The sequence below is a fragment of the Saccharicrinis carchari genome (assembly GCF_900182605.1).
Taxonomy (GTDB): domain Bacteria; phylum Bacteroidota; class Bacteroidia; order Bacteroidales; family Marinilabiliaceae; genus Saccharicrinis; species Saccharicrinis carchari.
The window spans coordinates 1-57,671 of the sequence record NZ_FXTB01000006.1 but is presented as its reverse complement, the minus strand read 5'-3'; the positions used below and the strand labels follow the sequence as shown (position 1 = coordinate 57,671).

Annotated in this window: 31 protein-coding genes (1 of these 31 running past the window's edge); 24 read left to right on the top strand and 7 right to left on the bottom strand. The window is 42.2% G+C overall.

The window, feature by feature from the left end:
- From FN809_RS11865 to FN809_RS11830, 8 genes are all read left to right on the top strand, one after another.
- Positions 1–8,007 carry the 3' portion of a CARDB domain-containing protein gene (locus tag FN809_RS11865; RefSeq protein ID WP_142533746.1) on the top strand. Its footprint begins 1,047 nt before the window's first position, so the window shows 8,007 of its 9,054 coding nt (coding positions 1,048–9,054); its start codon lies off the left edge, out of view; it ends in the stop codon at positions 8,005–8,007.
- Between the two features lie 333 nt (positions 8,008–8,340).
- Positions 8,341–9,312 (top strand): oxidoreductase family protein, encoded by a 972-nt coding sequence (locus tag FN809_RS11860; protein WP_142533745.1) that lies wholly within the window; start codon positions 8,341–8,343, stop codon positions 9,310–9,312.
- Positions 9,313–9,593: 281 nt separating this feature from the next.
- Positions 9,594–10,499: a 3'(2'),5'-bisphosphate nucleotidase CysQ family protein gene (locus tag FN809_RS11855; RefSeq protein ID WP_142533744.1), complete on the top strand. Its 906-nt coding sequence runs from the start codon at positions 9,594–9,596 to the stop codon at positions 10,497–10,499.
- 177 nt (positions 10,500–10,676) lie between these two features.
- Positions 10,677–12,242 carry a sensor histidine kinase gene (locus FN809_RS11850; protein ID WP_142533743.1) on the top strand — a complete coding sequence of 522 codons (1,566 nt, stop codon included), beginning with the start codon at positions 10,677–10,679 and terminating at the stop codon, positions 12,240–12,242.
- A 28-nt stretch (positions 12,243–12,270) separates the two neighbouring features.
- Positions 12,271–12,960: a response regulator transcription factor gene (locus FN809_RS11845; protein WP_142533742.1), complete on the top strand. Its 690-nt coding sequence runs from the start codon at positions 12,271–12,273 to the stop codon at positions 12,958–12,960.
- A 131-nt stretch (positions 12,961–13,091) separates the two neighbouring features.
- Positions 13,092–13,460 (top strand): hypothetical protein, encoded by a 369-nt coding sequence (locus FN809_RS11840; RefSeq protein WP_142533741.1) that lies wholly within the window; start codon positions 13,092–13,094, stop codon positions 13,458–13,460.
- A 33-nt stretch (positions 13,461–13,493) separates the two neighbouring features.
- Positions 13,494–14,534, top strand: coding sequence for a sugar-binding domain-containing protein (locus FN809_RS11835; RefSeq protein ID WP_142533740.1), 1,041 nt, complete (start codon positions 13,494–13,496; stop codon positions 14,532–14,534).
- Position 14,535: 1 nt separating this feature from the next.
- The gene (locus FN809_RS11830) at positions 14,536–15,552 is read left to right on the top strand and encodes a glycoside hydrolase (RefSeq protein WP_142533739.1); all 1,017 of its coding nucleotides are present in this window, start codon (positions 14,536–14,538) and stop codon (positions 15,550–15,552) included.
- A gap of 87 nt (positions 15,553–15,639) precedes the next feature.
- Here the strand turns inward: FN809_RS11830 and FN809_RS11825 are convergent, their stop codons facing one another.
- Complete coding sequence (locus FN809_RS11825) at positions 15,640–18,045, bottom strand: TonB-dependent receptor (RefSeq protein ID WP_142533738.1); 2,406 nt, start codon at positions 18,043–18,045, stop codon at positions 15,640–15,642.
- A gap of 243 nt (positions 18,046–18,288) precedes the next feature.
- Here FN809_RS11825 and FN809_RS11820 point away from each other — a divergent pair, with 243 nt between their 5' ends.
- The gene (locus FN809_RS11820) at positions 18,289–20,070 is read left to right on the top strand and encodes a chloride channel protein (RefSeq protein ID WP_142533737.1); all 1,782 of its coding nucleotides are present in this window, start codon (positions 18,289–18,291) and stop codon (positions 20,068–20,070) included.
- Between the two features lie 797 nt (positions 20,071–20,867).
- On the opposite strand, the gene FN809_RS11815 is transcribed toward FN809_RS11820, so the two are convergent.
- Positions 20,868–22,481, bottom strand: coding sequence for an ABC-F family ATP-binding cassette domain-containing protein (locus FN809_RS11815; protein ID WP_142533736.1), 1,614 nt, complete (start codon positions 22,479–22,481; stop codon positions 20,868–20,870).
- A gap of 156 nt (positions 22,482–22,637) precedes the next feature.
- On the opposite strand from FN809_RS11815, the gene FN809_RS11810 reads away from it, so the two are divergent.
- From FN809_RS11810 to FN809_RS11800, 3 genes are all read left to right on the top strand, one after another.
- Entirely contained in the window at positions 22,638–23,429 is a 792-nt protein-coding gene (locus tag FN809_RS11810; protein WP_142533735.1) for an META domain-containing protein, read from the top strand.
- 168 nt (positions 23,430–23,597) lie between these two features.
- A complete protein-coding gene (locus tag FN809_RS11805; protein ID WP_142533734.1) occupies positions 23,598–24,446 on the top strand; it encodes an HAD-IIA family hydrolase in 849 nt (282 codons plus the stop codon).
- 113 nt (positions 24,447–24,559) lie between these two features.
- Positions 24,560–25,396, top strand: a complete 837-nt coding sequence (locus tag FN809_RS11800) for a CvfB family protein (RefSeq protein WP_142533733.1) — start codon at positions 24,560–24,562, stop codon at positions 25,394–25,396.
- 7 nt (positions 25,397–25,403) lie between these two features.
- Here FN809_RS11800 and FN809_RS11795 read toward each other — a convergent pair whose 3' ends face one another.
- Positions 25,404–27,821: a PAS domain S-box protein gene (locus FN809_RS11795; protein WP_142533732.1), complete on the bottom strand. Its 2,418-nt coding sequence runs from the start codon at positions 27,819–27,821 to the stop codon at positions 25,404–25,406.
- Positions 27,822–28,416: 595 nt separating this feature from the next.
- On the opposite strand from FN809_RS11795, the gene FN809_RS11790 reads away from it, so the two are divergent.
- Together FN809_RS11790 and FN809_RS11785 are read left to right on the top strand one after the other, a co-directional pair.
- Positions 28,417–29,190 (top strand): polysaccharide biosynthesis/export family protein, encoded by a 774-nt coding sequence (locus FN809_RS11790; protein WP_142533731.1) that lies wholly within the window; start codon positions 28,417–28,419, stop codon positions 29,188–29,190.
- 18 nt (positions 29,191–29,208) lie between these two features.
- A complete protein-coding gene (locus FN809_RS11785) occupies positions 29,209–31,611 on the top strand; it encodes a polysaccharide biosynthesis tyrosine autokinase (protein WP_142533730.1) in 2,403 nt (800 codons plus the stop codon).
- A gap of 30 nt (positions 31,612–31,641) precedes the next feature.
- Here the strand turns inward: FN809_RS11785 and FN809_RS11780 are convergent, their stop codons facing one another.
- The gene (locus tag FN809_RS11780) at positions 31,642–34,713 is read right to left on the bottom strand and encodes an AAA family ATPase (protein ID WP_142533729.1); all 3,072 of its coding nucleotides are present in this window, start codon (positions 34,711–34,713) and stop codon (positions 31,642–31,644) included.
- On the bottom strand, positions 34,710–35,936 hold the full coding sequence (locus FN809_RS11775; RefSeq protein ID WP_142533728.1) for a metallophosphoesterase family protein: 1,227 nt from the start codon (positions 35,934–35,936) through the stop codon (positions 34,710–34,712). The genes FN809_RS11780 and FN809_RS11775 overlap by 4 nt, the downstream gene beginning before the upstream one ends.
- Positions 35,937–36,255: 319 nt before the next feature.
- Here FN809_RS11775 and FN809_RS11770 point away from each other — a divergent pair, with 319 nt between their 5' ends.
- The 3 genes from FN809_RS11770 to FN809_RS11760 all read left to right on the top strand — a co-directional run bounded on the left by FN809_RS11770 (position 36,256) and on the right by FN809_RS11760 (position 38,122).
- Positions 36,256–36,528 (top strand): HU family DNA-binding protein, encoded by a 273-nt coding sequence (locus FN809_RS11770; RefSeq protein ID WP_142533727.1) that lies wholly within the window; start codon positions 36,256–36,258, stop codon positions 36,526–36,528.
- 71 nt (positions 36,529–36,599) lie between these two features.
- Positions 36,600–37,271: a TrmH family RNA methyltransferase gene (locus FN809_RS11765; RefSeq protein ID WP_142533726.1), complete on the top strand. Its 672-nt coding sequence runs from the start codon at positions 36,600–36,602 to the stop codon at positions 37,269–37,271.
- Between the two features lie 137 nt (positions 37,272–37,408).
- On the top strand, positions 37,409–38,122 hold the full coding sequence (locus tag FN809_RS11760) for a LytR/AlgR family response regulator transcription factor (protein WP_142533725.1): 714 nt from the start codon (positions 37,409–37,411) through the stop codon (positions 38,120–38,122).
- A gap of 401 nt (positions 38,123–38,523) precedes the next feature.
- Here the strand turns inward: FN809_RS11760 and FN809_RS11755 are convergent, their stop codons facing one another.
- A complete protein-coding gene (locus FN809_RS11755; protein ID WP_142533724.1) occupies positions 38,524–42,870 on the bottom strand; it encodes a translocation/assembly module TamB domain-containing protein in 4,347 nt (1,448 codons plus the stop codon).
- A 420-nt stretch (positions 42,871–43,290) separates the two neighbouring features.
- On the opposite strand from FN809_RS11755, the gene tsaD reads away from it, so the two are divergent.
- The 5 genes from tsaD to FN809_RS11730 all read left to right on the top strand — a co-directional run bounded on the left by tsaD (position 43,291) and on the right by FN809_RS11730 (position 46,721).
- On the top strand, positions 43,291–44,310 hold the full coding sequence (gene tsaD, locus FN809_RS11750; protein WP_142533723.1) for a tRNA (adenosine(37)-N6)-threonylcarbamoyltransferase complex transferase subunit TsaD: 1,020 nt from the start codon (positions 43,291–43,293) through the stop codon (positions 44,308–44,310).
- 123 nt (positions 44,311–44,433) lie between these two features.
- The gene (locus FN809_RS11745) at positions 44,434–44,724 is read left to right on the top strand and encodes a PqqD family protein (RefSeq protein WP_142533722.1); all 291 of its coding nucleotides are present in this window, start codon (positions 44,434–44,436) and stop codon (positions 44,722–44,724) included.
- A gap of 23 nt (positions 44,725–44,747) precedes the next feature.
- Entirely contained in the window at positions 44,748–44,966 is a 219-nt protein-coding gene (locus FN809_RS11740; RefSeq protein ID WP_142533721.1) for a hypothetical protein, read from the top strand.
- 146 nt (positions 44,967–45,112) lie between these two features.
- Positions 45,113–46,012, top strand: a complete 900-nt coding sequence (locus tag FN809_RS11735) for a hypothetical protein (RefSeq protein ID WP_142533720.1) — start codon at positions 45,113–45,115, stop codon at positions 46,010–46,012.
- Positions 46,013–46,262: 250 nt separating this feature from the next.
- Positions 46,263–46,721, top strand: a complete 459-nt coding sequence (locus FN809_RS11730; protein WP_142533719.1) for a S24/S26 family peptidase — start codon at positions 46,263–46,265, stop codon at positions 46,719–46,721.
- A 784-nt stretch (positions 46,722–47,505) separates the two neighbouring features.
- On the opposite strand, the gene FN809_RS11725 is transcribed toward FN809_RS11730, so the two are convergent.
- The gene (locus FN809_RS11725; RefSeq protein WP_142533718.1) at positions 47,506–47,871 is read right to left on the bottom strand and encodes an endonuclease domain-containing protein; all 366 of its coding nucleotides are present in this window, start codon (positions 47,869–47,871) and stop codon (positions 47,506–47,508) included.
- Positions 47,872–48,231: 360 nt separating this feature from the next.
- Here FN809_RS11725 and FN809_RS11720 point away from each other — a divergent pair, with 360 nt between their 5' ends.
- Both FN809_RS11720 and FN809_RS11715 read left to right on the top strand, forming a co-directional pair.
- Positions 48,232–50,025 carry an ABC transporter ATP-binding protein gene (locus FN809_RS11720; protein ID WP_142533717.1) on the top strand — a complete coding sequence of 598 codons (1,794 nt, stop codon included), beginning with the start codon at positions 48,232–48,234 and terminating at the stop codon, positions 50,023–50,025.
- 650 nt (positions 50,026–50,675) lie between these two features.
- A partial coding sequence (locus FN809_RS11715) for a G8 domain-containing protein (RefSeq protein ID WP_142533716.1) occupies positions 50,676–57,671 on the top strand: 6,996 nt, incomplete at its 3' end.

The following is a 57,671-nucleotide window of genomic DNA, read 5'->3' as shown; positions in this document are numbered from 1 at the left end:
TGCGATTCTTATAATGCAGTCAAGGAAACAGATAACTCAAATAATACTACAGCACAGTCGGAGGCACTGATTGTTACCCAAAAAGCTTTACCCAATATTTCGCTGGCCAATATTACGGCGGACAAAAGCACCGTGCAGCCCGGCGACAGCATTACGGTATCCTGGACTGTTGAAAACAACACGGGGGTAGCAGCCATAGGTGGATGGAGTGAAAAAGTTTCACTGAACACCCAAACCGGTCTCAAAGTACTGTTGAACGGTGCGCCAAAATATGCGGCCGATTTGGGTGCTGGCGGAGCTATTGTGCGAAGTGCTAAATTCGCAATCCCAACTTCTCTACCATTTTCAGGCGATACCTACCTCGAAGTGGCCTTGTTCCCTAATCCCGCCTTGATTGAAGAACCGGGCGGAGCAAGCAACAATACCCTGGTGTCGGCTTCAGCGATAAATATCGGAAGCCAACTTTTCATATCCCTACCGGCCTCTTCCTTGCCCGAAAACTCCACTTCATCCCTACGGTGCAGGGTAAGCAGGAGCAGCAATCCGGCCACACCATTAACGGTAAACCTAACAAGCGATGTAGCCGGACAAATTACAATACCCGCTACGGTAACAATACCCGCAAGCAGTTATTCTACCCTATTTTATTTATCAACTATCGATAATGACATTTTGGACGGCACGCGTAATGTTCAAATTACCGCCAGTGCTACTGCACACAATAGTGCCGTGGCCGACTTTGCGGTTCACGACAACGAAGTGGTAGCACTAAGTGCGAGCTTTAGTTCGGCCACGGCCGACGAAGGCGATGTGCTGACTTTTACGGTAACGCGAAACCTGGTTACCGACCAGGCGGTTACAGTAAACCTTAATGCGACAAGCAATTCGCAACTTCAATTTGAAAGGCAAATGACTATTCCGGCAAATCAACCTTCTGCCGAAATTCAGGTTACCGTTATCCAGGATGATATTGCCGAGTTGAATGAAGAGGTGTTTATCAATGTAACCTCACCCGGTATGACTTCGGGTCAAGCGGGAGTGATGGTAATGGATGACGACATCCCAGGCATAGAGCTGGAGATACTTACCGATTCCATTTCGGAGGGCGGCGGCCCTTATGCCGCATGGGCTATTGTGCGAAAAACAGATGCAGAAGATAAGCATGTGAGAGTAAAGTTAAATGCCAATGTGGCCAACGCTTTGTTCTTCCCAACGGATATTACTTTGCCTTTGGGAACAGGGGAGAAGAAGTTTAACCTGGGTGCCATCGACAATGCTTTGGTTGATGGAACCCGGAAGGTTATTCTTACGGCAGCCATATACTTGCCATCTTGCAATTGTGTTACCACGGCTACCAATGGCGGAACATTTTCAGACACCATCAGCATTATAGATAACGACGGACCCTCCTTGTCGCTGACATTCAACCCGCTTTCGATGGCCGAGGGACGAGCCGATGCAGGGCAAGTTACGGTTACCCGGAACACGCCTCCGGACGTGCCATTGACAGTTAACTTATCGCATAACGATCCCAGTGAGCTTCAGCTACCGGCGACGCTCACCATACCGCAGGGCCAGCTATCGGCATCTGCTACCATCTCTACTGTAAACGACAACGTGGAGGACGGAAACCAACAGGTGACCGTGACCGCCGAGGCGGATGGTTTTGCCCCGGGGATAGGCTGGGTTTATGTTACCGATCAGAACAAACCCGACCTGGAACCGCTCGGATTGACCTTGACCGACGATACGGTGGTCACCGGTCAACAAATTGAGATTAAATGTGAAATTGCCAACCACGGATTTGCACAATCGCCAAGCGGCGTAGCCGTTGAAGTATATCTGTCGAAGGATGGATTGGTGGATGACAAAGATGAGGTGTTGGGGCGTTTTGAAATTCCCAACCCCATAGCGCAAGGTGATTCTGCCGAGTTTTGGGAGCTGGTTACAGCCCCCCAAAAAACAGGCGTATTCAATGTGCTACTCAAAGTAAATCCCCAATCCAGCAATACCGAACTGGTTTACATCAACAACCAAACAAGTCCGGTAGAGATTACTTTGATACCGAACTACAGCGGTATGGCCAGTGTTGCGGAGGAACAGTTTATAGCCGCTCAGGGTATTACCATAAGCGGATCGGCAACTTCTACCCAAGGCGAGCCTATGCCCAATGCACTGTTGGATGTGTATCTGATTACCAATGGTATCCGACAGGTAATAACGGTTACCACCGATGAATCCGGTGATTTTACCACTATATTTGAGCCGCTTCCCGGCACATCAGGCCATTATGTGGTTGGTGCATGTTACCCCGGTCAGGGCTTGAGCGAGGTACAGGATGAGTTCGATATTATGGGAATGAAACGCAGCGGGCCCAGAAATCTGGTGTGGGATATCCTTTACAATGTGGACAACACAGGCACCTTGACGATGCAAAACCTGAGCAATGTGGACCTGACCAACGTCGTCTTCACGCCGCAAAATATACCCGAGGGTTTCGAGCTCAGTATCGATACCATAGATGTGCTGCCTGGTGCAAATACCGCACAGTTTAACTATACTTTGGTAGGTACCGAGTTGACCGAAGGGAACGATTATCTTCAAGTTCCTGTTATAGTGAGCAGCACCGAAGGTGTTGTACACGAATTTACACTTTATTACTATTGCCAGGCACAAGCCGGTCATATTAAAGCTATGCCTGCCAGTATCAATACCACTATGACGAAAGGCGTACCGCGCCTGTACGAATTGCTCATCTATAACGATGGTGCAGGGGAGACAGGCGAAGTGGCCATCGACATACCCGATTTTGACTGGATGAATTTGGTTACGCCAGATACCTTGACCACTATTTTATCGGGCGATACGGTTGCCATAGTGTTGCAACTGACCCCGGGAGAGGATATTCCACTCAACACACCCATATCCGGTAGGATTGCCATTAACGTGGCCAACGGCAACAGCTTGGCCGTTCCGTACAGGATAGAGGCGGTATCGGAAGAAACGGGTAACCTCGTGGTGGATGTGGTGGATGAATATACGTATTACACGGATGAGGCGCCCCATGTGGCCAATGCCCGGGTAGTGGTTCGCCATCCGTTTACCGGAGTCACTATTGCCGAAGGCTTTACCGGCGTGGATGGTAAGTTTACCGTGAACGACATTCCGGAAGGCAATTATCGTTTGTACGTAGAGGCGGATAAGCACGAAAGTTATCAAAACATCATTTTGATAGATCCGGGCAGGACTAACGAGCAGAGTATATTCCTCAGCTTCCAGGCCATCACTTATACCTGGGATGTGGTTCCAACGGAGATAGAAGATGAATATCAGATAGACCTGATTATGGAATTCGAAACCAATGTTCCGGTCCCTGTGGTGACCATTGAAATGCCCAAAGAAATGCCGGCGCTCATTGGTGACGAAACATTTACTTTTCCGGTAACACTTACCAACAAAGGATTGATTACGGCCAATGATGTGGAGCTGACTTTGCCCACCGACCCCGAATATGAATTTATCACGAACTATACCACCATTGATTTGTTGGCACAGCAAGCCATTCAGGTTCCTGTTATCATGAAACGGAAAGATAGCTCCCTGAAATCGAGTGCTGGAGCGCAAGCCAGTGGAGGTTGTACCGATTATGTTATAGTAGTGTACTCCTGGGTATGCGGCGACAACGGTCGTTGGCAGCAAGGAAACGCCCTGTTCACTTACACCGGGCGCAGCTGTCCCGGCGGCGGTGGTGGTGGCGGTATCGGTGGTGGCCTGGGCGGTGGCGGCTGGGGCGGCCCGGTCCGTGGCGGCGGTAGCGGTGGCTACACCTCATCCAGTGGCACACCCACCATCTCTACGGCAGCAGCAAGCTGCGACGAATGTATCGAGGCTTTGGCAGTTAATGCGATAGGATGTCTCGGACCCTATGGTAATGCTTTTGCCTGCGGTTATTCTTTTGCCGATGGCATATCGCTAAAAGATGCAGTAATGTGCGGTTTGGGATTTACACCTATCGGTTGTCCTTTGGCTATACTAGATGCATTATTCACTTGCTATGGCTCGTTCGGAGGTGGACCCGCCGGTGGGTTTGGAGGATTGGCCTACCCGCTCAAGGGTGCACAGGCCAATACGATTCCCCCAATCATAAAGCAGGCGGCCAACGACTTGCAATATGTCCAATTCCAGATTGATGCCACATTTAATTATCTCGACCAATACTTTGGTGTCTTTGACTGGAGAACCAAGGAAAGTATCCGCGATTTTGCCGATGCAGTAGGTACTTTTATCGACAGCGAAAGTATGATAACTCCTCCTGCCGTGCTGGACATTAAAAATGCCATGGACGGAGCGGACATTACCCCTGCCGAAATTGATGCCTTTGTGTTAAGATGGAACACTACTTTAACAGCCTGGAACGCGGGAGTAACCTCGCCGACAAGCGAGTATCCCGATATTGTGGATAAAGCCGAGTTAAACAAAAGTGTGGCCGACATACAAACCGTTATCGATTACGCCGACGGTAGAGGTTATGCTTCTATTGACGAGATGTACGACGATAGCATGGTGACTATTGAAGAGCAGATAGATGAGAAGCGGGGCAGCGTTTGTGCTTCCGTAACCATCAAAATTTCGCAAAAACTTACTATGACACGCGAGGCCTTTGAAGGTACGTTGACCATAAGTAACGGTAACGAAACAACGCCCATGCAGGAAATTAAGCTTGACTTAGAGGTTAAAGACGAGAACGGGATATTGAGCAACGACTTGTTCGAGATTGAAACCAAGGCCTTGGACATCTTAACCGGTATTGATGGAACGGGTGTTTTGGGCGCTAACCAAAAAGGTAGTGCCACCATTCTGTTTATCCCTGAAAAGGGTGCAGCACCAACCGTTCCGAAGAGCTATTCGTTTGGTGGAAGTTTCTCTTACCTCGATCCGTTTACCGGGGTAACGGTTACAAAACCTTTATTCCCTGTAATTTTGGATGTACACCCATCACCCGACCTTACATTGCATTACTTTATGCAGCGTGATATACTGGGCGATGATGCCTTAACTCCAGATGTGGTAGAGCCCATTGTTCCGGCAGAACTGGCCGTGATGATAGAAAATAACGGCTTTGGAACGGCTAAAAACGTGAAGATAGAATCGTCACAGCCCGAGATTATTGATAACGAAAAGGGATTGGCTATTCATTTTGAGCTGATAGGTTCTAATTTGCAGGGGCAACCCAAGCAACTGGGCTTAATCGACATTCCGTTCGGCAGTATTGATCCGATGAGCACTAAGATAGGTCAGTGGTGGTTCACCTCCGACTTGCTGGGGCACTTCATCAATTACGAAGCGCACGTAACACATCTCGACAGCCGTGGCAACCCCGACCTTAGTTTGGTGAGCGGTGCTTATTTGCACGAACTGATCAGGAGCATACGTGTGTATGGTGCGCAGGATGACGGTATAAGCGACTTCCTGGTAAACGAGATACAAGATTCGCACGAAGTACCGGATGCCATTTATATTTCACAAGGGCAAGTGGTGCTCGATGTTGAAGAAGCAACTAACGCCGTAGCTACGGGCCAGCCCACTACGGGCACAACCAGGCTATACGCCACGCCGGGACATATCGGTTGGAATTATCTGAAGATTAATGATCCGGGAAAAGGTTCGTTTACCATCGAAAGTGTTACCCGGGTTAGCGACGGACAGGTCATCCCATTGGATAATATGTGGTTGACCCATGTTACCCTGCCCGATGGCAAGGAGCCCGTTTACGAAAACAAGCTGCACTTTGTGGATAACTTCCCGTCCATGCAAACGCAGGAATATATTATTGCCTGGAAAGTGGATGTGGGTAGCGCACCCAAAATAGTTTCTATAGGTGGTTTGCCTAAGGCCATGGTGACCGAGCAGGTGAATACGGCAACGGTAACTTTCAACAAGCCGATGGATGGATCGACCTTTAATTACGAAGACCTGGTGTTGAGGCTGCAAGGTGGAAACGATCTGATGAACTCCAGCGTCAGCGTTACACAAACCGATGCATATAATTTCGAGATTGACTTGAGCACACTGACCACTGGTGATGGCTATTATGTGCTCACCGTTCAGGCCAATGAGATATATGACCAAACGGGCGTAAGTGGAACGGTTGGCAAGCACGGTTCATGGACTCAATTCCTGGGCGCCCCTGCCATTGTAGAATTTACAGGGCTGCCAACTACCTTGTCAGGTCCACCGTTCAACGTGCTCGATATAGAGTTTAACCTACCGGTTGACATGGCCACCGTGCTTCCCGCAAGGTTTGCCATAAGCCGAAACGGCGAAACGGTGGAGGGTAACCTGACGGTAACGCATGTAAGCGGGGATACACTCTTTACCCTGTCGGGCTTGGCCGATTACATGGCGCAGGACGGTAACTTTGAATTATCGGTTGATCTTACAGGCATCGTTAGCCTGGCCGGTACGGCAGGTTTGATACAACAAAAGGTAGGGTGGCAGGTAGATACCACGCCTCCAGCTATTGTTGAGGTAAGGCCGGATGCGTCCAAAGGATTTGATTGGCAACATTACGCCGATTTTGAAGTTGAATTCTCCGAAGGGGTCACCAACTTCAACCTGGACCAACTTGAGCTTTGGAAGGATAACGTGAGACAACCGCTGTCACAATTGCATCTGGACGAGTTGAATGCCAGCACCTACTTGCTGTCGCAGTTTAGGTTACTAACCTATTACGAAGGCGAATATAAGCTGGTTATCCATGCCGAAGAGGTAACCGACAGTGCCGGTCTGACAGGTACAGCGGCATTTGAATACGAATGGACCGTGAACCGCGATCTGCCGGCTCCTGTTGAGAACCTGCGCATAGCGCCCGATTTAGGTTTCTCGGATACCGATGGCATAACGTCAACCAAGGAACTGTCGGCTATAATGGATGTTACCGAAGCCGGAAATACGGTGGAATTGTACCTGAACGATAATGGTACGATGACCCAGCTGGCCGTCCGATCCAATGTTCCGGTGGGCGAATTGACTATTCCGTTTACCCTGCCAACGGGTGGGCATATGCGGATAGAAGCGTACAGCGTGAACGAAACGGGTAGTCCGTCCATCGTTTCCTTACCGGTATTTATCGACGAAGCGCCATTGACGGCAGTGATAATAGGTTTACCAGCCGGAGTTAGCGAAACACACCCCGATCCTGTGAGTATTGTATTTTCCCGAAATATCATGGAGAGTACTTTAGGTGCCGAGCTCTTTAAAGTTTACCATAACAATGTGGCCATAACTATGCCCGGTATTACCATCACACAAGTTTCAGATTCGTTATTTACGTTAAGCGGATTGAGTTTGCTACCGCTGGCCAATGGCAACTACTCCATCGAAATGGATATCAGGAGCTTGCAAAAGCAAACCAGCGGCCTAAAAGGTGCCCAGACGACGAAGAGTACCTGGCGACTGCAAACCACCAACAGGGCACCTATTGCTAATGCAGGCAGCGACTTGTTAATCACGCAATCCGGCACGTATCAGTTGGATGGTTCCGCATCCTCGGATCCGGATAACGATAATCTGGTTTATAAGTGGTATGCACCGGATGGTGTTGTGTTGGACGATGCCACATTGATGAATCCCGAATTTACCGTGTCGGGCGCTACGGCCAACAAGGTTTACACCTTTATCCTTTCCGTTGACGATGGTAAGGTAGTGCGTACCGATAAAGTAGATGTAGTGGTGCAGTTGCCCGTTAGTGCCGATGATAAGGTTCAGGATACTTACATCACAGTATTCCCCAATCCGTCAAAGGGTATGGTGTACATTTCGGGTGAGGTGGATAAAGCACACCGCATTCAGGTGTTTGATATGAGCGGCAGGTCGGTTTATATTTCCGGACCGAGCGAAGAAACACCGATGCAACTTGATTTGAACCATCTGTCGAAAGGAATGTACAACATCCTAATATTTATCGACAAAAAGGTAATATCGAAGAAAGTGGTGATTTTACCATAACATCTGGTTCAAAAAATCCGGAACTGTAAGGTGGTAGTTTAGGTAACGGTTCTTTGTTTGCATGACGCGGGCAAAGAACCGTTTTTTATTTTATTCCGGCATATGACAGTAATGGGTCGGTAAATAGGAGTATCCAAAGCATACACACTGAAAGTGTAAACTCTATATTGGGTAAAATATTTTAGTCAATACGTATTCACGATTTAAGCAGTGCGCTTTTAAAACAATTTGTTTTGGTCAGGCTATCCTACTTGGTCAGCAAGCTAAAAATAAAAAAAACAGAGTATTTATGGCTGGGGCTTATTATTATCTTTGTATTTTCAATATTAAAGCATGAACAATCATTTTAGAAACATTACTATAAAGGCCACAGGTGCAGTAAATTTATTTGTACAGGAGGAAATACAAAGCCTGTGGAGCGGGTATGGGAGTATTGTGCGTATTGCATTGGAGGGCGGTTCAATCCGGAGTGTTGTAGCCAAACATGTACGCATGCCCGCGCAGAACAAGCACCCCAGAGGATGGAACACCGATTTATCGCATTTACGCAAAGTGAAATCCTACGAGGTAGAAACGGCTTGGTATAAAAATTATAGCACGTGGTGCAATGTCGATTGCAGAGTACCCAAATGTCTGGCTCTGGAAGCAAAAGACAACGAAGTGTTTATGGTTATGGAAGATCTGGACAGTAGTGGTTTTGATACCCGTCTGTCGTCTGTTTCATGGTATCATGTAGAGGTCTGCCTTTCGTGGCTGGCTCATTTTCATGCTACTTTCCTTATGCAAAAACCGGAAGGGCTTTGGTCAGTTGGCACGTACTGGCATTTGGAAACCCGACCCGATGAGTTAAAGGTTTTGAACGATAAAGCTTTAAAAGAGGCCGCTCCGATTATAGATAAAAAATTAAACGAGGCCAATTACCAGACCTTTGTTCATGGCGATGCCAAACTGGCCAATTTCTGTTTTTCGGCGGATGGCAAAAAAGTGGCTGCCGTAGATTTTCAGTATGTGGGCGGTGGTTGCGGAATGAAGGATGTGGCTTATTTTATAGGCAGTTGCCTTAATGAGGAGGATTGCGAAAAATTGGAGGATAAGATATTGGATTACTATTTTGTGGCGCTAAGAGATGCTTTGAAAAAGCAAGGCAAGAAAGTTGATTTTGATGAGATGGAAAATGAATGGCGCATGCTGTACCCTGTGGCCTGGACTGATTTTCATCGGTTTTTAAAAGGGTGGAGTCCCGGCCATTGGAAAATAAACAGCTATAGCGAACGCCTGGCGCGAGAGGTGCTGCGGGATATGTAGGGGCAGGGGGCTTCTAAGCGGAAAGGTTTATAACCACCCCGCCTGCTATTTCGTGCCTCAATAGCATCCACCCCGCCTTTAAAAGGCGGGGAGCTGTCGTAACTTGCATTCTGTCAAATATGTAGAGCAATCGGATATAACCAGCTCTTTTCTTTTTTAGGTTGGAGACTGGATTGTGCCTAAAAAAAAGCAAGGGTTTATACTCGGAGAAGGGATGGGGATTTATAAAAATGTACTCCAATTTTACGACAATTATCAGCAGTACAACAAAAAAATGTAACATGCATCTAAAACCGGAACAATTAAATAAGCTCTGTGCCATTGCAATCAACGCAGCAACAGAAGCCGGCCATTACATCTCTACCCGTGCCAATAAAGCTGTACGGGTAGAACTAAAACAGAGCGGAACAACGGATGGGGATACGGTATCCGGTGGAAGCACATTGGCATCGCAGGTTGTTACCGAAGTGGATTTGATGAGCCAGCAGATTATCCTAAAGCATTTGACGCCTACCCTTGAAACTTTTGATTTAGGTCTGCTGACAGAAGAATCGGTAGATAATTGTTCTCGTTTTGCGAAAGATTATTTTTGGTGTGTTGACCCTTTGGATGGCACCCTGCCTTTTACCGAAGGCAAACCCGGCTATGCAGTATCCATTGCTTTACTTACAAATACAGGTGAAGCATTAGTAGGTGTGGTATTTGATCCGGTACGGAAAAGCCTGTATCATGCCATCAAACAACAAGGGGCATTTAAAAACTATGAAAAGATAATCGTACATGCCCGTTCGGATGTGTTTTCATTTATCACCGATAGGGGTTTTATCACACACCCCGGGTTTCGGAAGATTAAAGCACAAGTTAAGCAATACATGTACGCTATTGGCTACAGTAAATTTAAGCAAATTGATTACGGTGGCGCTGCCATGAACGCCATTTGGGTGATGGAAAACAGTCCGGCTTGTTATTTTAAACTACCCAAGGCAAGTATAGGCGGAGGAAGTATCTGGGACTTTGCCGCAACCACCTGTATTTTTAAGGAACTTGGGCTGTCGGTTTCTGATTTCGGAGGTAATAAACTGAAGCTCAATAGCAAAGAAACTACTTTTATGAACCGGGATGGGGTTATTTATGCTTCCGATGCTAAGACAAGTGGGTTTATTCAAAAATTGACAGTTAAATTTTAATTGGGATGCAAGTCTGACGCAGGAAAAGATGAAATAGGTTGATATTTGGCTATTATAGAATCGCCTGTCAAATATTACATTTTTAAAGTGAATGCTTTGTTTTTTACTGCCTTATTTTTTATTCGTCTTTGTTCAAATATCCTTACATTTAACCATCGGTACAATAATTTGTAATAAATGAAACAGCTACTTGTTAAGCCTATTGTTATGGTGCTGCTACTTATTGTGGTGCCAACTGTCTTGCTTACAGTGTTTCAGCTTAATTCGCTCAATCAACAAGAAGAGAATTTTGAAAGGATCTATCAGCGTCAACTAAAGTCCGTTATATTTTCGTTAAATATGTATGCCGATGACGTGGTGGGACAATGGGTTTCTAAAATATCTGTGGCCAACCAAACTCCTATCGATAGTAAAACTAAAATCTTTGAATTTATCAAAAGCACCCCGCAAATTAAGGGTGTATTGCTTTATCCGTATAAAAAAAATAACGAAACTGATCATACCCTGGTGGTTGGCGATATCCGTTCGGGGTTAATTCAGGAGATTCAGGATTCGTGCAAAGCCAACACTACCGATATCACCCGTTTGTTCACCTACCTCCAAAATAATTATCAAAAAGTAGTGCCGTTTAGTCTGGCTACATCTCCTCAATATAGTGCTTTTGTTTTTGCAACGAGCGATAATGATGGAAATAAATGGCTTGGCTCGGTGCTTGTAGATACCGAAAAGTTTTTAATTGATTTACTTGTACCCCGTATCCAATCCACGGCACAGCAGGATATGGCTATTGCCATTAAAAACATCCGCGATGACAGTATTTTGTACGCCAACAATAAAGAAACGGAATACGACGATAGTGATATAAATGAAACTTTATGGCAGCTGCCCCATTATGCGATTTACTTAAAACCATTGGGCAATACCGCAGAGGCTTTGATGAATAAAAGAAGCAGAAATAACTTGTGGCTATTGATAATGGTGGACTTGGTATTGTTGATAGGAGCCGTATTGATATATGCTAATGTGCGCAAGCAGCTGCAACTGGCCAAAATAAAAGCCGATTTTGTATCTAATGTTTCGCATGAGATACGTACCCCGCTGGCATTGATCAGTATGTATGCCGAGAGCCTTCAGCTTAAGCGGGTGAGCAGTGAGGAAAAGCTACAGCGCAGTTATCAGGTTATTTACAGAGAGTCCAGGCGTTTATCGGGGATAGTGAATAATATCCTTAATTTTTCGAAAATGGAAAGTGGTAAGCGGAAATTTAGGTTTGACACTTTCGATTTAAACGAAAATATCCGCCAAGTGTTGGGCAGATACCAGTATGCAACGCAAGCCAACGATGTGGAGTTTATACTGAATATCGACAAAACGATACCGAACGCATGGGGAGACAAAGAGGCTGTTGATGAGGTATTGGCCAATCTAATAGACAATGCCATAAAATACAGTAAAAACCAAAAGTATGTTGAGATTACCACCGGTGCGGAGGATGATATGGTTTGGGTGGAGGTGAAGGATCGCGGCATAGGTATTCCTCAAAAGGAACAAGCCCTGATATTCAATCAATTTTATAGGGTCACCGTGTCCAATTTGGCGCAAGAGGTTAAAGGCTCCGGTTTGGGGCTGAATATTGTAAAAAAAATAGTACATGCACACAATGGTTCTGTATCCGTGCAGAGCCAGCCCGGAAAAGGAAGTGCTTTTAAAATTTATTTACCAAGCACAAGAGATAAGTTGTGAATTAATTGGGTTAAAGGATAAAAATAAGATGGAAAAAATATTAGTGGTAGAAGATGAGCCCGATATGGTAATGGGCTTGAAGGATAACCTGGAGTACGAAGGCTATGAGGTGGATATTGCCAGCGATGGTGAAGATGGATTGGCTAAAATATTGACCTCGCGGTATGATTTGGTTTTGTTGGATGTAATGCTTCCAAAACTGTCGGGTTTTGATGTTTGCAAAAGAGCCCGTAAAAGTAAAATTCAAACGCCAATTATCTTTCTGTCTGCCAAGGGCGAGGAGCTCGATAAGGTGATCGGTTTGGAATCCGGTGCCGATGACTATATCACCAAACCCTTTTCATTGCGCGAATTGTCTGCCCGCATCAAGGCCGTTATCCGCAGGACATCTGCACACGACTCGCCCGGCGATGGAGAGCGTGCCCAAATAGGCAGGTTAACAGTTGATTTTAATAATTATACGGCCTATGAAGGAAAGCAGCAAGTGAAAATGAGTTTGAAAGAACACGAGATACTGCATCATCTGTGGCACAATAAAAATCGTACCGTTAGCCGCGATAGCTTGTTGGACGCCGTTTGGGGATTTAATTATCAGCCTACCACCCGCACCATTGATAACTTTATTTTAAAGCTTAGGAATAAGGTAGAGCATAACCCCAATAACCCAGCTATACTTCTTACCGTTCACGGAGTTGGCTATAAGTTGGTGTTGGGTTAAAAAAGTTTTTGATGACATTTTGATGACAACTTTTTACATGGTATGACATGGCAATGACAGCCCTGTGTTATGAGCACTATACATTTGTAGAGTAAATAACAATCATCATTAATCATCAAAAACTTACAGTCATGAAAAAAACAACATTTTTAACAGTATTATTGGTTTTGTTTATGAGTATTGGAAATGTTCAGGCCGAAAAATTAAATCAAAAAGAGGTGATCCGTAAAATGGCAAAACAAATTCAAAAGGACATTAAGCGTTCTTTTATAGATGAAGATTTAAGTTTGTATGTGGGTAAAAACGAAAAGGCAAAGTTGCTGGTAACAGTCAGAGTAGATAGAGATAGCCATATTAAAGTACTGAAAACGGAAGGTGAGTCCGAAGAGTTTCGCAATTGGGTGAGATCAACCATTAACAACAGGGAACTAAAAACAGATTCGCTGTGTAAATATCGGGTGTTCCGTTTTCCAATTACCTTTGTTTATAAAGAATTCTGATAAGATTAGTTTGGTAACTTATGTGATAATAGAATGAGATTTAAAATATTATTGACATTGCTTATAGCAATTACCCTTGCATCGCCTGCTCAAAAACTCAAGCAAATAAAATCCTTAAGCGGATACTGGAGTTTTAGTGTAGGCGATGATGTAAAATGGCGATTGCCCGATCATGTTTTTTCGGGATGGGATCGGATTTCAATAGGTACCAATTGGGAAAGCCAGGGCTACGATGGTTATAACGGTTATGCCTGGTATAAACGAAGGGTAGAAATTCCCAAGTTGTCGGCCAATACAAAATTAATATTGCAGATAGAGCGAATTGATGATGCCGATGAAGTGTATTTCAATGGCACTTTGATTGGCCGTATGGGAGGATTTCCGCCTGATGTACAAACGGCCTGGTCGCAGGTAAGGCGTTATCCGGTACCCTCGGAGTTGATACATTTCGATGGCGCTAACGTGATAGCGGTAAGGGTTTACGATGTTTATTTAAACGGAGGTATCCTCGGGCAGGCAGGTTTGTATATCGATGCGGCTTCAACGTACATGCTGACGGATTTATCCGGCTTGTGGAAGTTTAAGCCGGGCAACAGTCAAAGGTATAGTGATTACAACTACAACGATGAAAGCTGGGATACGGTGAATGTACCGCAAACCTGGGAATCGCAAGGTTATCCGAATTTGGATGGATATGCCTGGTATCGGAAAACTTTTAGCTGGGAAAGGGCAGGCTCAGGTGAAGATGTGGTGATGGTGCTGGGTCGGATTGATGATAAAGATATGGTATATCTGAATGGACAATGGATAGGCTCTATTGACGAAATGAAAAAAGGTTCTTACCATGCCGGTAAGGAAGATTATCAAACACTTCGGGCTTATAGGATACCTCGTAATATGCTACATAGAGGTAAAAACGTATTGGCCGTAAGGGTTTGGGACGACCGTTTGGATGGAGGTATATACGAGGGCCCCCTGGGGATAATGACCGTTCAGGCATTTGAGAGCTACTTTACCGAACATGAAGAACGGAAGAGCTTATTTGAGTATTTTTTAGATCGTTTTTTTGATTAATATGGGTATAAAGTTTTTAATGGTTTCGTTTTATTGCTGCTGTTCGATAACCCTTGGTGCTCAACAGTACAAAAGTCTGATGAATCTGGAAGGGCAATGGAAATTTTCGTTGGGCAACAAACCCGAATGGGCCAAGCCTGGATTCGACCATTCTGCTTGGGAAGAGATTGATGTCCCTTCGCCCTGGGAGACGCAGGGCTTCAACGGTTACAATGGTTACGCCTGGTATCGGAAATTTATAACCTTATCTGCAAAACATAAGGAAGAAAAATTGGTGTTAGAATTAGGTTATATAGATGATGTGGACGAGGTGTTTTTTAACGGTGAAAGAATAGGAGGCTCCGGCCAGTTTCCACCTGATTTTGCTACCGCCTACACCGCCCGACGCATGTACCCCATCCCCGATAGGCTGATACGATATAACAGCGCTAACCTTATAGCAGTAAAGGTATTTGACCAGCAATTGGAAGGTGGCATTGTTCGGGGTGAAGTGAGGTTGCTATCTGAGAAAAATCCATTGAAAACTTTTTTAGACTTGCAGGGAGAATGGGGCTTTCGTATTGGCGATAATATCGATTGGCGCTACGAATCGGACGATGCAGATGGCTGGGGTAGCATTTATGTGCCCGGTGCATGGGAAAATCAGGGATACAAACGTTACGATGGCTACGCATGGTACCAAAAAACATTTATGGCCAACAGTAATTTCAACTTGGACAGGGTGGTGTTGCTTGTAGGTAAAATAGACGATCTGGACGAAGTATTTGTGAACGGTGTTAAAGTTGGACAGACGGGTTTTATGGAGCCGGAGCGGGAACAACACCAGTATTCGCTGGCCTATCAGCAATTGCGTGGTTACCTTATACCGCAAGGCCTTATCCATCCCGACAAGAAAAATACCATCCACGTTCGCGTGTCCGACTTTTATCAGGAAGGTGGTATTGTTGAAGGCCCCGTAGGTTTTATAAAACAGGAGGATTATATCCGGTATTGGCGCAATAAAAAAATGGATAGGTAAAAGTTTGTATTTGCAAAAAACACATCAGCCAGCCGCATGGTGCCGCGGCATCGCACTAATGCTGTCCACATCGGTTTAGCAAAAAAATTAAAACTCCACTATAACACCCAGCGTTGGCAGCAGGGTGCCATTCTCGGTATATATTCGGTCAAATTCGTAACGTTGTTGGTTGGCGTCAGAATTGGGGTTGGCAATAATGGGCGAACCGTTGGTATCCAGTTTTTGAACATATTTCACGGGCTCCTTTATTTTGTAATTGTATAGGTTTTGAATATCCAGGTAAACTTCGAGCGACCAGCTGTTGAACAGGTAACGTTTGTCAATCCTCACATCTAACTGGTGAAAATTTTCCAGTCGCTGGCTGTTAAAGCGGTCATAGTCCAGGTACTCTTTTCCTGTGGCATCCCAGGCCTGCACCAGGGTAGTGGTGTTTTCATCTACGGGGGTGTAGGGTAATCCGCCCAGAAAACGCCATTTTAAACCGATGTCCCAATTATTTTTAAGTGTTTTATTGATGGTGGCGGTAAGCAGGTGCTTACTGTCCCACGAGCTGGGTACATACTCTCCCAGAAGGTTGCTAAACTCGCTTCGTACAAAAGTATAGGCGGCAATAAAGCTTAACCCTTTGGGTGAGCGTTGACGAGCCATTACTTCAAATCCATAGGCTCTTCCGCTGCCCGTGGATTGTACGGCTTCATCGCCAACTACACCAAAATCACCCCCCTTACTGGCCAGCGAGATACTATCTTTTAACGAGATAGGATAATCGCTATAGTCTTTAAAAAAACCTTCAAGGGTTATTTTTGAATAATTATTGGGCCTTAGTTCAAGTCCGACAACCGTATGGTCGGCATAGATATATTTTAGGTCGTTTTGTTTGTTCACGAGTGCTCCTTGGGTATTGCGATATCCCATGGTTGTAAACGAAGGTAACTGATAATAGCGTCCCACATTAAAATTAAAGAAAAATTGGGGCGCCAACTGCAATGAAGCCGAAAAACGCGGACTGATTTGATTGAAAGGGTTGCGCATGTTGTCGGAATAGGAAGAGGCGTCTACCCTAAGACCCAACGACAAGTTTAATCTATCGTTAAAAAGAGGAAGCCCCGCCGAACCAAACGCCCCGTATTTAATAAAGTTAAGTTCCGAATGGTAATTAATTTCATTGGGTGCGCCATTTATAAAATCCAAACGATAAGTAGAATTAGAATAGTAGGCAGCTTCTAACGAAATACCCGTGTTAAATCGTAGGTTACCGGTTTTTGTGTCTAATTCTGCTCTGAACTTATTTTCAATCTCCTGCGATTGATAATTATAAGTGAGATTTTCGCCACGTTCTACGTTATTGCGGTATTTGATGGCTTCGTTATTCAAGTGACTCCGGCTGGCAATTAAAGTAAGATAACTCTTTCCAAAAAAATGTTTGTAATTGGTACCGAGGGTATAATTCCATTGATTATTCACCGGCAGGTAGGATAAGATGTATTGGTTGTCCTGGGTATCGCTGGCCTTGTTATTCAGTTCAAAGTTGTCTATAGCCCCAAAGCCCAAAAAGGATATTTCGTTTTTGGCATTGATGCGGGTTTTGGTTTTAAACTGAAAATCGTTAAAAGTGGGTAAAAAAGGCAGATCCAGTGCCTTAAACAAAAATTGCAAGTACGAACGGCGTACCGAGGCAAAGGCTGTTGTTTTTTTCGACAGCGGTCCGGAAGCCGAAAAGGCAATTTCGCTGGCACCCAGTACGGCTTTAAAATCGCTTTGGTCGTTGCTGCCGTCCTTTTGTTTAAATTCTAATACCGAACTTAGGGCGTTGCCTCTGGCCGCAGGAAATGCGCTGGAATAAAAATCTACTTCGCGTATAAAATCTACATTCAATATCCCCACCGGTCCCCCGGATGCCCCCTGCGTGGAAAAATGGTTGATCGTAGGGATTTCGATGCCATCGATGTAAAACTTATTTTCGGCGGGGCCACCGCCACGCACAATAATGTCATTGCGGAACGACACGGTACTGCCTACACCCGGAAAGGATTGTATTACCTTAGATATATCGCGGTTGGCACCGGCACTCCTTTCAATCTGGTCGATACCTATCCGCCGCAATGAAACGGGGCTTTGCATCTTTTGTGCAAAGGGCGACGATTTGACCGTTATTTCCGAGAGTGTTTCAGAGGTAGGTTCCATTAGTATTTCAATATAATTGGAGCGTATATTCGAAATCATTATTTCCTCGGTAACCAAACTTTTGTATCCAATAAACGAAAGCTGTAAACGAACAAACTCCCTATTGCTGATTTCAAGCGAAAACTGACCTGTAGAATCCGTGGTGGTGCCGTTGGTAGTATTGTAAACTACCATATTTACAAATTGCAAGGGAACGTTAGAATAGGCATCTTTGACCACACCCTTTAAAACCGGGTTTTGCGATAAAAGTGCAGTAGAAAAAGTCAGAAGGGAAATTATTATATAAAGGTTGAGTTTGTAGTTTTGCATCACGGTTTATTGTTGTTTAAGTTTTTAGTCAAATTGTTAAACGTAAAATCCTCATAAAAGTTCAAATTTCTAAAGCTATAAAACGTCGCCACAATAAAACACATTCTTTTATGGTAATCTGCCTTTTTTTTAAAAGATTAAATAGCTTATTTTTTTTTATTAAATTGGAGACAAAATAGCCACAAAATAACAGGGGATACATCCAAACACTCTAAGAATTAAACCAGTTAAACGGATACATAGATGGGGAAAAGGGAAACGCTGATAAAAAAATTTCTTGCCTGGCGAATCAGGTACGTGAGCAATAGGCAATTTATGATGCTATTAAGTGTTATTGTAGGTGTTGCCGCAGGGCTGGCCGCAGTAGTCATTAAAAAATCAGTGGGTTTTATACATCACCTCGTTCAGGGGGTTATTTCATTGCAAGGTTTTGAGTGGCTTTACTTGATAGCACCGGGGGTGGGTATTTTGCTTACGGTTTTATTTATCAGGATTGTGGTTCGCAGGCCGGTTAGGCATGGTATTCCCAATGTGCTTTATTCCATATCCAAGAATAAGGGGCAAATGAACCGGCATAATATGGTATCGTCGGTTATCGCCAGCTCCCTGACAGTTGGATTTGGCGGATCGGTGGGTTTGGAGGGGCCAACCGTTTCAACCGGTGCCGCCATAGGAGCCAACCTGGGCAAGGCCTTGCATTTAAATTACCGACAGATTACCTTATTATTGGGGTGTGCATGTGCAGCAGCTATGTCGGCCATTTTTAAGGCACCTATTGCAGGTATTGTGTTTGCGCTCGAGGTTATTATGCTGGATTTAACCCTGGCATCATTGGTTCCTCTGCTGTTGTGTTCGGCATCGGCTGTGGTGGTGTCCTACCTGTTTTTAGGTCAGGAGGTAGTTTATCCTTTCGACATTGAACATACTTATACACTTAAAGAGCTTATTTTTTATGTGCTCCTGGGCTTGGGCTGTGGACTGGTAGCCACCTATTTCACCCGCATGTATAAATATATCGAGAGACTTTTTGAGAAAATACAGAGTGGATGGAACAGGCTCCTGTTTGGCGCACTTACCCTGGGTGTTTTAATGATTTTTTTTCCGCACCTTTTTGGCGAAGGATATGAAGTGATTAACGGAGCTTTACGGGGCGACCTCTACTATCTTCACGACCTGGGTGTTTTTGCTCACATCAACGATACTTTTATAAATTTTGTGATAATTATGGTGTTTACCATTGGGGTTAAGGTAATTGCTACTTCAATTACTTTTGGTGCCGGCGGAGTGGGAGGTATTTTTGCACCCACCTTGTTTATGGGCGCCAACACCGGCGTTTTATTTGCCTCCCTCATCAATAAGTTTGGCTGGGCCGAACTTCCGGTTAAAAACTTTGCGCTCATTGGTATGGCCGGGCTCATAGCCGGGGTATTACATGCACCGCTTACAGGTCTGTTTCTTATTGCCGACCTTTCCGGGGGATACAGCATGTTTTTACCTTTAATGATTACCGCTACCATTAGTTATGTTACCGCCAAATCCTTCGAAGAACATTCGGTTTATACCCACCAGCTCGCCAAACGCAAGGAGTTGCTAACACATGATAAAGACCAGAACGTAATGACCATGATGGATGTGAACAAGCTGATAGAAACGGATTTTGCAGTAATCCCGCCCGATGCCACCTTGGGCGATCTGGTAAAAGTAATTACAACGGCACATCGGAATTTGTTCCCGGTTGTGGATAAAAATGACATGTTAAAGGGTATGGTAAAGATGGACGACATTAGGGATATTATTTTTAAGCCCGAAAAATATGAAAAGGTAAAAGTAAAAGATCTGATGTACATGCCCGAATACTTTATCAGCCCCGACGATTCCATGGAAGAGCTGGTAGAGATTTTCCGTAAATCATCGCGTTTTAATGTGGCCGTTATTGATAAAGGGAAATACAAAGGTTTTATTTCAAGAGCTAATGCCTTTACAGCCTATCGCAATCACTTAAAAATGTTCTCTTCGGGGTACTAAAAAAATCATGTAGGGCTTTTTTAATCCTGTTTGTTACCTCCCAAACCTTTATATCGCTTTTACAGATAAAATATTTAAAAGGTGGGGTGTGTCGTGTAACTGCCTGCTATTCAATTTTTTCTATTTCGTTAAAGTATTGCTAATTAGAGTATTGTAGTGCCGAAATGCTCGCTTAAAAAAATAAAAAAACTAAAAAAATGGTTTATGCCCTTCGTTTAGGATAATGGGTACTTCATTTTAAAAGTTGAGCGATTCATTGAAAAATTCCAACAATATACTGTTAAATAGTAGCGCAAAAGCACCCCTATCGCAAGTGGCTTTTTGGTGCTTATATTATTAAAAATTATTTTTGAAGTGTAATTATTTTAAAAACGAAGAGAGCGTAAGAATACGAGGAGCAGCTTTCAGTTATGTTAAAATCTTTACGACTTTATCATTTTATAATAACGCAAAATAGTGCTTCTCATAGCCGCTAAGTAACAATATACCGCCCTAACAAAATAGTTCTAAACTATTTAAAGAGACTGTCGCCCATCCAAACCATGACAGTCTCTTTTTTTTTACTAAAAGTTCCTAACTGCATGCGTGAGGATGTTGCTCGAAAAAACAGTAAATGACTTGATCCGGTCACGAACCCCGGGGCGGCATGTTTATTGGTTTTGTCGATTGTAAACAACATGCTATACCCCGGTTTCTCTCACTTATGCCAATAAGTTGTGTTTTTAGTCTTTTAGCAAATAGTATCCTCATCTGTTACAATCCGCTTATCTGCTAATAAGCACAAAAAAACTGGCCTATTAAACATACATGCTGTCGCGTTGTTGCATTAAGGCCTCATCCGAAATATAATCGTCGTATTCCATTTGTTTGTCGATGATTCCCGTGGGGGTAAGTTCAATGATGCGGTTACTCACGGTTTGAATAAATTCGTGGTCGTGGCTCGAAAATAGCACAATACCTTTAAACTGTATCAAGCGTTCGTTAAAGGCCTGAATGGATTCCAGGTCGAGGTGGTTGGTTGGGGTATCCAAAATCATGGTGTTGGCATTTTTTAGCATCATACGTGCTATCATACAACGCATTCTCTCGCCACCGGATAGTACTCGGCTCTTTTTATATATCTCTTCGCCCGAAAACAGCATCTTGCCCAAATAGCCCCTTATAAACATTTCAGTAGTGTCGTTTGAGTATTGCGATAACCAGTCGGCAATATTGAGGTCGTTATCAAAGAATTCGGAATTTTCAACAGGAAGGTAAGCCGTTGTAATCGTTTGCCCCCAGCGGTATTCGCCTGTTTGGGGTTCGTTAATCCCGTTGATAATATCGAACAAGGCACTCATGGCGCGAGGGTCTTTTGATAAAAATACAATTTTGTCGTTTTTTTCTACGTTAAACGATACATCTTTAAACAATGTCTCCCCCTCAAGCGATGCGCTCAGGTCGCGCACTTCCAGGATGGTATTCCCGGGCTCACGCTCGGGTGTAAATATAATAGCCGGATATTTACGTGTAGAGGGTTGAATCTCTTCGATGTTCAATTTCTCAATCATCTTCTTACGGCTTGTTGTTTGCTTACTCTTGGCCACATTGGCGCTAAAACGAGCAATAAACTCCTGGAGTTCCTTTTTCTTTTCCTCGGCTTTTTTGTTGTGCTGCTGCTGTTGGCGTAGTGCCAGTTGGCTGGATTCGTACCAGAAACTGTAATTGCCCGAAAATACCTGAATTTTGCCAAAGTCGATATCGACGGTGTGGGTACAAATAGAATCTAAAAAGTGGCGGTCGTGGGATACTACAAGTACCGTATTTTCAAAATGGGTAAGATAATTTTCGAGCCAGCTTACCGAGTCTAAGTCCAGATCGTTAGTAGGTTCATCCAGCAGTAGGTTGTCGGGCTTACCAAACAAGGCACGTGCCAACAGTACTTTAACCTTTTGCTTACCACTCAGGTTGCTTAACAAAGTATTGTGTACTTTTTCTTTTATACCCAGTCCGCTCAACAGGCTGGCCGCATCGCTTTCGGCATTCCAGCCGTCCATTTCGGCAAATTTTTCTTCCAGCTCAGATGCTTTAATACCATCTGCGTCGGTAAAATCGGCTTTTGCGTATAGGGTGTTTTTTTCGTTCATCACATCCCAAAGTGTGCTGTGCCCCATCAATACGACATCAATTACCGACAAGTTGTCAAATTCATGATGATCCTGCTTAAGCACCGACAAACGTTCATTAGGGCCAAAAACTACCGTTCCGCCGGTAGGATCCAACTCGCCGCTTAGTATCCGTAAGAAGGTGGACTTGCCTGCACCATTGGCACCTATTATGCCGTAACAATTGCCTTGTGTAAACTTTAAATTCACATCCTGAAAAAGTGTTCTTTTACCGAATTGAATTTTTAAATTAGAAACTGTAATCATTTATATTTGTTTTGCTTTTAAGCGGTTTGTTGATAAAATAGCCGCAAAGGTAAGTATAAATATTTAGTGGCTTCCGGAAAATGTAGTTTTATTAAATGGACTAATTGTGGAATAATGTGTATTTTAGCCTGATTGTTTTTAACCTATTTACTTATTATGATGAAAAACCTTTTGATAGCTGCCACTCTTATGCTGTTATGGGCTTGCACCGGCATAAAGGAAACATCTACAAAGCAAGCATTGGAAACCAATGTGCCCAGTGCTTCGGGCAATACATTTGAAAGGCAGATGAAAGGGATAGAATTTTATGCTTCAGGTAACAATGGTGGGTGGACGCTGGAGATTGATTTTGATCGGGTTGTCAGATTCTTCAGAGCAAATGAGGATTCAGTTTTTGAAGTGAACATTGTTACCCTGGGCGAAGGCTTAAAAGGCCCGGATGCCACCCATCAGGTTGCCAATAGTGAAGGGGAGTTGAATATTGAGATAAAAACAAAAGAAAATCCTTTTGCGCAAGAAGATGCTTTTCCGTATCATGTGAGCTTGAAGTATATTGATTTTAAGACTAATACAACGTACGAGTTTGTAGGTGGTGGTGAGTTTTATGGAGCCATAGCCTTACACGATATTTGGATGCTGGAAAAAATGGATCGCGATAAATTGAAAATCGCACAGGATGAGCAGCAACCCTATATGGAAATTCATTTAGATAAACAGAAAGTAATGGGGCATTTGGGTTGTAATGCGTTTACGGCAGATGTGTATTTTGGCAGAAAGCAAATAAGTTTTTCATCTGTGATGAGTACCAAAATAGGCTGTCCTGTTTTAAAACTGGAACAACAATTTGCAAAGGCTATCGGCAACCATACTTTCAATTACCGTTTCGAGAACTTACATTTGATGTTGGAAAACGAAAAAGATACCCTTATTTTTAGAAAGACGGATTGACATAAAAAGCGCCTCTGCCTTATCTTCCGTTGTGCGGAGGGGTATGGAATGTAATGTGACGCTTGCAGCTGAATTGGTACAAGCTGTGGCAAACATTGAAAGCGTCTTCTTTTTTATTGCGCAGAAGGAAAAATATTTTATTTAAACAGATTAATTAAGGATGATATAATGCACATTGTAAAATTTAGTGAACTTACAGATCAGTATAAAGTTATTTTTTTTGATGCTTATGGGGTGCTTATAAATCATGCAGGAATGATGGATGGAGTGAAGGAAATGTTTGATGATTTAAAACATAAGGGAATTTACTTTTACATCATTACCAATGATGCATCCAGCTCGCCTGAACTTTTGGCAAAGTATTATAACGATAGAGGTATTGAACAGGTAAAGCCTGAAAATATGGTGTCATCCGCCATGATGAGCATGCGTTTTTTAAAAGAGAACGTACCTCCCGGCGCTTCTGTTGCCTATCTGGGCCGGCCAACATCGGAGTATTATATCCGTAAAGCAGATCTTGTCCCTATCCGAATAGAAACGGTAAAACCCACTAATTATCCACAATTGGGTGCCATAGTACTTTTTGATGATGCCGGTTACGATTTTCAACCGGCCGTAAATAAAACACTTAACGTAATCAGAGGTACCGATGTACCTGTTATTGTGGCTAACCCCGATTTGATATATCCGGTAAACGAATACGAAAGTGCGCTTGCCGTAGGCAGTGTGGGTAACATGTTGGAGAAGGTGGCCAATCGCAGTTTCTTTCGCTTTGGAAAACCCGATGTGAGTGTTTTTGAACTGGCTTTTGAACTGGTAAACAAAAAGCGTACGATATCGAAGCGAGAGGTTTTAATGGTGGGCGATACACTGGATACAGATATTGCAGGTGGAAACAACTTTGGTATAGATACGGCTTTAGTGCTTTCCGGAAGCACACTGAAAAACCAGGCCGTAAAAATGATGGACAACAAACAAATAAAACCTACCTATATTTGTAATTCAATAATGGATTAGTAGGGTTAAAATAAATTGGCAACAAGCTACCTTTCGCCATATGATTTATTTGTGATAAACACAAAACTCAAATATTAAAGGTATCTTTGCAAGTGCAATTTTTTAAAAAAACGATGGCAGAAATAGGCAAGTATAATGTTTTAAAGGTAGTGAAAGATTTGGACTTTGGTCTGTATTTAGATGGGGGAGAAGAGCTGGGCGAAATATTGATTCCCAGGAGATACGTACCCGTAAATTGCACCGTGGGTAACGAGCTGGAGGTGTTTATTTATTTAGATTCGGAAGATAGGCTGATTGCCACCACCGAAATGCCCGAAGCAACCGTAGGAGAATTTGCTTTTCTCGAAGCCGTGTCGGTGAGTAAGGTGGGTGCCTTTTTAAACTGGGGATTACCTAAGGACTTACTGGTTCCTTTTCGCGAACAGAAGATGGATATAGAAAAAGGGAAAAAGTATGTGGTGTACATTTATCTCGACGACGAAAGCCGTAGGATTGCAGGATCAACAAAAATAGAAAAGTTTTTAGATAACCTGCCTCCAAATTATCATGTGGGCCAGCAGGTGGATTTGATGGTGTTTAATCAATCGGAACTGGGTTATAAAGCCATTGTTAACGGTATGCACACCGGTATTATCTACGACAACGAAGTTTTCCGCAACTTAAAAAAAGGGGAGAAAATAAAAGGTTATATAAAAAAGGTAAGGGAGGATGATAAAATTGATTTGGTACTTGAAAAACCGGGATATGGTAAAGTGGATGGCATAGCCCAAGCATTGTTAGAAAGATTGAAAAAAGCCAACGGGTTTATCGACATCACCGATAAAAGTCCTGCCGATGAAATAGCCCGCAGATTGGGAATTAGTAAAAAGAATTTTAAAAAGGCTGTAGGAGCGCTGTATAAGCAAAAGATTATCACCATTGAAGCAGGCGGCATACGGTTGCTGGAGTAAATAACGATTAGCAATCGCAGGGGGTGTAATTTATGGTAAAATAAAAGGTAGATCCTTTATTGATTTCCGAGTGCAACCAAATTTGGCCACCTAACATTTCTACGCAAGCTTTGGTTATGGATAAGCCCAGGCCTGTTCCGCCATAAATTTTCTCTGTATTGCTACTGGCCTGTATAAATCTATCAAAAATATTTCCCTGTTTGTCTTTTTCAATGCCAATACCTGTATCCCGTACGAAAAAATGAAGGTAGTCGTCACTCACTGAACATCCTAGCGTGATGCTGCCTTCAGAAGTGAATTTTAGGGCGTTGCTGAGTAAGTTTTCAAGAATTTGTCGTAAACGGGTTGGGTCGGTTATCAAGCATAGTGGCTCATTGGGTACTTCCAACAAAATGGTAATGGGTCTTTTCTTCTCGCTTATTTGCTCTTTATAAATTTCAATGAGTTCGTGTAGCAATTCTTTTACATTGGTAGGTTCCAGCGTGGGTTTAATATAACCCGAATCGAACTTGGCGATGTAAATAATATCGTTTATAATGCTTAAAAGGTGGTTGCCGCTATTGCTGATAATATTGGCGTAACGTTTAATTTCGTCAGGTGTCGCACTGGAGTCTTCTGCCAAAAACGTCGAAAAACCAATAATACCATTTAATGGGTTTCGTATTTCGTGGCTCATATTGGCCAAAAAGGCCGATTTTAACCGGTCGCTTTCTTCGGCCTTTTCTTTGGCCAGCTCCAGTTCTCCAATCATTTTTTTGCGTTCGGTTATGTCTAATTTAACAGAAACAAAGTTCGTTATGTTACCTTTTGGGTTAATAATAGGAGATGTAATTGTTTTTTCCCATATCAGATCGCCATTCTTTTTTTTATTTAAAAATTCTCCCACCCATGTTTTTCCACTTAATATGGTGTCCCAAAATATTTTATAAAAATGATTATTATGAAATCCAGATTTAAATAAGTTACATTTTTTACCAATGAGTTCCTCTTTGGTATAGCCTGTAGATACACTAGCATATGGGTTAGCGTATTGTATAACACCCTCTATGTTGGTGATGATTATGCTTGTTGGGTTTTGTTCTATGGCCATTAGTAATTTGGCATTGTTTTCTTCGGCTTTGGATCTTATTTGTACGTTCACGAGCATTTGAGCATAAATTTTTATCATCTGTTTTTCATCATCCGTAAAAGCATGATGTTGCTTCACAAAATCAAAACCGATAAATCCTGTACAATGGTCACCGTGCATCAAAGGTGAGGATAGTACGTTTTTTACTTCATGTTTTAGCAACATCTTGCGTGTACGCTCAATAGGGTAATCCGAAACGTTAAGTATTTCCACGTCCTCTCCCTTGCTGTGCTTTTCCACCCAATCGGGAAAATGCGAAAAAGGTACGGCTTGCGATTGCTTTATTAGGGGTTTTATGTTGTTTTTGCAGTACTCACCGGTATTAATAGCTATCTGTTTTTTGTGGTTATAATCAAATATATAGCTTCTGTCGGCACCTACAAAAATGGCTAGTTTTTTAAGTGAATAGTTGATTGCCCAGGTAGTTTTGTTTAGTGGAATATTTATAAAGGTTGAAGCCAACTCCATGATGGTTTTTCGCAGTTCCAATTGATATTGTATTTGCTTTTGGGCGTGTATGCGTTCGCTTATGTTACGTATAGTGCAATAAATGGTGCTTTCCCCTTGAAAACTAACCGCTTTTCCCACTATTTCAACATCTATTTCTCTACCATCTCGGTGTCGTAGTTTGCTTTCAAATTTTTGTATGCAAGCGGTTTTTAAAACTGTTTGCAATTTTTCAAGCATTATAGGTAACAGGCGTGAGGGTACAAATTGGGTAAAGGAGGTGCCCAGTATTTCATCGTTGTTGTAACCCAGCATTTTTTGCTGACGGTCGTTTACAAACTTGAGCATGCCTTTGCTATCGAGCACTACAATGATATCGTTGGTGTTATCTACTATAATACGATATTTTTGCTCGGTATTGAGCAAACTTTCTTCAATTTGCTTTTGTGCGGTAATATCAATGGCGGTACAAACCACATAGGCAACATGGCCTTTGCTGTTTAGTTTGGGCGCTTTGGTGATGGACAGGTATCTTCGTTCTGAATTTTTACTGGTGAACCAACCGTATGTTCGGGATGTTTTTTTGCTTTCGAATACTTTATGGTTGGATTGGTAATACGCGTCGGCTTCGTTTTGGGGTAGTAAATCGTATAGGTCGGCGTTGTATACAGTAGATACCTCGTAACCTAAAAAGTCGGCATGGGCTTTATTGGCTGCACCATATTTCCGGGGGCTTGTTAGATACCATATTTGATGAGGGATATCTTCGATAGAAAAATCATCGATTGCAGGCTCCCGGGGAAGGGGTTTTTTAGATGATTCGGAGCCTCCGGTAGTTTGGGTTTCCATACCATTATCGATTATATGCAAGTTAGTATTGTAATTCAGGCTTTCTCAAATTTAACTATTTTTTCTGGTAAAAGCTACGATGTACACCTATATTTATGAGGTACCACAGCTTATCTAAACAAAATAAAACAAAGGTTCTGACGGTTCGCTTATGGTGTTTGGCATTCTCCGTGAGGAGGATAGGTTGAAGTAAATTTTAAGTTTTTCATTAACTTTAATTTTATGAGACTGAATATTAAAAAAATGATTTTATCATTCTTATTTCTTGGCAAAATCCAGGGGTTTAAATGATTAAATACGCCAATATATCGCTTTTGTAAGGTTATTTTTAACCCTTACAATAAGCACACACGGGATGCGCATTTGCCTGGCAAACGCATCTCGTACTTGACGTTTTACATATCGCTACTAATTAGCCATCCCCGGGATAACCTCGTAAATGAAGCATTTGTTAATTCATGCTATTTAAATCGTAGATATTATGTATAAAAACACTATTTTTGGTGAAATATATTGAGGTAATATTTGTTTGTAATTTGTTAAGTATTTGTATCACAGCATATTGTCTCGTTTTTTTGTTATAATACCCGTTTAAATGATGAATGTAAAAAGAAATAATGCATGGTTGCTCCTGTTGCTGTTATTGGGTAGTGTTTCATGTATTCCACAAAAGGAATTATTGTATCTGCAAAACAAAGAATCGGTGGTGGATTATCCGGACGCCGATGTAATTACCGGCAAGTATATTTTGCAGCCCAACGATTATCTTTTTATTCAAGTATCTACCTTCGACCCTAAAATATCCGAGTTTTTTAATTCAACACGTGCGGGCAATACCTCGCAAAGTACACAAAGTAACATGTTTATGTATATGATTGACGACCATATGGATATAGATTTTCCATATGCCGGAAAAATCAACCTACAAGGATGCAACCTGCCATGTGCCAAGCAAAAGATTAAGGAGGCCTTAAAGCCCTTTTTAAAAGATGCTAATTTAATTGTTCGCATGGGTAGTAACGCATACACCATTTTAGGAGAGGTGAAAAATCCCGGACAGCACAAGATGAGCAAAGATCAGATAACGATATTTGAAGCTTTGGGCACGGCAGGCGATTTAACCCCGTTCGGAAAAAGAAAAGATGTTAAAATTGTACGTCCACAACCCGATGGTGGCTACCAAACCATTATAGTGGATATTACCGATAACGAAATAGTGGGATCAGATAAATATTATATTTACCCCAACGATTTTATCTATGTTAGGCCTATACGTGCCAAGCAATTGGGAATTGGAGAATCATTTAGCCTGGGTGTTTTTTCATCGCTATTGGCTTTAACCCTTACTATTGTTACTTTAACCCGATAGATATAAAACTGTATTGATATGCAAAAAACGCCAAACAGTTCTACCCCTGATGCTGCCTCAATAATCAATCTGGATTATAAAAAGTTAATAAGAGACCTGCTCCGGTATTGGTGGTTGTTTGCTATTACCATTCCACTGGCGTTGGGTGGGGTGTATCTGCGCCACCGATGGGTAACGGAAATTTACAGCGCGTCAATGCGTATCTTAATGGAAGAGAGAGGAAATGAAATGCCGCAGACAGATATGATGGCGGGTTTTGGCCTTACACCGGGTATGAGAAATCTGGATAACCAATTGGCCGTTTTAACATCCTGGGATATGGTGGGCAAGGCTATTGATGCGCTGGATTTTAATGTAGGTTATTTTGTACAGGGCAATTTTAAAACAACCGAAATATATCCGGCAAGTGACTACAAGGTGGAATTTGATACTTTACATCCACAATTATTAAATACACCGTTTTATATAAAGCAAATAGATAAGCAACATTTTGAGTTGAGTTATGCTGCGGAAGGACAAGGTGCATACAATTATACAACCGGAGCTTATGTAGGTGGTCCGGGTGCTATGCTGCCGGTAGCACGATACCAATTGGGCGAATGGATAACCAGCAAATGGTTTCGCTTTAGGTTGGTGGGTAATGGTCTGTCTCTATCTAACGAAAATCAATATTACTTTATTTTTAACCATCCCAACTCGTTAATAAGTAGATATTCAAGTTTGATAAGAACATCCAAAACGGATGAATCTTCTATCATACGTGTTTCAATAACCGGTGCTAACAAGGCGAAAAATATCCGTTTTTTAAATACCCTGGCTAATGTGTTTATTGATTCCAACCTCGAAAAAAAGAATCAGATAGCCACCAATACTATTCGCTTTATTGAGTCGCAATTGCTAAATATCCGTGATTCACTAAGTGATACAGGTGCCGAGCTAAGTAACTTCAGAACCAGTAACCGAATACAGAGTATATCTACAAAAGCCGAATATTTGTTCAATCAATTGCAGGAGGCGGAACGAAAAATGGCCGAACTGCACATTATGGAGAATTATTATGATTATCTGATTCAATATTTTGGCAATGACGATATCGATAATGATATTATTGCCCCTGCTATTTATAAAGTGGATAATCAATTGTTAACGGCTCAAATTCAACGTGTAATAGAGTTGAATACCGAACGACTGGCGGTGCAAATCCCTTTGGGAGAAGCCAGGAATCCATATTCCGAACAAAAAGAGATGGAGATGGAGCTAGCCAAAAAAACATTGATAAAATCTATCGAGAGTCAAAAAATGGCATTGGGTAAAGAGATGGACAGGATTGATGCCGAAAAAGCCGGATATGAAGCCAACCTGTATAGCTTGCCCGAAACGGAGCGTAAGCTGCTGGGAATAGAACGCAAATTTGATTTAAACAATGAGGTATATACCTTTTTGCTCCGAAAAAGATCCGAGGCACAAATTCAAAAGGCTTCTAACACGCCCGATCATCAGGTTTTAGAAGCTGCCCGAAGCGGGGGTATGGTTACTCCCAATATACAAAACGACTTTCAGAAAGCTGCTCTGGCAGGTATATTGATACCTTTATTGTTGCTTATAGTAAGGCAATTACTCAACAATAAAATAACCAGTGTGGATGATGTGTCGCGCATAACTGACCTGCCTATTGTGGGTCAAGTGCTACATAGCAATAAGCCCGAAGTAAACGTGGTAAGTAATCATCCTAAAACCGTGGTAACAGAGGCTTTTAGGCGAGTTCGTGCCCGATTGGATTTTTTAGTGGGCGACATAGAATCACCTATTATTACAGTAACCTCCTCCATGCCCGGCGAAGGTAAAACGTTTTGTTCGCTTAATCTGGCATCAGTTTTTGCGTTGGCAGGAAAAAAAACCGTTATCATTGGCTTTGATATGCGTAAACCCGGTTTAAATAAAGTGTTGGGACTCAACGATAAGGATGGCGTTTCAAACTTTTTGATAGGTCAGTCTGCCTTAAAAGATATCCTGATACCTGACCCCTCGGGCTTAAGTAATTTATATATCATACCATCCGGGGTAATACCACCAAACCCTTCCGAACTCATTGGCTCCGATAAAACTAAGGAGTTGTTTAGTTTATTGAAGAAGGAATTTGATATGATACTTCTGGACTCTCCACCGATGGGTGTTGTGGCCGATCCTTATCTGCTGGCCCGACAATCTGACGCCTTGATATTCCTGGTGCGCCACAACCACACGATAAGGCAAATGTTTGCACATACTGTTTCCAATCTAAAGGCCGAAGGAATAGAAACCAACGTAGGTATTATTTTAAACGACCTGAACATGAAACGCGGTGTTTATGGAGCGGGTTATGGATATGGATACGGTTATGGGTATGGCTATGGTTACGGCCACGGATACTACGAGGAATAAAGGGAAACCGGAAAACACAAGCGCATGGACCTATGTTTTCCAGCTCTCTTGAATGTGGCTGCCTGTTTCCGGGTTTTGAACAATATTCAGAAAGGTGGGTATTTCTTGCTGCATTTCTTCTACATGCGATATAACGCCAACAATGCGGTTTTCGTTCCGCAGGTTTTTCAGGGTGCTAAACACCACTTGTAAAGAGTCCTTATCAAGCGATCCAAAACCTTCGTCCAGAAAAAAGAAGTTCCGTTGGGTCTGCGTGAGGTTTTGAATATTGTCGGCCAAGGCCAGGGCTAGCGAAAGGGCAGCCTGAAAGGTTTGTCCGCCTGAGAGCGTTTTTACACTTCGTAGCTTGCCACCATTCAGGTAATCTCTCACTTCAAAGCTGTTGTCCTGGCTTAATTCCAGACTAAGGCTTTGCCGGGTCATTTTATAAAAGCGCTGGTTAGCCGCAACACATAAATTTTGTAGATATACCGATGAGATATAGTTTACAAAACCACTTTTATAAAATAATTTACGCAGGGTGTCTATATCGGCAGCACGCAGCTTAAGCTTAGCCAGCTCTTCTGTTATTTCTTTTTTTAAGGTGAGTTTTTTATTTAGCTCGCTTAGGGTTGTTTCTGTCTTACCATGTTTACGGTGCGCCGCATCTATTTCTTTTTTATATTCGGCAGCCAGGCTAATTGCTTTTTGGTGTTTTTCGGCATGGTAAGTTTGCTTGTTAAGCGCCAGTATTAATTTTTGAATTTCGTTGTGGATGAGTTGATGGTTATTGTGGAAATCCTGTATTTTTTGCTTAGAAGCTTCAATGTTTAATTGTAGCGAAAGGATGGATAAAATGTTGTCTTTGGTACTGTACGATGAGTTGGCAATATCAGCCTCAAGCTTTAATTGCAAAGCGTCAAGATGTTTGTTTTCCGATTGTAAATGTTTTTTATTAATGTCTATTTTGCTTTGTAATACGGCCGCTACCTTTTGATGTTCTTCAAGCTGTTTGCGAAGATGCTCATATTCCATAGTGGTTTTGGATACGATGCTTTGCAATTCATGTACTTTACCCGTGATTTGTTCGCTGCTGGTTTCTTTCAGGTTGTTAATAAGTTTATCCGGAATGTTGCGTAAAAGAATCTCTTTGGCGCTTTGATTTTTGTCTATTTCACGCTCAATCTTAATTAGCTCCTGATTGTATTTTTCTGTGTTTTTAACTTCCCGGGCATACCGTTCGCGTAATTGCAATAATTTTTTTTCGTCGGCATCAATAGCGTTATTTATTTCGGTATACGTTTTTGCGGCCTTTAACAGCAGTTCCTCTTCTTTGTATTGCGGCACTATTTTATTTTGATGCTCTTTTGCTTCGTTTAAGATACGCGTAACTTTGGCATCCAGCGTCTTTAGTTGTGTTTGTATCGGTTTATTGCTGGCCGCATACCGCTCAATAAGCCGGGTGAGCTTGCGGTTGTGCTGTAAAAGCGCTTCTGTTTTTTCTGCTTTTTCTTTGTAGGTTTTAATTTGCTGCCTGATGTCTCCGGCATTATGTGGTTTAGGATGATGCTCCGATCCGCACAAGGGGCAGGCACGGCCATCGGTAAGTTGCAGGGCATAGGTTTCCAGACCCGATTGCACCAGTAGACTATCACGTTGCTTATTGATATTTTTAAGCTGTTCTTCGTAATGTTCTGTACTTTTACTTAGCTCTTCCAGCCATTGCTTTAGGTCGTCCGTGGCGGGTGAGAAACCGGCTTGTTGTAGGTTATTACGCAGTTGCTGCATTAATTTGGATGATTGCTCGTTTCCCGTTTTTATTTCCTGTTGGGTGTCGTCGATAAGGGTGTTTAGGTTTTTGTTGTGCAAGTGCCATTGTTGTGCCCGGTTAATGGTTTCGATATCAGGGCGTTGTTTTTTCAGCTCGGACAAAGTGGTCATCAATTCCTTCTCTTGCACTTCCATTGATTTAAGCTTATGTGTGAGTTCTGTAATAAAAGCTTCACCTTTTTTAAGCCGTTGGTTATCGCTGTTTATCTTAAGTATCAACCTTTTTGCCTCAGATAACTTACCAAGGTCATCGATCTCTTTTTTTATACGCTCGATGGTTTTGTATTCCTGGCTTATCTGTTCAAACTTAATGTTCAGTTGGTTTAAATCGGTCTGGGTTTTTTGTAGTAATAGTTGGTCGGCATTTATTTCGCCTTGGAGGGCTTGTGTTTTTTGTTGTACTACGGTAATTGATTCCAGTGTGTTTTTAAAATGGATGATACAATATTCGTAAGCACCTATGTCTTTTTGTAGCTTTATGATAGACTCTTTTTGTTTGTTTAGTTCATCTGCTTTTTTTTGGTAGATGCTAAGTTGTGCGGTGTTTTCTTTTAGCTTTTCCAGCGCTAGCACGGCTTGGTCGTGTTTTATTTGTTCGCGCAAAAGAACCTGTAGATTATTTTCAATTTCTTTAAGTTGCAATTGAAGTTCTTTTTGTTGTTGAACGGATACTTCGCCAAGCTGCTCAAGGCGACCCGATAAGTTTTGTATGCTGGCATTGTTTTCCAATTCCAGATTTTTTACTTTGGCTGAAAGTTCGTATTTCTGCAGTCCAAATAATTCCTTCATCATTTGGGTGCGCTCACTACTTTTGAGCTGTAAAAATTCTTGAAACTTTCCCTGAGGGATGATGATGGTGCGCTTAAAATTGTCGTAGCTTAAGCCGATAGTGCTTTCCAGCTCTTCCTGGCTTATAGGGATGAACTTATCGTTTATTTTTTTATAAAGTGCTCTGTCAATTTTTTTTACATCGTCAAATCGCTTGCTGTTTCGTTTGGCCGAAGCTTGCACACGGTATACCTCGCCGTTTTTTCCGGCCGTAAAATCAAACGCTATAAACAGTTGGTTCGATTTTAAATTCATCATATTGTAGTTACGGTTGTCGCCGCTTAAAAGTAATCGGTCTGTTTTTCCGTATAAGGCAAAAGTAATGGCCTCTAAAATGGATGATTTTCCACTACCTACTGTGCCAAAAATACCGAAGATGTGATTGGACGTGAGTTTTTCAAAGTCGATGGTTTGCCTGTGCTGATAGGAGTACAAGCCTTCAAATGTAAGTTTTATGGGTATCATGCGTTTTGTTTTTGATCGGCTATTACTTCATTTAATAAACTGAGGATGCTTGGGTTAGGCTCCAGTCCGTTCACATGTTTAAAGTAATCGGTAAACAAGCTTGTAAAATCTTTGCCTATATCTATGTTTTTGCTGTTGCTTTGATTTGATGCTGCTGTTTTAAGTTGCGGAATCAGGGTAACAATGCCGCTATGTAACGCGTTAAGATGCTGCCTGTCCGCAGCAGAAATATACGCATCGGTTTTTAGGGTCAGCTCTATCAGCTTGTCCTGATTGCTTAAGAGTAACTCTTCGGCCTCTTTCATCCCGTCTGCCCGTAATCTCAACAACCCTTTGCCTTGTTTAAGTTCTACAGCCAATACCTCTGCTTTTTTGCCGGGCTTTACCTCCACTATCATTACATATTTTTGTTGATTCGTTTCGGCAAATGAGTAGGATAAAGGACTGCCTGAGTAAACTACGGGTTGTATATCCGATGCTATGATTTGCTTTCGATGCAGGTGGCCCAGTGCAACATATTGCACCTGCGGAGGAAAGTTATCAGCATAAACTACCTGGGCACCACCAACATGCAGGATGGGTCTTTCGTCATCGGATTCCTCCTGCGCTTGTTGGCCACGTTTAACAACAAAAAGATGAGTGGCCAAAATATTCACTCCTTTGTTGTCACAGTATTTGTTAGCAATTTGGGCCCACCGGTTTTGTAGTATATCCCGCAGGTCGGCTTCTTTGTCCTGAACATTTAATGCTTGTTTTAAACGAAACTCGTTGGCATAGGGGGTAGTGATTATCCTTAAGGGATAATTGGCCGTGGGGACATTGAATTCCACAAAGCCTTCGTCTGTTTTAGAGAGTTCCAAACCCGATTCGAGTTTAAAGGGCATTGTTTTACTGTTGGGGTAACCCAAAAAAATAATGCCGCATTCGCGTGCCAGTGGGTCGGCCGTCTCAATTCTATCGGGAGAATCGTGGTTCCCCGAAATAGCCACTACCGGCCTGGTTCCTTCGCGCGTGAGTTGCTTTACCGTTCTGTAAAAAAGCTCAATGGCTTCCGATGCTGGGTTGTATGTATCAAATAGATCACCTGAAATAACCACGGCATCTACGCTTTCGGAATCGGCAATGGAGCATATCTCGCCCAATACCAATGTTTGTTCCTTGATGCGTGAAAAATTTTCGAGCTTTTTACCAACGTGCCAATCGGCACTATGTAATATTTTCATATACGCTATAAATTACAAAGTGGGTGAAGATATCAAAACTAATAAAAAAACGGATGTTTTGTGATAGCAATAGGCCGGGGCAACAGCGAATGAACCAGGAAGCCCAATTGAACATGGTGTTGTATGGTTTTTGATGAAACAATGTATAAAAGCTACGGAGTAAGTTTAAAAATAGGGTAATACATGCTATTTGTTGAATGAAACAGAGCGTATACCCTTATTTTATTGACTTAAGATTTGGTTTATACTTTGAATAATCTATATTTGTAGGGCAAATATTAGTGAACTTAGTTGTTAACCCTAAAAATTATCAGTTATTATGAACAAAGCACAATTAATTGATGCAATTGCCGGAGATTCTGGTTTAACAAAAGCAGACGCAAAAAAAGCGTTAGATTCATTTATTAAAGTTACCGGCGATGCGCTTAAAAATGGCGACCGTATTTCGCTTATCGGTTTTGGTTCTTTTTCTGTTTCCGAAAGAAGTGCTAGAACAGGAAGAAACCCACAAACAGGTAAAGAGATTCAAATTGCTGCAAAAAAAGTAGTTAAATTTAAAGCAGGTAGCGAATTAAGTGACTCTGTAAACTAGTTCTCTTTTTCCAAAAAGAATTTTAGAGAGTACCTTACGTGCTCTCTTTTTTTTGCTATAACTACTAGCCGATGAAAACCCAACTACTTGATTATTTGAGCGGGCATCTCACCGAAAACAGAAATGCATTGTTCGATAAAGTTTTAAAAGATAGAACAAGGTATTTGACTGTAGTGCTCGAAGATATCTATCAATCGCATAATGCAAGTGCGGTGCTGCGTTCGTGCGATTGCTTTGGGATTCAGGATATCCATATTATTGAAAACAGAAACAAATATACAGTGAACCGTGATGTGGCATTGGGATCGGCCAAGTGGTTGAGCTTGAAAAAGTATAATCAAAACGAAAACAATTCACAAGAGGCATTACAAAAGCTCAAAAAACAGGGATACAGGATTGTTGCCACTACACCGCACAGCAGCGATGTTGAACTGTATGATTTTGATGTGACCAAAGGTAAAACGGCGCTTGTATTTGGAACCGAACTGACGGGGGTTTCAGAGCTGGTAAAACAAGAGGCCGACGAATTTTTACGTATCCCCATGTATGGATTTACCGAAAGTTTTAATATATCGGTTTCAGCCGCTCTGGTTTTGCAACATCTGGCACATGAAATCCGAAAACGGAATGTAAACTGGCAACTAAGCAAGCAAGAAATGGAGGATGTAAAATTGCAATGGATTAAAGCTTCAGTAAAAAGTTCCGACTTGATTGAAAGAGAATATTATAATAAGTATAAGTGATAAAAGCAATTTCTATATAGACCAAGGTGTAGAATTCGGTGATTAATAGCTTTTTTTGTATCTTTAAATACAAAAGAAATGGTAAAATATGTTTTCTTTGTGCTTATATTTCTATTTTTTGAATAAACTATCGCCCTATGAATTGTATAATTATTGACGATGATAAGTTCTCGACCAGGGTTATTACTGATTTTGTTAATAAAACAGATGAGTTAAACCTAATTGGGACTTACGAAAGTGCAGTTGATGGCATTAATTATCTGAATGGTAAAAATGCCGAACAAATAGATATACTCTTTTTGGATATTGAAATGCCGGAAATGACAGGCATTGATGTGTTAAAAACCTTACAAGTATTGCCGCAAGTAATTATTTATTCTTCACAGGATAAATATGCGGTCGAATCCTATGAGTACAATGTAACGGATTATTTGCTGAAACCGGTCACCTATCCACGTTTTTTAAAGGCCATCAACAAGGTAAAAGAGAAAAACGAAAAAAGAGAGGATGTAACTAAAAGCGGCACCGAAATATTTATTAAAAACAACTCATCGCTGGTTAGGGTAAAATATCAAGATATTTTATGGATAGAAGCTTTGGAGAATTACGTTGTGGTAAATTCTTTTAATGAAAAGTACACTATACACTTTACCATGAAGGCCATTGCCGATAAAATGCCGGCCGATAAGTTTGTGCGGGTTCATCGTTCATTTATTGTAAATATCAGTAAGATAAAAGTGATTGAGGATAATTCGGTGGTGATTAAAACCGAAACAGGATCAAAAGTAATTCCCATTGGTAAATCGTATAAAGATCAGTTGATGAATGATATCAACCTGATTACCAAATAGTATGAATGTAAATAAGTACCTAACTAACCACTATTGATTGCAGTAGTGGTTTTTTAAATTGTCTTATTAAATTTAGCTAAGCATACAGAGTGGGTAAATAGGAATTCGGTTGGTGTAAAGCGCTTAACTCTTGCTATACTGCAGGCTCTGGTCTGCGACTATCCGACATAGCAGTTGCACAAAGGTTTTGCAGACTTGGTTGCAGGCTAATTTTTGAAAAAATACGAGTAACACTGAGGCTTTTTTTAAATAGCACTATTGGAACCATGGTAATTTATTTACTTTGTCCATCCATTTTTACCCTTTGAGCTTACTTTGTTTTGTGGGGATTCTAACAGAAAGAAGGCGTGCCTCCGAATACAAAGTTGCCTATTACTGCATGTGCGAACCCTGCTCACTGTTCACTTTTTTACCGTTTTACTGTTCTCCGTTTTACCCTTGCTTTTCCTGCCGGTAATCCAGTTCCAGTACTTACGCATCAGTTCACCAACTGTATCAAATTCTTCTTGGTACGATAAACCTATGCCTTGGGTAGTGGGGGAGTTGTCGAAGCTAAAATCGTCGTTACTACGGGTGTAGGCTTTGGCACGCAGGCTACCCGATTGGTTTAATTTAACATCCAGATCAAAATCGCCTACGATATTACTTGAGTTGGGGTTGTTAGCACCAAACCGACCGTACTTGCCGTATTCTACATTTCCATTGAGGGTAACACGATCGTTAAATATTTGAGTGGAAAGTGCCACTTCAATCTGTTCGCTCGATATCTCGTTCTCGGGGCGGTAACTGATGCCTACATCTACATCGTCAAGCATCTGCGAAACCAGGTTGCTGAGCTGACCAGAGAGTAGCTCGTAGGTATAGGCATTGGCCAAATTGCTGCTCTGTCCGGAGCTGCCCGAAGAATTATAGCTGGGTGTATAAAACTTGTTAAGAACCAATAAGGAAAGCACTTGTCGGTTAAGCTCTTCTTCGGTGCTGATAGCTTCGCGCACAATGGTTTGCGTGCTTTGTTCAAGGGTAGGAGCAGTTATGTTAAAATTGATATTGGGTTGCGACAAACGATTGCTCAATATCAAATCCACGTTAATGGGTACTCTGCCCGATATGTCGTTGGATGCACTGGAGCTTGGGTTAAGCGATTGAAGCGAGGTTTTAAGTTTGTAAGTAGCGGTAATATCGATCATGGCATCGTAGGGACTGCCCTCCCATACAATTGAACCCCCTTTGTTAATATCAAAACGTTTGTTTACAACATTCTCCAGCGAAAACAGATAGTCTCCCTTTTCGGCCGTATAATCCCCCAAAAATGTAATCTCACCCTCTTTGTCCATCTGTATTTGCAAGCTTCCTTTACCCCAACTTTGTAGTACGTTGCCACCGGCCGATTTAAATATAACCTGTATCTGGGCATCCGGGGTGATATCCGCACTCATATTTAAATTGTAATTGGTTGCTTCTACTTTATACTCCTCCTGTTTATGATTGGTTGTTTTTAACGAATCGTTGTGCGATATAAATTGAATGAAATTATTATCCAGTGTCTCGGTATCGTTAGATATGGGGATGTAAAGCTTTGTGTTGCGTTTTGACTGGCCATTGATGTCGAGGCTTAAGTCGTAGGTTGTTCCTCGCACAGCCAGGTCACCATCGGCATACACCGTGCCGTAATACAAAGGATTGTCTTTCTCCTTGGTGTTGAGCAGCAGCATGTTGTTGGCATGAACATATAAATCGAAATGCATATTGCGGAATCTTCGGTGGAGGATGCTCCCGGTAAACCGTCCGTTCCTGCCTCTGGGGTCGGTGAGTGTCATATCTTTAAATACAAAAGACTCCGGCGTAATAATAACAGAATCCTCTACAAAAAATGAACACTGTAAAAGGTCAACATCAAACTTAGCTTTATTAACTTTTATGCCCCCTTCCATACCAAAACCATATTCGGTTTTTAGTAAACGTAAATTGCCCGAACCGGTACCCCTGAGATTTTGTATAGCGCTACTGGTGTACATGTTTACAAGTCCAAGGGGAAGACTGTCCAGTTTAAAATCGAAGCTGTAATCTTTGTCGGCAGGTTTAAAATAACCCGTACCGCTTAGTGGCCAGCTGTTACCATTTTGTACCAAGGCTTTAACCAGTACAGCATTTTGCAAATTGCTCCAGTTAGATTGTAATTTCAGGTCGCCTATATCTTCGTTATTGATTTTAAAACCGTCCAGCGTTAGTTGACTTGTAATCACTGGTTCATCAAAACTATCTTTTAGCTCAAGTGATCCGTTAAGGAAGCCGTCAAAACGTATTCCATTTAGGTTGAGTAGAGAGCTTATAGCATGTAAATCGATATTTTGAAAATAGGTAGTCAGCTTTCCTTTGTCGTTCTTGTATAGCGATCCATTGATGTTGATTTCCTGGTTCCCATGATGCAGCCTGAAGGTATTTACCCGTAATCCTATAGGCGTCAGGTTGATTTCTGAATCCTGAATGGTCCACAGTGAATCTTTAACTATTACAAAAGACGGCATCAGATTTATTTTAGTATAAATATCGCCTTCTTTGGTTTTTTTGATTCTTGTTTGGGTGCTTATCCTTCCTTTATTTTGGGATTGATCCATGTCTTTCCAACTTATTTGCAGATCAATAGAATCGTTCGCCGCGTTTTGTTCAATCGTAAAATGACCTAATGGTATCAGCTTCCCTATTCCAAAAATATCGGTATGTAAGTGGCTGTTTAGTTGATTGTTTAAAGTATTGATTTCTAATTTAATGTTTTTGGCCCATAAAGAGTTGTATTTGATTTCGTTGCTGTTGGCTTGGATTTGTAATTGCTTGTTGTAGCTATTTACGCTGCCGTTTATGCTGGTACTATCCGCAACCGTTAAATTGCTTTGTAAGGCAACCATAAGTTTTGCAAGTTTTTTGGTGGTGATGGCAAAGTCAAATTGATCCGTATAACTTGTTGTTTCTTTGGGGAATGAAAAAAATGCGGGAAAATACGCCGCTAATACTTGTTTTATGGCCTTGGAGATGCTGCTTGCATTAAAATTACCGGTGAGGCGGGTGTCCAATAAATCCGAGTGCAGGCTTATTTCTTTTGGGCTTTGGTTTTGATTGGCTTGCACTACCAACGAATCCAGCAGGAAGGTTTGGTTGTCGATCCATAGTTTACCCTTGTGCAGCAAGGTAGAGCCTGATAAGGTATTAATGCTTGTACCGTTTAATGATGAGTTGAGCATTAAACTCATATTGCTGCCAATAAGCTTGGGCGCTATATTTAACTTATCGAGTTTAATATTGTTGAGCACCGCACTAAAGTCAAATTGGGGAATATTGTCGCTAAAGTCAACTATTCCGTTAAAAAGCAGTTGGGCATTCGGATCATTTAATTCTATTTCGCCATTAAAGCGTTTGTTCGATATTAAACCGTTTAGTTCAATTTCTTCGTATTTATATCCTCTGATGTCAATGGAGTCTATTGTTCCTTTTATATATGAATTGAAATCACGCTTTCCTGAATTGTACCCCTGTACGGAAACATCCATACTAACATTGTTTAGGCTGTTTTCCCAATTTAGCATTTTGCCTATGTTAAATTTTTTGGTGTTTATAAAGCCCGAATAAATCAGTTTGTCATCCTCAGTGATTTTAATGCCCAGGTCTGTATTAATATTGCCTAAATCTGTACGGAAACTGCCATAGGCCACCAGGTTATCAACAAAACCCGAAAATTTACCACTGTATTCAATACTGCCCATCCGTTTAAACGATTCGGGCAAATCTACATCTTCCGATTGGGCATTTATCGATAATATTTTGTTTAGATCTACAATGTTGGTGCTTAGGCGTTTCACATCTAAAAATACGTACGATTGCCTAAAGTTGGGCAAGCCGGTAATGTCGAAACTGGTTTCCAAATGTGTATCGGTGCCGGCGTTAATATTTATGTTGCGTCCTTTCAAATCGGCTATGGTTCCGGTAAAATCGCCTCTGAGGTTAATGCGGTGGTTTAATACAGGGAAATTGGGGATAAGTAGCTCACATTCGCGATAATCCAGGGAAACCGAATTTACTTGCAACTCAAGCGCTGCGGTGTTTATAAAATCCTTTGTTCCGGCAACGGAGTCCAATTGTAATTGAAGCTTGCCCAGACTGATAAAGGAGTATTTGCCCGTTAAAAGTAAGTTGCGTAAAGTAAAACTCCTTTTTCCCACAGTAATTTCGGCTTTTGATTTCTTGACTAATAACCCGGAACGTTCCTGTGCCGATAAGTCTTTGATACGTACGGATAACTCCCCTTCCTTGTTAACTATTTTATCAATGAGTAAGCTGAGTGACGAAATACCGATGTCATTGGGGTTGAACTTGGTTTGTGATGGGGGAGCTGTGCTGTTCTGATACGAAAAAGCACTGTTTTTTATTCTTATTTTCTTAAGGTTTAACTGCCATTTGCGCGCGGATTTTTGCTGCGACAACAAAGAATCAACGATAAAGGAATAATTGTTACGTGTAGAGTCGGTAGACAAATTGGTATGTAAACGGTTTACGTTTACTTGTCCTAAATAGATTTGCTTACGTTTAAGGTTGAAGCTATCTATGGGGGCGCTTATTTGTTCAACATAAATTAAGGAATCGTGCTGCTGATCTTTTACCAAAAAATCATTGACCACTATTTTTCGGATGGGATAAAAACGGACACTTTCGATGGAAACTTCGGTGCCCAAATCCCTCGAAAATTTTTTCGTAAGCATATCTACCAGTGTGTTTTGTACCCCGGGTATAAGCACCGTAAAATATAATAATATAGGTGTTATTATTAGGGCGGCCAGCAGATAGACTAATATTTTATATATTTTTTTAATAGCTTTGTTCTTTATTTTGCAAAAATAGGTAAAAAAGGACTTAAACACTTACTATAAACGGGTGATAGAGAAAAAATATTACATATCAAATAACATGCTATAAATATCGGCGGCCTTAGGGCTACTTTATAAATAATTGAACACTAAACCAGCATATCTTGTTTTATTACGAATTAACCACATCTAAGCTATATGAAAATTCACCTTAATCATATTTCCCTAACTTCTAAATCTAACCTCTAACTTCTAACCTCTAATTTCTAACCTCTAACCTCTAATTTCTAATTTCTAACTTCTCATCATCTAAAAATGAACATACACATACTCGCCATCGAATCATCATGCGACGACACCTCGGCATCCGTTTTTAAAAACGAGGTGGTGCTATCCAACAGCATAGCCAACCAGAACGTACACCGGGAATACGGTGGGGTGGTTCCTGAGCTGGCCTCCAGAGCGCATCAGCAAAATATTGTTCCCGTGGTACACAAAGCATTAAAAGATGCAGGAGTAAACGCCGATGATATTGATGCCGTGGCATTTACTCGCGGACCCGGACTGATGGGCTCCCTGCTGGTGGGTACTTCCTTTGCCAAAGGTTTTGCCCTGGCTAACAATATCCCACTCATCGATGTAAACCATCTGCATGCCCATGTATTGGCTCATTTTATTAAAGAGCCGGATCAGGAAACGGCACATCCTGAATTTCCCTTTCTGTGCTTGTTGGTATCGGGTGGTAACAGCCAAATAGTATTGGTAAAAGATTACATGCACATGCAAGTGGTGGGACAAACCATTGATGATGCCGCAGGAGAGGCTTTTGATAAATGCGCTAAAGTGATGGGCTTACCTTATCCGGGTGGACCTTTGGTGGATAAATTGGCCAAAGAAGGCAAGCCCAATGCTTTTGAATTTGCCAGGCCCAGGGTTAAAGATTACGATTACAGTTTTAGCGGACTGAAAACATCGTTTCTTTACTTCTTAAGAGATCGATTAAAAGAAAATCCAAATTTTATAGAGGAAAATAAAAATGACTTGTGTGCCTCCTTGCAAAGTACCATCGTAGATATTTTGTTGGATAAATTAGAAAAAGCGGCCGACGACCTAAATATCAGCCAAATAGCTTTAGCCGGAGGTGTTTCAGCCAATTCCGGATTACGTGATGGGCTGCAAAAAATGGCTGTTCGTAAAAAATGGATAACCTTTATACCTAAGTTTGCGTACACTACCGATAATGCCGCAATGGTGGCTATTACAGGCTACTATAAATTTTTGGCCAAAGATTTTGTAGAACAGGACGCTGCCCCTTATTCAAGGGTTGTGTTTTAATCCGTATAAAGAGAGCGTTCCCATGCCGGATATAAAATAATATCAAAAGGATTTAAGGATTTGCCCAGTGGATAAGGATTGAAAGGTATTTTTTTTACTTTTGTGGCGGAAAATAAAATAAATATGGATGTTTCGTTGGTTTATGTTAAAAGTGAAGGCTTTGTAGAAAAAGCCATTGGCGATGAAAAGGTACTGGTACCCTTAACGGATAACGTAGCCAACATGAACCAGGTGTATAACTTAAACGAGGTGGCCGCATTTATTTACGATACCATCGACGGACAAAAAAACATTGCCCAAGTGCATACAGCATTGATAAATAATTACCAAGTGGACCAAAACCAAGCATTAGACGACATCACTTTTTTTATAAACGACATGGTTAATAGAGGAATTTTATTCGCCAGGCAATAGTTATGGGGTAAGATTTTATTTGAATGAAAACGAAGATACAAAATAAGAAAATATATTCGAAGCCACTGCTGGAGGTGATTGATGTGGATTTTCAGATATCGATGGTGATGGATAGTGATTTTCCGGGAGGGCCAGGAGACAATCCGCCTGCGGCTCAGCGTACTCCGCAACAAGGACCTGCCCAACTATCCAATACTTCGGCGGACAATGATCCTTTTGGCGGAAGCACCCCTCAATATTAAATAATTCGTCTTTATGGGTGTAGGTGTTTCTTAATTTTTTGTAAGTGTAAAGCTATTAGTTACTTGATTAGTGTTCCAGATGTCTGGTAAATGTTAATAAATGCTGCAAATCCGTCTTTTGTCTATTATCTAACAATCTACAATCTATGGAGCGCTTTACCATAAAAATAGCCGGTCTTTATTTCCAATGCCAAAGCGGTAGCCATCGAATACAGTTAGATAAGCAGGGTTCGGTCAGGCATTATCTTTCTCAAGATTCTGTTATAAGCCCCGACTATTTTTTAGAATATACCGTTGTACATTCACTTGACCTGTCGAACTATGAACCTGTTTTTGCTGGTAAGCCCGAAGCCAATGAGGCACTTAACTACAAATGGCATGTGTACAATAGTAAGGGAAAGGTAGTTGTAACAGTCGACTATACGGATCATCCTCACATCCAAACCATCACCGCTTTTGTTGTTGATAATGATACAACCATTAACATCCAAATCGTTTTAAAAGATGCGCTGGATAAGTCTGTCGTCATTGATCCTTTTATTCATCCTTTGGGCTCGTTGTTGATGCTGTATTTGATGCAGCGTAAAAAGGGACTTTTGATCCATGCCTCGGCCGTAGCAGTAGATGGCAAAGCATTTTTGTTTACCGGTGTGTCCGGCATAGGGAAATCGACCATGGCCCGCTTATGGCGCGAGTGCGGAGCCCAAATACTTAACGACGATCGCCTGGTGCTGCGACCTTTCGAAGATGAGGTGAGGGTATATAATAACCCCATGCCCTATTATGCGCAACATCCAAGGGAGGCCTCACTTAAAGCTATATTTCTGCTAAAGCAATCGCCACAAAATTATATTCAACCTTTGGGCGGTGTGCTGGCCTATTCGCGGGTGCTCGGTAATTTTATTCAGCAGTTTTATCAGCAGCAAATGGTTCAAAACCACCTGGGACTGGTGGAGGAGGTGCTGAATAAAGTGAAGGTATATGAAGTGGGTTTTAAACCCGACCATGATATTGTGGCAATGATAAAAGGGATGGATGGGGAGTGATAGGAGGGAGGTATGGTAGCAATGTTCGCCAACAAGATTTTTTATTTTTAAAAAGAACGCAATAAGTTGCTTTAAAAAGTGACTAAAATGCACACTATGGTTGTACAGCGAACACAAAGAAATATTGTGAACATGGTGCTTTCTTTGTACACATGATATTGAAATATGGCAAAAAACTAAAGATAAGCTGTACATTTACCTCAAAAGAAGGGGATGCAACTACCTTTGCTGTTGTAAAAAAATAACACTAATGCCTTCCTATAATCGAAACAAAGTTTTATTTGGCGAAACCTTTGTCGCCATGCTACAAAAGGAGCATTACGTTGATGTGCCTGTTTATGGACTGAGCATGTTTCCTTTTTACTTGCCTGGCGATACAGTACGGGTGGAGAAAGCAAATCCCGGCAATCTTAAAAAAGGGAATGTAATTGTATTTACCAATAAGCGCCAATTGGTGGCGCACCGCTTATTAAAATACGATGCGGAAAACGGAACCGTGTTGGCCAAAGGCGATGGACTGATTTCAAAGGACAGGCTTTTGCCCGAAGAAAATGTTCATGGCGTGGTTATCCATCATTTCCGCAATGGGAAAGAAAAGATTTTTATCAACCGTAAAGGGGTAAAACGGATTATCGCCAATATATCGCCTTACATGGGACGGTTTACTTTTTACGCAGGGCGTGTTTGGAATAAATTCTTTTCGATGTAAGAGATATCTTTCATTTTTAAGGTTGGGGACTGGAAGATTCACAGTATAAAGCAATTTTACAATCAACGATGGCTCTTCCCACTCCCATTTTTTGAGGGAGGGGGAAGTACTGCAACGTGCTCCTACGCTGTAGCTTCGGCGCAAGAGTAAGTTGCAGGGATGGGGATCAATACGTATTTATTTTCAGATGTGAATTGTATTATCGGTAAGGCTTATAACCACCCCGTCTGCTATTTCGTACCTCATAGCATCCACCCCTCCTTTTTTAAGGAGGGGAATCGTTGTGTGTTGCATTTTGCCAGATAGTAAAATATCTCCTTCGTAAATTAGCTCTTTCTTTTTTTTATGTTAGGGCACTGGAAGATTCATAGTATAAAGCAATTTTACAATCAACGATGGCTCTTCCCACTCCCATTTTTTGAGGGAGGGGGAAGTACTGCGACGTGCTCCTACGCTGTAGCTTCGGCGCAAGAGTAAGTTGCAGGGATGGGGGTAAATACGTATTTATTTTCAGATGTGAGTTGTATTATCGGTAAGGCTTATAACCACCCCTTCTGCTATTTCGTACCTTATAGCATCCACCCCTCCTTTTTTAAGGCGGGGAATCGTTGCAACGGGTATTTTTATGATAAACTAAAATTTTCTTTGTAATTTATATTTTTCCTTTTTTAAGTTGGGAACTGGATAACTCATAAAAAGTGCACAGGTTTATAAACGGAGATGGCTCTTCCCCTTTTATTCTGAAAAAAGGGGAAGTACTGCCGCATAGCGGTAGGGATGGGGTCTATCCGTTTCTCATCAACCATCGCTCATGATATTCCTTTATTTCATCTATAATAATATTCGGATGTTCGAGTACCATTACATTTTCATCTCTTAGGATGGTAATATTACAGGTGTTTAATTTTTCATCTCGTTTTAAATCATACTCCACGCTATAAATATGCTGTTCCCCGTCTAATTCGATACCTAATTTTATTTGAGGGCAAAAGAAATCTAATATAAAATTATCGATGGAGTGTTGCCTTCTGAACTTGAGTCTTGTAATCTGTTTGTTTTTAAGGTATTTCCACAGTTCAATTTCTGCTGGTGTAGAATGGTTACGCAATTGTTTCCTGAAGTGCTTTAAGTGTGGACTGTTGGATTTCATGATGTAAATTTTAAATCAAGTTAGGGAAAATGTTGGTAAAAAACAGATTTTAGCGGCAAGGCATACAACCACCCCGTCTGCTATTCGTACCTCATAGCATCCACCCCGCCTTTTCTAAGGCGGGGAATCGTTGCAACGGGCATTTCTATGTTACGCAATATGATCCCGTTGTAAATAATATTTTTCCTTCTTTAAGTTGTGAACTGGATAGAACCTTAAAAAGGTAGGGGTTTAAATACAGCGACGGCTCTTCCCTTTTTTCCTGCGAAAAAGGGGAAGTACCATGCTGCAGGCATGGGGATGGGGTCTATTTGTACACACATGGGATTAATAAGCTTTATTTTTTCTTATCTTTTGGCCATGAAAAAAACATCCAACAACATATTCCGCTCACTCAAAATAGTATGGCAAAGCTCGCCGACTTGGAGCCTTGTGAATGCGGCTGTGGTATTGTTAAAGGGGGTGATGCCTTTGCTGCTGATATTTATTGTGCAGATGCTCGTGGATGAGGTGAGTCGTGTGTTAACGGGCGACCATACAGTGCAGGGCGTTGAATCCGTGTATTACATATTGCTTTTTGCGGGCGGGGTATTTGTGCTTAATGCGCTACTCAATTCATTGTCCGGCATCATCAGCGAAAAACATGCGTATTATATCGACGACAGCGTCCAGGATTTAATACACAAACGTACCACTAAACTCGATTTTGCCAACTTCGATGATTATAACTTTCAAAATATATACTATCGAGCCATCAACGAGGCTACCTATCGCCCTAAAAAAATCTATTATGGTTTTGTGGGGCTTATCCAAAATAGCATTACCCTGGCATTAATAGCCGGATTGTTGGCCGGATTGAGTTGGGTACTCATGATCGTACTGGTGCTGGTGTCGGTACCTGTGGTTTATATTCGCTTAAAATATTCGCGTAAGATATTCGTTTTTAACCGCGAACATACGGAAGATGAACGCAATGTGGCATACTATAACCGCTTGCTCACAGATAAAGCTTTCGCCAAAGAGTTGCGGGTTTTTAATTTGTCGGGTCTGTTTAAAAAGCGGTTTGAGGAGCAAAAGAATAATTTAAGGGGCAAGCGTTATGGCATGCTCAAGCTCAAAACAGCTTATGAACTAGCCGTGCAGTTGATTACGGCAGCGGCTCTTATCGTAGTTTTTGGTTTTATTGCTTCTACGGCTATTCAGGGCAACATTACCCAAGGGCAAATGGTAATGTATTTTTTGGCTATGTATCGTGGCTATAGTTTTTTGCAGGATTTACTGAGCAGAATATCCGGATTGTATGAAGATGGCCTGTTTTTAAAGAACTTGTTTGAGTTTATCGATTTTGATGTGATACGTTATGAAAAGAAAAATGCAACCCTCTTCCCCGGAATAATGAAAGAGGGGGTATGTATAGATAATGTTAGCTTTAAATATCCTAACAGTTCCAGAGCAGCACTTAAGAATGTAAGTTTTAATATAAATCCAGGTGAAACCATTGCCTTGGTTGGTGCTAATGGAGCTGGCAAGTCGACGCTGGTAAAGCTACTGTGTGGCTTATATCGACCAGACCAGGGCAGCATCACTTTTGACGGCGTGGATCTTTCTGTAATTAATAAGGATTCTCTGGCCGAAAATGTGAGCGTAGTGTTTCAGGATTTTATGCTTTACAATGTAACGGCCCGCGAAAATATATGGTATGGTAATGTTAAGCGTCCGCAAAGTGATGAAGAGATAGTGCTTAGTGCCCAAAAATCGGGTATTGATAAGTTGATTACTACCTTACCCAACGAATATGACACGGTGCTGGGTACTTTATTTAAAGACAGCGAAATGCTGAGCGTGGGCGAATGGCAACGCATCGCCCTGTCGCGCTCCTTTTTTAATAATGCGCAGCTGGTTGTTTTGGACGAACCAACCAGCTCGCTGGATGCATTTACCGAATCCAGGTTAATTGAAAATTTTAAGGCCATCACCAAAGACCGTACGGCTATCATTGTCAGTCACCGTTTATCCACCATCCATTTGGCCGATCGTATTGTAGTGCTCAACGAACGCGGTGTGGCTGAGGTAGGTACCCCCTCGGAGCTGCTGGAAAAGAAAGCTGCGTTTTATGATATGGTGCAATCCATGCGGAGGAATGGGCTGATGTAAAAAAAAGCCCCCAAGGCCCCCCTCAGTCCCCCCCGAATGGGGGGAGGCTAGGAAAGCACACTGCGTGTGCTTCGGGTGATACTTACTATTTTCACGGGGTGGATATGAGCGTCATGTAAATATTCACCCCGTGAGTTTTTTTACACAAGCCGAAAGACGGGGAATTGTTGCATGCTGCACTTTGTAAATAATAAAAATTCCCCGCTGTAAATCAGCCCCCACTTTAGAGCCTGTCCCGCTGCATTGCGGGGGGTGGGGCTAGATTCAAGCTGTAAATCAACCATTTTTTCCAAGTCATACCGGAATAGCTCGTAGAGCTATTCTCCAACTCTCCCCATCTGGGGGAGTTGGAGGGGGCTTCTTCCATCTCTCCCCATTTGGGGAGTTGGATAGCTTGTTCCGATAATTTTCGGAAAGGTTTTTCTTTTTATCCTATATAAATACTGATTCATCCCCACTATCAGTCCTTTAAGCCATTTGGTTGAAAATAGTCAATAAAAAACGAACCCTTTTGCATATTTCGCGTACAAACGCATAGATGAACAATTTGAATGTTTAGTCAAAAAAATCGAGTAGCAAAAGTTCGTTGTGCTATTTTTGAGCCCGATTTTTTGAGTTAATAATTAATTGAGAGAAAATATAAAATAAGTATGAGGAATATTTACACGTTTTTAGTAGTTGTGTTGCTCTTGCTGGGTGCAGTGAGGAGCCAGGCACAAAATACATATTACACCCTGGCCAGCGGTGACTGGCATAATGCCGATATCTGGACACTTGACCCCGCTGGGGCCATTCCTGTGGGGAGTGCCGTACCGATGGCCGGCGATAATGTGGTGATTAAATCCGGTAAGGTGGTTACGGTGCAGGTAACAGATCCGCTTACTACTATGGATTTGGGAACAGTGACCATTGAGGGCAGTTTAAAGTTGGGCACCACAACGAATCACAAGATGAACACCTTAAGGGGAAGTGGTAAAATTTTTATTCAAGGAAATAACTTTCCTACGGTAAGTGATGCATCTCATTTTATTACGAAAGGAAAAGGAGAGGGAACGGTGGTTCTGGAGGGCAACTCCTTTACTTATGGTTCCGGTGCCACGGATACCTTCTATAGTTTGGAAGTAAATACCAACGCCGGACAAACCGTAACGCTTTTAAATAATTTAAAGCTAAATGGGAACCTGAATATCCTGCAAGGAACCTTGCAGGTAAATGACGGCAGCAACACCTCACCATTAACCCTGGATGTAGCAAAGGATATCGCTGTGCAGGCCAAGGGAGGAATGACGGTTGGTACGGCCAACGCCATACACCGTATCAATGCTTCCGGAGATTTTAAAAACCACGGGAGCATCGACTTTACAAATGCGGCACAATATACTGCGGCAAGTAATGGCGCAGTAAATGTAAATTTTACAGGTAACTCAGATAACGAACTGCTTTGCAATGGTATTACAACGTTTTACCGTATGTTCCTGAATAAGGGAACCGACCGCACCTACACCCTGGCTGTGAGTGCCAACAATGCCACTAATTTTAGCCTGGATGGCCCCATAAGTGGAGCTTCGGGTATCGAACCTACCGATGGCCCGGCAGGGTGGCAACGACTGGCCTTGGTTCTGAATTCCGGCACCTTAAAGTTGGAGTCCAACATCGATATTCCGCGCCTTGGGGCGAACAGAAACGGTTCGTCTCCCAATGAATTTCACATACCTGCCAGCGCGCAATTGTGGATTAATGGCGCTACGGTAGCTACACACGAGTCGGGTGGGGGCTGGCGTGGCATTACCGTTTACGGTAAACTCAAGGTGTCGTCCGGATCTTTTACCAACCCGGCCGGTACGGGTGGTATTACCTATTTTAGCAATGCTGATAATCCCGGAACGTTGGAAATAAGCGGTGGAGATGTATATACTACCCAGTTAAAGCAAAGTGACGCCAGTGGTAAGTTCAACTACATACAATCGGGCGGTACGATGCATATCAACAGCTTGGCGGACGGTCGTGGTTCATCAGCCATATTTGCCTTGCCCGGTACCGACGATTATTTTGAGATGACTGGAGGGCAGATTGTCATCGATGCAGTAAACACCGCAGCTACCAATGGCATTGATATTGGCGCTACCTCGGGTAACTACAACGTAACAGGAGGTACCATCCAAATTAAAACACCTACCCTGGGAGCAGGAACGGCGTTTCAAATTAATTCTACTGCACCCTTTTACAACCTACGTCTAACCAACTCTGCTCGCGGAGGTTCACAAGCAGTGGCCTTGCAAAGTGAGCTCACCGTGTTAAACGATCTTGACATTGCAGCTAATACAACCTTAAATGCAGCCAGCCATACCCTGGAAATTAGAGGTGATTTTACCAATAATGGAACTTATACAACCGGGACAAATACAACGCGTTTTATAGGGGCTAACCCATCAATTATCACCGGGAATCTTAATTTTAGCACCTTGGAATTAAAAAAGGAGGCTGAAACACAAACGGTTACTCTGGGTGCGGGAGCGATAAATATAACTGGTGACCTTACTATTAGTAAAGGAACTTTAGATGTTGGTTCAATTGAACGTAACCTGGGTGGAAACATTGATATATCTTATGGTGGCATTTCTGGTGCTAGCGCATTAGTATTAAATAGTTCTTCAGCCCAACAAACCCTTAAAGGGAAACTCGGGCAAAACCCGGGTTTTGGTAAGCTGATATTAAACAACAGCTATGGCACGGCTCCTCAAATAAAATTATTGAGCGATGTGGACGCCACTTCTGTTGAGTTTCAACGTGACTTGATTTTTGATTTGGAAGGATATAACATTAACATTTCAAATTCAACCTACTCGGGTGCAGATGCCAATTGGGGTGCAACCAGACTGTTTCGTACATCCGGCTTAGCATCGGATGGTGGTCTGACCTTATCAGTTAATCAGAATGACAATGGAACGGATATTCAGTTTTTTCCTATCGGAGTAAATGAAGGAGGAACAACCCGCTACACCCCCATGCAGGCAGATGCCAATGCCGTGTTGTCTGCTAATGGAACAATTACGGTTCGACCGGTTAATGATTATCATCCGACCAATACTAATCCGAGTCCAGAATTAGCTTTGCCTTTTTATTGGAAAGTAACTCAAAAGGGATTAAGTACAGAGGAAAATAAAATAAGATATCAATTTACATATTATTCCAACTTTAACTGGTGGTTAACTCGCTTAGGAGCTACCAATTGCTCTTTTTCAAATTATAAATGGAATGATTATTCAACAGATGTGAGAAATAGGACTATCCGTTTTCCATATAATTCTTTTCTAGAGACAGATTTTACATTTGCAAAGATTGAAGGTTTCTTCTACGACCCTCCAAGAACTTTATATAGCAAAACAAACGGAGCGTTTAATGGAGGCAATACTTGGACAACCAACCCTAATCATTCAACTGGGAGTGCATCGGCTCCACAGAAAAATGATTATTGTATAATAGCTTCAGGTGACACAGTAACAATTGATGCCAACAACGCCGATGCTTCGCAAATTCAAATTGAGGGTGCATTAATCGTCAATGCAGGTAAAACGGGACATGATATCGATTTAATTAAGGGTTCAGGTACTATACGATACAACGGCAACAACCTAATTAATGGCGACCATTCTGAGTTTTGTAATAATCCCAATGCCATTTTTGAATTTAGCGGAGGTCAGTATGAATTGCCAGCGAGTATTTATAAATATCCTAACCTGCATATTACAGGTAGTGGTAGGAAGACGACAGCCGATGTAGATTTGTTGGTAGCCGGAGATTTGGTAATTGACGGGGCAGATTTGGACCTAAACACCGGAACGAATGGTGATATGGAAATATTGGGTAATCTGAATATTCAATCCAACAGGATTCGGTTTAGAAGAATGGGTAATGAAAGAACAGTTTCTGTTGGTGGAGATATTATCACATCCACAACAGGCGACATTGTGGCTCAAAATGCAGGAAGCGTATCCTTAGAGCATAAAATTAAACTGGATGGAAACATTAACCACAGTGGTCGTCGCTTTCGTATGTATAAAGTAGAGGGTACGCAAACCAATTCCATCACTTTCTATTTTCAAGGGTTGGAAAATGCCACGGTAGCTACACCTGCCGAAGAAGCCCAGTTTTCGAAGATAGTAGTAGATAAGCCGGTAGGAAAGAAGGTTACATTTGTTAACGATTTTACTTTACGTTGGCCTGCGGATAAGGCAATCAAACCCCTCTCTCTCATTTCCGGCGAATGCCATTTAAATAATTCAGCCATCAATATTAACTTATCCACAGGCGGAAAAGATTTCCGTATTCCATCAGGCACAACCCTGAAAGTAGATGGGGGAGCCTCGGTAAATGTAGGAGGAGCAGCATCCAATACCGGTATCTGGTTAGATGGCGCTTTAATCGTTGACAATAATGGAACCGTTAATTGTAACCAGGGTGCCAATGGCTTTACGGATAATTACATCGCGTATTCCTCTTCGGGGGAGGCTACTATATGGTTGGGCAATAATGCGCAGCTCAACATAGGTTCACAAATTCGCCGCTCCTTAAAAACAGATGTGGGATTGTTAAACTTTAATCAGAATGATGAAACTGCGACAGTAACTGTTGGGATGAACGATGCGGGTGACACCTCAAGGGGCGTATTCGAAATCATGGGAGCGGGTAGTTCTTTTACGCAGGCCCAAAACGCACGGATTACCATTGCGCGCGGCCATGGTGCCGGCTATCGTAGTTTGTGGTTCGACCCGGAAACAGTGAACCTAAGCACCGGTAGTGGTTTTGTCATTGGCCACGATACGCACACGCCAGCCTCACAGGAAGTGGGTATTTATGCCGCGCAGCCATTTAACAACCTAAGCATCAATGCTACGAATACACCCAAGGCAACGCTTATGGTACTGCCGCTTAACTTGCAAGAAAGTCTGGCCATTGGCACGGGTGCCGAGTTGGATGCAGCAGGATTAGATGTGAGTGTAAAGGGTGACTTTAACAATGCGGGTACTTATACGGCCAATAACAATACCACCTACCTGGATGGAACCAACGACCAAACCATTAGGGGAGCAAGCACCTTTTATAATTTAGTAAAACAGACTTCAAATACCTTAAACCTGGCATCAAACATTGATGTGGCTAATAATTTAAGTCTCTTAGCCGGTACCTTGAACACAGATATTCATAATATGCATGTACAGGGCAATCTGCTTAACAACGCGACAACAGTAAGCAGTGGTACCGCTTTGGGTATTGTGATGAACAGTATTGCAGACCAACAGGAATTGTCAGGTACAGGCGTGTTTAGTCGTTTATGTATTGATAACGCAAGGGGAGTGGTGATGCCAACCCAATCTGCAGCCATAGAGATAAGCGACATGTTAACATTAGAGGATGGCGTGTTTGATATAGGTCGTAATCTGATGGTACTAACCCCAACGGCTTCCTTTAGTCCGGGCACTACCCATGGCGGCTACACAAGTGCCAATATGGTACAGACCAACTTGTCGTTTTCAGATGCTGGTATTCGTAAAGATTTTCCCAGCACAGCAGGTGGCTCCTTTACCTATCCATTGGGTTCCTTTGGTAAATACACGCCGGTTTCGTTTACCAATCTGAACTATGCGGCCGGTACAGGATCGATTCGGGTAAAAGCGGCAAATGAAGCACACCTAAGTGCATTGGATATCAATAATGTGTTGCAGTATAACTGGACTTTAGATGCACAAGGAATAAACGGATTTACAGCAGACGTGACTATGATTTGTGATCCTGCCGATATCGCCTTAAACGGACATGTGGTTGAGGATTACGTAACCGCACAGTATGCCCTGGTTAGTGATACGGTGTACAAGTTTAATGTGGACGATTTTGTGGAGCCTAATACCTTAACTTACCAATTTGCCTTGGCAACAGATGCCGATATCGATGGAGATTATTCAGCTGGTATTCCTGCGGCTATTCCCGATAAAGTACCCTCTTACATTACAGTAGCCAATGGCGACTGGCAAACACAGCGCATTTGGGCCACTTACGATCCGGCTACTTCCACTACGGGAGCAGCGGGTGTGGGCGTACCTGTGTTGGGCCCACGGGGGAGTGCTGTGCATATAAGGCACGAAATAAGCTTATCGAGAAATGGCGAGGCCGCAGCTTATCGTACCATATTACAGCCCTCAGGAGTGTTAAAAACGGGTGCTACATTTGCCCACCGTTTTGGTGAAGTAAGTGGAAGCGGAACTTTGGTGTTGGAAAGTGGTGATATGCCGGCCGGGGTATATGATGAATTTTTCTCATCAAATGGAGGTACACTAGAGTTTACCGGTAGTATGAAAAATTACGACATACTGAGTGAGGTAACACAACTAAATAATCTGACTATAAGCGGAAGTGGCACAAGGAATTTCCCGAACCTGCATGTTCAGTTATTTGGCGATTTAATGATAGACGGACCCGATGTAGATAACGAATACAACAAAACACTCTCGGTGGGTGGTGATATTTATTTTAATGGCGGTACATATAGTGCCCGTTCCGGCTCGTTTGTGCTAAATGGTAGCTCTCATCAAACGGTTGGTGGAACAACGGACTTTACATCTTCCGGAGGTGGAGCTTTGTATAATCTAACCATTAACAATTCTGCCAAAGCCAGGCTGAAGAATAACATAGAGGTATCTAATAAATTGAACTTAAGCAGTGGTGTTTTAAGTACTAAGGATGGAGGAAGCCTGACGATTACCAATGCATCATCATCCGCTGTTGTGGGAGGAAGTACGTCAAGTTATGTGGAAGGACCATTGCGTAAAAAAATAAACAACTTACAAAGCTTTACTTTCCCTGTGGGAGATAATACCCGCTATGGTCAGATTGGGGTGAGTGTTGCTCCTTTATCCGGAGGCATCTGGGAAGCAACTTACCACAGCACCAACCCGGGTAACGATGGTTTCGACCCAAATGCTTTAAGTGGTCTCCTAAAGTATGTGAGCCACAATGAGTACTGGCAGATAAAGGCACCTAACAAAAATTGTTCTGCCAATATGTCTTTGCGCTGGGACGATGCCAGTGGGGTGATTCCTGACCTCAACTTCCGTGTTGCACAATGGGATGGAATATCCTGGAGCTCTGTACCAATTGATCTGCTGCAGATACTTACGCGTACAGTCCGCTTACAGAATAACATGAGTTTTAGTCCCGGGAGCAATAAGTATTTAACTTTTAGCTCTATTAGTATACCAGAATTCGATTGGTTGGGTGGTAGCTCAGATTGGTTCGACCCGGGTAACTGGGCACAAGCTATCTTGCCCGGTGGAGGTACTGATATCACCATCACCAACACGGGTGTGGCCCCGGTAATCTCCGACGCAGGCCTCGCACAGGTAAACGACCTCATCATTGAGGCCGATGCTTCTTTAACGTTAAACCCGGGCGCAAAACTTACGGTGAATGGCAATTTAACAACCAATGATAAATTGACAGTGAAAAACACTCCGTCAAAACCATCTTCATTAATTACTTACGGAACGGTTAGTGGGCAAACTAATTACGAGTGGAGCATTCCTAAATCTTTGGAGTGGTATATGTCGCATCCGGTGAGGGGTGTAACTGAGCAGGAATACGAAGCCTCCTAC

Coding starts and splice junctions, on each gene's coding strand:
- FN809_RS11860 (WP_142533745.1), top strand. CDS start 8,341: ATGAACAATCATTTTAGAAACATTACTATAAAGGCCACAGGTGCAGTA.
- FN809_RS11855 (WP_142533744.1), top strand. CDS start 9,594: ATGCATCTAAAACCGGAACAATTAAATAAGCTCTGTGCCATTGCAATC.
- FN809_RS11850 (WP_142533743.1), top strand. CDS start 10,677: ATGAAACAGCTACTTGTTAAGCCTATTGTTATGGTGCTGCTACTTATT.
- FN809_RS11845 (WP_142533742.1), top strand. CDS start 12,271: ATGGAAAAAATATTAGTGGTAGAAGATGAGCCCGATATGGTAATGGGC.
- FN809_RS11840 (WP_142533741.1), top strand. CDS start 13,092: ATGAAAAAAACAACATTTTTAACAGTATTATTGGTTTTGTTTATGAGT.
- FN809_RS11835 (WP_142533740.1), top strand. CDS start 13,494: ATGAGATTTAAAATATTATTGACATTGCTTATAGCAATTACCCTTGCA.
- FN809_RS11830 (WP_142533739.1), top strand. CDS start 14,536: ATGGGTATAAAGTTTTTAATGGTTTCGTTTTATTGCTGCTGTTCGATA.
- FN809_RS11825 (WP_142533738.1), bottom strand. CDS start 18,045: ATGCAAAACTACAAACTCAACCTTTATATAATAATTTCCCTTCTGACT.
- FN809_RS11820 (WP_142533737.1), top strand. CDS start 18,289: ATGGGGAAAAGGGAAACGCTGATAAAAAAATTTCTTGCCTGGCGAATC.
- FN809_RS11815 (WP_142533736.1), bottom strand. CDS start 22,481: ATGATTACAGTTTCTAATTTAAAAATTCAATTCGGTAAAAGAACACTT.
- FN809_RS11810 (WP_142533735.1), top strand. CDS start 22,638: ATGATGAAAAACCTTTTGATAGCTGCCACTCTTATGCTGTTATGGGCT.
- FN809_RS11805 (WP_142533734.1), top strand. CDS start 23,598: ATGCACATTGTAAAATTTAGTGAACTTACAGATCAGTATAAAGTTATT.
- FN809_RS11800 (WP_142533733.1), top strand. CDS start 24,560: ATGGCAGAAATAGGCAAGTATAATGTTTTAAAGGTAGTGAAAGATTTG.
- FN809_RS11795 (WP_142533732.1), bottom strand. CDS start 27,821: ATGGAAACCCAAACTACCGGAGGCTCCGAATCATCTAAAAAACCCCTT.
- FN809_RS11790 (WP_142533731.1), top strand. CDS start 28,417: ATGATGAATGTAAAAAGAAATAATGCATGGTTGCTCCTGTTGCTGTTA.
- FN809_RS11785 (WP_142533730.1), top strand. CDS start 29,209: ATGCAAAAAACGCCAAACAGTTCTACCCCTGATGCTGCCTCAATAATC.
- FN809_RS11780 (WP_142533729.1), bottom strand. CDS start 34,713: ATGATACCCATAAAACTTACATTTGAAGGCTTGTACTCCTATCAGCAC.
- FN809_RS11775 (WP_142533728.1), bottom strand. CDS start 35,936: ATGAAAATATTACATAGTGCCGATTGGCACGTTGGTAAAAAGCTCGAA.
- FN809_RS11770 (WP_142533727.1), top strand. CDS start 36,256: ATGAACAAAGCACAATTAATTGATGCAATTGCCGGAGATTCTGGTTTA.
- FN809_RS11765 (WP_142533726.1), top strand. CDS start 36,600: ATGAAAACCCAACTACTTGATTATTTGAGCGGGCATCTCACCGAAAAC.
- FN809_RS11760 (WP_142533725.1), top strand. CDS start 37,409: ATGAATTGTATAATTATTGACGATGATAAGTTCTCGACCAGGGTTATT.
- FN809_RS11755 (WP_142533724.1), bottom strand. CDS start 42,870: ATGCTTACGAAAAAATTTTCGAGGGATTTGGGCACCGAAGTTTCCATC.
- tsaD (WP_142533723.1), top strand. CDS start 43,291: ATGAACATACACATACTCGCCATCGAATCATCATGCGACGACACCTCG.
- FN809_RS11745 (WP_142533722.1), top strand. CDS start 44,434: ATGGATGTTTCGTTGGTTTATGTTAAAAGTGAAGGCTTTGTAGAAAAA.
- FN809_RS11740 (WP_142533721.1), top strand. CDS start 44,748: ATGAAAACGAAGATACAAAATAAGAAAATATATTCGAAGCCACTGCTG.
- FN809_RS11735 (WP_142533720.1), top strand. CDS start 45,113: ATGGAGCGCTTTACCATAAAAATAGCCGGTCTTTATTTCCAATGCCAA.
- FN809_RS11730 (WP_142533719.1), top strand. CDS start 46,263: ATGCCTTCCTATAATCGAAACAAAGTTTTATTTGGCGAAACCTTTGTC.
- FN809_RS11725 (WP_142533718.1), bottom strand. CDS start 47,871: ATGAAATCCAACAGTCCACACTTAAAGCACTTCAGGAAACAATTGCGT.
- FN809_RS11720 (WP_142533717.1), top strand. CDS start 48,232: ATGAAAAAAACATCCAACAACATATTCCGCTCACTCAAAATAGTATGG.